Origin of the sequence: Comamonas terrae, assembly GCF_001544075.1 — a bacterium.
GTDB lineage: Bacteria > Pseudomonadota > Gammaproteobacteria > Burkholderiales > Burkholderiaceae_C > Comamonas > Comamonas terrae.
In genome coordinates this window covers 1-48175 of record NZ_BCNT01000022.1, presented here as the reverse complement: position 1 = coordinate 48175, position 48175 = coordinate 1, and the positions used below count along the sequence as shown (strand labels likewise).

The window sequence follows — 48175 nt, the reverse complement described above, 5'->3', positions numbered from 1 at the left end:
GCCTTCCCGGTACGCCGATCGCACGCATGGCTGCTTTGCCCGATAGGAACGGCTGCCATCGCGCCGGCAGCCATGGCAAGGTCCGGGACGTGGCAGAATGGTCCGCATGCTGTGCATGCACATCTAGCAACAACAGCTTCAAGCCATCGCGCCCGTGGGCCGCAACCGCAGCCAGACCCGATCGGTCTGCTGCTCGCTGACGCAGCAGCCACCCTGCTGCGCACCGCGCGCGATGGATGGTGCAGACATGCCGGTACCGCATGCTGCCTCCCCGGTAAAGACAAATACCCATTGATGGCGGAACCACCCTCCCCGATCATCGAAAAGCCCACCTTCCGTGACCCCCAGGCCTGCCATGCGCAACGCACGACAGGCTTTTTGCAGTGACGGGCCGCCGCGCCAAAAGCCGGCTTGCCGCGACTGCGCCCCCGAATCGTCCCTGGAGTTTCTTTTTCATGTTTCGCCAACTGATCACCTGCACGGCCATGGCCGCCACGCTGGGCCTGAGCTTTTCCGCGGCCGCGCAAGGCCCGGCCACCGACTACCCCAACAAGCCCGTGCGCCTGATCGTGCCCTTCCCGCCCGGCGGCGGCACCGACATCCTCTCGCGTGTGATCTCCAACAAGCTCACCGAAGTCAGCCACTGGACCGTGGTGCCCGACAACCGCGCCGGCGCGGGCGGCACCATCGGCATCACCGAGGCCGTGAAAGCGGCGCCCACGGGCTACGACATGGTCATGGGCCAGAAGGACAACGTGGTCCTCGGCCCCTATCTGTACAAGAACCTGCCCTGGAACCCCACCAAGGACCTGACGCCCGTGGCCCATGTGGCCTACACCCCCATCGTGATCGCCACGGCCGCCAACTCGCCCTACAAGACGCTGGCCGACGTGGTGGCCGCCGCCAGGAAGGCGCCCGCCAAGATCACCTACGGCTCGCCGGGCAACGGCACCAGCATCCATCTGGCCGGCGTGATGCTGGAAAAGGCTGCGGGCATCCAGCTCACGCACGTGCCCTACAAGGGCTCCAACCCGGCCATGATGGACGCGCTGGCGGGCAACGTGGACCTTCTGGTGTCCTCCGTGCCTTCGGCCATCGGCCAGATCAAGTCCGGCAAGCTGCGTGCCATCGCGGTGACCTCCGCGGCCCGCTCCACCTCGCTGCCCGATGTGCCGACCCTGGCCGAATCCGGCCTCAAGGGCTTCAACGTCAGCACCTGGTACGGCCTGTTCATGCCCAGGGGCACGCCGGCGCCCGTCGTCAACAAGGTCAATGCCGAAGTGAACAAGCTGCTGGCCATGCCTGAAGTACGGGAAGCCATCCAGACCCAGGGCGCCGAGCCCCAGGCCATGAGCGTGGAAGCCTTCGACAAATTCTTCCAGGCCGATTTCAAGGCCAACAAGGCGATCGTGGAAGCCTCTGGCGCGAAGATTGAGTAACCTCCTGAGCGGCTCTTGCTCGGTGTCTCTTTGTTGGAGCGAGCCCGTTTTAAAGGCTGTGCTCTGTGCAATAAAAAAGACCTCCGCGGAGGTCTTTTTTATTTGATGGGGGACGCTTATTCGCGGACCACGAGCACGGGAATGCGCACGGCGCCCAGCACGCGCTGGGTCACGCTGCCCAGCATCAGCTTTTCCAGGCCACGGCGGCCCTGGGAGCCCATGACGATGAGGTCGGCGCCGCTGCTTTCCATCACGCGCACAATGCCGTCGTGCACCGCATGGCCTTCGCCGACCACGGTGGAAACGGCCACGCCCGCCTCGTCCATCAGGGCCTTGACGGCATCCAGCGCGGTATTGGCTTCGGCCGTGGCCGCGCTCAGGTACTGGGATTGGCCGTAGGCGAAATCGGCGCCCACGCCGGTGAACGGATAGGGATCGATCACATAGACCGCCGTCACCGCGCTGCCAAAGACCTTGGCCAGCTCGGCCGCCTTGCGGGCCGCCAGCAGCGAGGGCTTGGAGCCATCCACCGGAACCAGAATGTGCTTGAACATGGACATGTTTTCTCCTTCGATAGCGTGGCGGCATCACCGGGAACAGAAATCTGCGCCATCCGCCGCCGGTTCAATGAAGCTCAGTCTGAACCCCATCATGCCTCAGCATCTTGATGCACATCAACCTTGCCGTCGAAGAAAGCCCGCATCCGGCACGGGGCGGCGCCTAGCTCCGCTTCAGGCCGCGTCCACCACCTCGGCGCCCTGGAAATTGCCGCGCCGGTAGGTCAGCACCAGGGTATCGCGCACGCCGCCGGCCTGCGCCGGCTGGATGGGCGTGGTCTCGTGGATCATGCGCGCATCGTCCAGCAGCATCACCGACCAGGGTTCGGTCAGCGTGAAGCGCATGCCGCTCGGGCCCGTGGCTTCGAAGACGCGGGTCTCGCCGCCCTTCACGCCCTGGCGGGCGACCAGGATCACCGCCACCAGGTCCACGCCGTCGCGGTGCGCGCCTTCGGGCGTGGGCCGGCCTATGCCATCCGTGGTGTCGATACGGAACTGGTGCGACTCCACAAACCAGCGCTCGTGGCCGCCGCCCGCGCAAAACACCTGGTCGGCCAGACCGGCCAGCTTCTCCAGCAGCCGGGCCCAGACCGGGCTTTGCGTCGTGGCGTCGGGCATGGGGTCGAACATGCGCTGCATGCCGCCGTGCAGGGCGTTGTATTCCACGGGCTGCCAATGGGCGCGATGGGGCACCTGCTGCAGCGATCCGGCCTGGGCCACGAAGCAGGAATGGCGCCGGCGCCGGTAGCGTCCGCCATCCTTGAGAAAGGCATCGGGCGGCAGGCTCTGCCAATCGGCATCCAGCGCATGCAGCTGGTCCAGGTCGGCGCCGATCCAGTGCGCGAAGTCCTGCGGCGCCAGCACGGCATAGCCGCTGTCGCGCAGGGACTGGGCTGCCCGGTCCGCAGCGATGTAGGGAGGTGGAAACATGATTTGCGCCATAAGGCCGGCAAGCTTACTCCCGGCGCGCTGCGCCGGGGCCTGACCGGACATCAATATTTGCGCAAGGCTGCAGCAACCAATTTGCATCGATGGCCGTGCAGCGAGGCGGCATGGGCCGCCCGAAGCGGCCCGTGCGAAAGCCTTGCGGCCTCAGACCAGCGGCAGGCCCACGTAGTTTTCGGCCAGCGAAGTGGCGCCGGCCCGGGAGTGGACGATATAGTCCAGTTCGGCCTCCTGCACCCTGGTGTTGAACTCGCCCTCGCCGGGGAAGTTGTGCAGCATGGAGGTCATCCACCACGAGAAGCGCTCGGCCTTCCAGACCCGGCGCAGGCATTGCTCGGAGTAGCGGTCTATGCCTTCGCTGCTCCTGTCCTGGTAGAACTCGGCAAACGCGCGCGACAGATAGCCCACGTCGGAGGCGGCCAGATTCAGGCCCTTGGCGCCCGTGGGCGGCACGATGTGGGCCGCGTCGCCGGCCAGGAACATGCGGCCGAAGCGCATGGGCTCGGTCACGAAGCTGCGCAGCGGCGCAATGCTTTTCTCCAGCGAGGGGCCGGTCACCAGGTGGGCGCGGGCCTCGGGGTCCAGGCGCTTCTTGAGCTCTTCCCAGAAGGCCTCGTCGCTCCAGTCCTCGACCTTGTCGGTCAGCGGCACCTGCAGGTAGTAGCGGCTGCGCGTGGCACTGCGCTGGCTGCACAGCGCAAAGCCGCGCTCGGTGTTGGCATAGATCAGTTCGTGCGAGACCGGCGGCGTGTCCGACAGCAGGCCCAGCCAACCGAAGGGGTAGACTTTCTCGAAGGTCTTGACCTTGTCCTGGGGCGCGCTGGCGCGGCAGATGCCGTGAAAGCCGTCGCAGCCGGCAATGAAATCGCATGCGATCTCGTGCACCTGGCCGTCTTTCTCGTAACGCACCTTGGGGTGTTCGCTCTCGAAGTCGACAGGCTGCACGTTCTGCGCCTCGTACACCGTGGTCAGGCCTTCGGCGGCGCGCACTTGCATCAGGTCGCGCGTCACCTCGGTCTGGCCGTAGACCATGACGCGCTTGCCACCCGTCAGGCCGTGCAGGTCGATGCGGTGGCGCTTGCCCTTGAACAGCAGCTCGATGCCGTCGTGCGGCAGGCCTTCCTCGTTCATGCGGGCATCCGCGCCGGCCTGCCGCAGCAGGTCCATGGTCACCTGCTCCAGCACGCCGGCGCGGATGCGGCCGAGCACGTAATCGGCACTGCGCTGCTCCACGATGATGTTGTCTATGCCGGCCTTGTAGAGCAGCTGGCCCAGCAGCAGGCCCGAGGGACCTGCACCGATAATGGCGACTTTGGTGCGCATGGTGTCTGTATCTCCTTGTTCTCCGTCAACAGGTGCCGCATCTGCGTTGGAATGCGACCCATGGCCCAAGCCTAGTTTTGTGCTGCGTCAAACAGGAGAGCCATCGCATGCAATTGCGCGATAATCGCGCAAAGCAGCCGGCAATCGCACAAAATGCGCACCCATGCCCGGCCACACTCCCGGCCTCCACCACCTTCCGCCCGCTTTTCCGCAACCTCCATGCCCTCCGCCAGCCTGCCCCCCATCGCCGCCGCCGACTACATTGCGGGCCTGGCCAAGGGCCTGGCCGTGCTGGAGAGCTTCGACACCGAGCGCCAGCGCCTGAACGCCACCATGGCCGCCGAGCGCGCCGGCATCACCCGCGCCGCGGCGCGCCGGCACCTGCTCACGCTGGCCCATCTCGGCTATCTGGAAACCGACGGCAGCCACTACTGGCTGGCGCCCAAGGTGCTGCAGCTGTCGGGCGCCTATCTGGCCTCCGCGCGGCTGCCGCGCATCGTGCAGCCGGTGCTGCACCGGCTGGCCGCGCAGACCGGGCTTTCGTATTCCTGCGTGGTGCGCGAAGGGCGCGAAGTCGTCATCGTGGCGCGCAGCGCCGTGCACGAGCAGGGCGAACGCCTCATGGCCCACGGCCTGCACCTGGGCACGCGGCTGCCGGCCCATGCCACCTCCACGGGCCGCGTGCTGCTGGCGGCGCTGGCGCCCGCGGACCTGGACGAATGGCTGCAGACCCATGATCTGCCGCGCCTCACCGCCCATACGGTGACGGATATGGCAGCGCTCAAGGCCGTGCTCGCAGAGGTGCGCAGGCTTGACTACTGCGTGGCACAGGAGGAGCACGAGCTCGCCATCCAGGCCCTGGCCGTGCCGCTGCGCGACATGCAGGGCAACACCGTGGCCGCGCTCAACGTGGTGACATCCTCGCGCCGCATGACGGCGGCCAGCCTGCACAAGGACATCCTGCCGCTGCTGCAGGAAGGCGCCAGAACCCTGCGCCCGCTGATCTGAAGTGCTATCGATCCGGAAGCTGTCTGCGCCTTGCCGCATTCAATTCCAAATACATATCGCGCTACAAAAAAGAGCTATCCGGTGCGAGATGCACCTTTTTTCATAGCATCGCAAGCCACCACCGGCATCGCCCCTCTCGCCAGGAACATCGAGCAAGGGCCTGGCCGGCCGCGCCGCCCCGCCGCGGGAGCGCCCAGCCGAAGATGTCGTCCCCCTCCGGGGGAAGCCGCGCAGCGGCTCAGGGGGATCAATTCGTGCCGCTCTCCACCGCGCACACCTGCAGGCTCAGCCGGCGCAGCAGCTCGGCCGTGCGGCGGATCAGCGGCGTGGCCTTTTTCTTGGCCGACTGCACCAGGCACAGCGTGCTCACGATATGCGGCGACTTGATCGGCACGCCGACCAGCGAGGCATCCATGTCGTGGCCGCGCATGGCGCTGTCGGTCAGCGCGGCATAGCCATAGCCGCCGCGCACCAGGTCGAGGATGGCCGGCACGCTGGACACTTCCCAGACCACATTGAGCTTGACCTGCGACAGCGTGGCCTGGGCCTCCATGAGCTTGCGGAAGATCTGGCCGCGCTGGGGCATGATCAGCGGGAACTCGTCCAGGTGCGAGAACGGCACGCTGCTGTGCCCGCCCAGCTTGCTGGCCGGGCCGATCAGGCACAGGCGCTCCTCCAGCACAGGCGCCACCTCGATGTGCGGATGCGGCTCGGGCGTGTAGACGAGGCCCAGGTCCATGCGGCCCGACGTCAGCCACTCGGTGATGTTCACGGAAAAGCCCTCGACCACGGCCAGGCGCGCCTTGGGCATGTCGCGGCTGAAGCCGTCGATCAGCGGCAGCGTCAGCCGCCGCGCCAGGCTGGGCGGCAGGCCCACGGTGATGCGGCCCACGGGCTCGTCGCGCTGGCTGCCCAGGTCTTCCTTGGCCAGGGCCACGCGCTGCATGATGGCGTGGCCGTGCTCGAGCAGGCGGCGCCCCGCATCGGTCAGCGTCACGCCGCGGCCGGTGCGGATCAGCAGCGTCTCGCGCAGCTCGGTCTCCAGCGCCCGCACCTGGCGGCTCAGCGCGGGCTGGGCCGTGTCCAGCAAGACCGCGGCCTTGCTGAAGCTGCCGGTTTCGGCCACATGGACAAAGGTTTCTATCTGCTGAAGATTCATCGCGCACCACACAAAGCAAGCTATGCCATTTTGCTATAGCTGTTAGCCTGGGGCCGCGCTAGGTGAATTGCGACCGGATGTCACAATCCGTTCGACCGGCGCCAGGGCCAACGCGTCGGCAACAGACATTCAATATGCGCGAGCGCCCTGCCGCAACGGCCGGCCAACGCGCGAACCTCAACGACAGACAGATGGACCGCTCGCGGTCCCGGGAGACAAAAACATGAGCCAACGCTCGTTCCAGATGAACCGCCGCCAGGCAGCGCTTGCCCTCGCCTCCATGGCCGCAGGCTGCGCCATGCCCGCTTTTGCGCAGGCCGATGCCGCCAAGTGGCCCACCAAGGCCTCGCGCATCATCAACCCCTTCCCCGTGGGCGGCGGCCCGGACGGCCTCTCGCGCCTCGTGGCCGACAAGCTGGGCCGCGCCTGGGGCCAGCCCGTGGTGGTGGAAAACCGCCCCGGCGGCAACGGCTTCATCGCCATCGAAGCCTTCAAGCGCGGCGCCACCGACGGCACGGACATGATCCAGCTGGACAACGTGCACATCGCGGCCTACCCCCACCTGTTCAAGAAACTGCCGTACAACCTGGACAAGGATTTCGACATCCTGATGCCGCTGTTCCGCAACTACTTCTTCGTCTGCGTGCCGGTGGACAGCCCGTACAAGACCATGGCCGACCTGATCGCCGACGCCAAGGCCCACCCCGGCAAGCTCAATTACGGCTCCTGGTCCGTGGGCAACCCGGTGCACCTTGGATCGGCCCTGCTGGAGAGCATGACCGGCACCAAGATGGAGCACGTGATCTACAAGGAAACCAGCCAGCTCTACCAGGGCGTGGCCACCGGCCAGCTCAGCTTCGCGCTGGGCTCGCTGGGCACGGCCGGCCCGCTGGTGCGCGGCGGCAAGCTGCGCTTCCTGGCCGTGGCGGCGCCCAAGCGCATCGAGGGCTACGAGAACGTGCCCACGGTCTCCGAATCGGGCGGCCCTGCCGGCTATGCCGTGACCGGCTGGAATGCCCTGGCCGTGCGCCCCGGCACGCCCGCCGCCGTGCAGGAAAAGATCCGCAACGACGTGCGCCAAGCACTGACCGGCCAGGACGTGAAGGAGAAGTTCGCGGCCTTCGGCTATGAAAGCTTCACCCCCACGCCCGCCGAATTCAAGCAGTTCATGGCCGATGAAAGCAAGCGCTTTGGCGATGTGATCAAGAAGGCCGGCCTGGCACTGGACTGAGCGTCCCGGCCATCCGCCAGCAGCCGCCCTCGGGCGGCTGTTTTTTTTTGATGCCCCATCCGGCCTCCCGGCGGGCACGGTGCGGCCTCCGGCTCAGCCGCCCTGTATCAGCAGGGCCGCCAGCCGCTGCTGAATCCACAGCGCCGTGCCGTCCAGCACGGCGCCCTGCAAGCTCAGCATGCGCACCGCCAGTGGCGGCAGGCGCAGCTCCGGGCAATCCAGCGCCACGATGCGCGGCTCGATGTCGGGCGTCTGCGCGATGTTGCGCGGCAGAATGCCCCAGCCTATGCCGTCGGCCAGCATGTCGGCCATCACGTAAAAGCTGTCCGAGCGCCAGATGCGCGGGCTGATCACCAGGTCCTCCACGCCCTCGATATGCATGACCAGTTGGCGGTGCGCCGCCAGGTCCTCGCGGGTGACCGGGCCATGGCTTGTGGCCGCCAGCGCATGGCTGCGCGCCACGAACACCATCTGCGGCACCCCGGCCACATAGCGCTGGGCAAACTGCGCATCGGCCGGGCCGCGGTCGAACTGGAAGGCCAGCTCGGCGCGGCGCGTCTGCACATCGCGCGCCACTTCGGCCGCCGTGCCGTTGAGCAGCGTCAGCTCCAGCGCCGGGAACTGCTGGGCCAGCTCGCGCAGCAGCCGCGCAAACGGCGGATACGGCAACGCCTCGTCGAGCGACACGCACAGCCTGGCAGCCTGCCCCGCGGCCAGCCCGCGCGCACGCAGGTCCAGGGCCTGCGCCTGGTTGAGCAAGGCGCGCGCCTCCAGCAGCATGACCTCGCCCGCAGGCGTGAGGTGCACCGAGCGCCCCACGCGATGGAACAGCGCCAGCCCCAGATCGGCCTCCAGCAGCCCCATGGCCATGCTGACCGCCGACTGCGCACGGCCCAGCCGGCGGGCCGCCTGGGTCATGGAGCCGCAGTCGGCCACGGCGACAAATTGGTTAAGGCGTTCAAGCGTCCATTCCATTCATCAATTTTATTGACTGATCTGAACTTCCCGCAAATCAAAAATTGATCGATTATCGGAAGACATCTCCCACGACTACTGCTGCGGAGAGGATTCCCATGGACATCACACCTGCTTTTCCCCCTCCATCCCCCGCCCCGGCCGCCAGCCGCTGGCTGGTGCTGGGCATCGTATCGGCTGCGCTGCTGCTCATCGTCATCGACATGACCGTGCTCTACACCGCCCTGCCGCGCCTGACCCACGACCTGGCGGCCACCGCCTCGGCCAAGCTCTGGATCATCAACAGCTACTCGCTCGTGGTCTCGGGCCTGCTGCTGGGCATGGGCACGCTGGGCGACCGCCTCGGCCACAAGCGCCTGTTCATGGCCGGCCTTGCAGTGTTCGGCGCGGCATCGCTGGCTGCGGCCTTTGCGCCCGGCACCGGCGTGCTGATTGCAGCCCGGGCGCTGCTGGGCGTGGGCGCGGCCATGATGATGCCGGCCACGCTGTCGCTGATACGGCTCACCTTCATCGACGACCGGGAGCGTGCGCTGGCCATCGGCATCTGGGCCTCGGTGGCCTCTGGCGGAGCGGCCTTCGGCCCCGTGGTCGGCGGCGCGCTGCTCGCGCATTTCTGGTGGGGGTCGGTGTTCCTGATCAATGTGCCCATCGTGCTCGTCGCCCTGCTGCTGGCCTGGCGCTGGATTCCCGCCAGCCGCGGCAACCGGGAACACCCCTGGGACCTGAGAGCCTGCATCCAGGCGATGCTGGGCCTGATGGCCGGCACCTATGCGCTCAAGGAGCTGGGCAAGCAGTCGCCCGACTGGCTGCTGGCCGCCATCGCACTGCTCACGGGCATTGCCTTTCTCGCCATATTCGTGCGCCGCCAGCGCCGCAGCAGCCACCCGCTGCTGGATCTGGCGCTGTTCGGCAACAAGGCTTTCAGCACCGCCGTGACAGCGGCCCTGGTGGCATCGGCCGCGCTGCTGGGCATGGAGCTGGTATTCAGCCAGCGCCTGCAGCTGGTGCTGGGCCTGAGCCCCCTGCAGGCTGGCTGGGCCGTGCTGCCGCTGCCGATTGCAGCCTTTGTCGCAGGCCCCGTCGCCGGGCGCCTGCTGCCGCGCTGGGGCAGTGCCCGGCTGCTGAGCCTGGCCTTGCTGGCCTCCGGCCTGGGCATGGGCGGCTATCTGGCGCTGCACCAGGCACCCGTCCTGTGGCAGGCCCTGAGCCTGACGGTGCTGGGCGCTGGCATCGGCGCGGCCATGACGGCCGCTTCGGCCACCTTGCTGATGAGCGCCCCAGCCGAACGCGCCGGCATGGCCGCCTCGGTGGAAGAAGTTTCCTACGAACTGGGCGGTGCCCTGGGCGTAACGGTCATGGGCAGCCTGCTGTCGGCCGTCTATGCGCGCACCCTCGTTGTGCCCGCCACCGGCACTCCTGTTCCGTCCACGGTGCGCGACAGCCTGGACGAAGCCCTGCTGGCCGCCGAAGCCCTGAGGGGCGATGCCGCAAGCGACCTGGTGCAGGCCGCCAGCACCGCCTTCGACCACGGCTTTGCCGCCGTGCTGCTGCTGGCCACAGCCCTGCTGCTGGCCGCCGCCTGGGCCGTGCGGCAGCGCATGCGCCCCTGAACCATTCTGAACAACCACCAAGAATCATTCATGAACACATCCATTCAACTCAGACCTCTGGAACGCGAGGACCTTCGCTTCGTGCACCTGCTGGACAACAACGCCAGCGTGATGCGCTACTGGTTCGAGGAGCCCTACGCCACTTTCGACGAACTGACCAGCCTCTACGACACCCACGTCCACGACCAGGGCGAACGCCGCTTCGTGGTCGAGCATGGCAGCGAACGCGCCGGCCTGGTGGAACTGGTGGAGATCGACCTGATCCACCGCCGCGCCGAGTTCCAGATCATCGTCGCGCCCGACCAGCAAGGCAAAGGCATTGCGGCCCATGCCACGCGCCAGGCCCTGGACTACGGCTTTCGCGTGCTGAACCTGCACAAGATCTATCTGTATGTGGACAAGGAAAACGCCAAGGCCATCCACATCTACACCAAGATCGGCTTTCGGCCCGAGGGCGAACTGGTGGACGAATTTTTTTCCAACGGCCAGTACCGCAGCGTGATCCGCATGTACATGCTGCAGGCGCCCTATCTGCAGCGCATGGCATGAGGTCGTGCTTCCTCGACAGGCGCGCAGACAAAGGCCTGCGGGATGCAAATCCGCGCAGGCCTTTTCACGGATGCGGACTCAGCGCTTTTCGAACGGGTATTTCTCGGTATCCACCTCGCCCTGGGCCTGCAGCGCATAGCGGTCGCCAGCAATGGCTTCGGGCTTGAAGAGCTCGTCGAGTTCGGCCAGCACGGCCGCATCGAGCCTGACGCCGCCGCCGCGCACGTCCTCCAGCAGATGGTCGACGCTGGTCGTGCCTGGCAGCGCAATCACATGCTCGCCCTGGTGCAGCACCCAGGCAATGGCCAGCTCCGCCAGCGTGCAGCCCGCCTTTTCGGCAATGGCCTGCATGGGGGCCAGCAGCCGGAGGTTGCGCGCATAGGCCTCGGGCGCGAAGCGCGGCATGGAGGCACGGATGTCGCCCTTGACCAGGCCATCCACGCCCTGCAGCTTGCCGCTGAGGAAACCCCGGCCCATGGGGCTGAAGGCCACATAGGCAATGCCCAGCTCCTTGCAGGCAGCCAGCGTGCCCAGCTCGGCATTGCGCGACCACAGCGAATATTCGCTTTGCAGCGCGGCAATCGGATGCTCGCGGTGCGCGCGCCGCAGCGCCTCTGTGCCGACTTCGGACAGGCCCAGCGCGCGAATCTTGCCCTCTTCCTTCAGGCGCGCCATCTCGCCGACCGACTCCTCGATGGGCACGCGCTGGTCCCAGCGGTGCAGGTAGTACAGGTCGATCACGTCCGTGCCCAGGCGCTGAAGGCTGTCCTCGCAGTTCCTGCGCAAGGTCCTGGGACGGCCGTCGATCACGCGGCGCATCACGCCGTCCTCGCCGCGCACGCCGGCCATGCCGCCCTTGCTGGCCAGGGTGATGCGGCTGCGATGGGGCTTGAGCACCGGCCCGACCAGCGACTCGCTGGCGCCAAAGCCATAGAGCGCGGCCGTATCGAACAGCGTCACGCCCGCATCCAGCGCCGCATGCAGCACGGCATGCGACTGCTCGGTGGAGACGGGACTGCCGTAGGCATGGCAGAAATTCATGCAGCCCAGGGCTACGTTGGCGACGGTGAAGGGTCCGATATGGCGGTTTTCCATGGCGTGCTCCGCAGACTGGCCTGGTATCACCCGGCCAATCCGAATCAAATGAAAAAGCCCGCTACCGCTTGTACGGCGGGCGCGGGCAGCTATGGTTTCGGTAGTTTACCGAAATCAGGCAGCGTTGAGCTGCTGCTCCAGCTCGTGCAGCACCTTATAGCAGTTGAACACCTTCTGCACGCTGGAGTTGGGCTCGCGGCCCTCGCGGATGGCGGCGAAGAATTCGCGGTCCTGCAGCTCGATGCCGTTCATGGACACATCGACCTGGGACACATCGATCTTCTCTTCCTTGCCGTTGTACAGGTCGTCGTAGCGGGCGATGTAGGTGCCCGTGTCGCCGATGTAGCGGAAGAATGTGCCCAGCGGGCCGTCGTTGTTGAACGACAGCGAGAGCGTGCAGATGGCGCCGTTGGCGGCCTTGAGCTGGATGCTCATGTCCATGGCGATGCCCAGGTCCTTGTGGATGGGGCCCTGGATGGCGTTGGCCTTCACGATGGGGCTGCCGGCCTGGTAGGCGAACAGGTCCACGGTGTGGGCGGCATGGTGCCACAGCAGGTGGTCGGTCCAGCTGCGCGGCTGGCCCAGCGCATTCATGTTGGTGCGGCGGAAGAAATAGGTCTGCACATCCATCTGCTGAATGTGGAATTCGCCAGCCTCGATCTTCTTGTGCACCCACTGGTGGCTGGGGTTGAAGCGGCGGGTATGGCCGACCATGGCCACCAGGCCGGTCTGCTTCTGCAGCGCCAGCACTTGCTCGGCTTCCTTGAGGCTGTCGGCCAGCGGAATCTCCACCTGCACGTGCTTGCCGGCCTTCATGCACTGGATGGCCTGGGCTGCGTGCATCTGCGTGGGCGTGCACAGGATGACGGCGTCCACTTCGGGCAGTGCCAGGCTGTCGGCCAGGTCCGTGCTCACGTGCCGGATGCCGTACTTGTCGGCCACTTCACGGGTTTTTTCCAGGTCGCGGCTGACGAGGGATACGACTTCCACGCCGTCGATGTTCTTGATGCCGTCCAGATGCTTGATGCCGAAGGCACCGGCGCCCGCCAGGGCGACTTTAATGGTCTTGCTCATGATTTCTTTCTCCATAGAGCCGCCTCAAGGAGGCGAAGGCCCCTGTTCCTCAGGGAACCGGGGCAGTGATTGCGCGAAGCGATGAACGTGGGGGCACGCTCATTGGTTCTCCAAGATCAGGTGGCCGACGGCCGTGTTGGATGCAGGCACGTGATAGAAGCGATGCGCCACTTTAGGCAGGGGCGCGGGGCTGTCCACGTCGGACATGGCGCCGCGCGCGATCAGCCACATCACGAGCTCGATGCCCTCCGAGCCGGCTTCGCGCACATAGTCGATATGCGGCATCTGCGCCAGGCCCGAGGGGTTCTCGATCAGCAGGTCCAGGAACCGGTTGTCCCATTCCTTGTTGATCAGGCCGGCGCGCGCACCCTGCAGCTGGTGGCTCATGCCGCCCGTGCCCCAGATATGGACATTCAGGTCTTCGTCGTAGCTTTCCACGGCCTTGCGGATGGCGCGGCCCAGGTTGACGCAGCGCTGGCCCGAGGGCACGGGATACTGCACCACGTTGACGGCGAACGGAATCACCGGGCAGGGCCAGGCGCCGGTCTTGGGGTCCTGCTCGCCACACATCAGCGACAGCGGCACGGTCAGGCCGTGGTCCACGTCCATCCTGTTGACCAGGGTCAGGTCGAAGTCCTGCTGGATCACGCTCTGCGCGATGTGCGAGGCCAGCTCGGGGTGGCCCACCACCCTGGGCACGGGACGCGGGCCCCAGCCTTCGTCGGCGGGCTGGTATTCGGCGGCCGTGCCGATGGCGAACGTGGGAATGCAGTCCAGGCTGAACGCGGTCGCATGGTCGTTGTAGACCAGGAAGATCACGTCGGGCTTGTTGTCCTTCATCCACTGGCGCGAGAAGTCATAGCCCTTGAACAGCGGCTGCCAGTAAGGCTCCTGGGTCTTGCCCAGGTCCATGGCTGCGCCGATGGCCGGCACATGCGAGGTGTAGACGGATGCGGTGATGCGGGCCATGGGTTCAGTCTTCCTTCTTCTGTTGTCCGGCCTTGCCGGCAGTACCTTGTGGCTGGCGGTGCGCCTGAGCGTCGCCGTCCTCGCCCACAAAGCGGTTGCCCTCGGCCGAGCGGCCGCCGCCCATCATCATGGCGCGGTACTCGTCCTCGGTCATGCCGGTCATGGAGCCCGCCATCTGCTGGAAGCTCTTGCCGTCGGTGGCGCCGATCTTGGCCAGGAAATAGATGTTGCCGCCCGTGCGCATGCACCAGTTCAGGTCGCGTGCCAGCACGGCCTGCTTCTGCTCCTCGGTCATCGGCCATTCGTCGAGATAGGCGCGCTCGTCGGCCTTGAAGCGCTCGCGGTTCTCGGCTTTCATCAGCGACATGCAGAACTGGTTGAGCCAATAGCCTTTGCGGCTTTGCTCGGCATCGAAAATGATGGTGCCGGGCACGTCCAGATAGGGTTTCTCGAGGGCCATGGTCAGACCTCCTCGGGCCAGTACAGGCGCATGGGATTGTCGACCAGCAGCTTTTGCTGCAACTCGGCCGTCGGCGCGATGTGGGGGATGAAGTCCACCAGCAGGCCGTCGTCGGGCATGTGGTCCTTGAGGTTGGGGTGCGGCCAGTCGGTGCCCCACAGCACGCGGTCGGGGAACTCCTCGACCACGCGGCGCGCGAACGGCACCACGTCGCGGTAGGCGTTCTGCTCGCCATCGAGCGCCTTGGGCCCGGTCACCGACAGGCGCTCGGGGCAGCTCACCTTGCTCCACACATTCTGGTGCTCGCGCATGAACTTCAGGAACAGCGCGAACTCCTCGCTGTCCACGCCCTTGCTGACGTCGGGGCGGCCCATGTGGTCCACCACCACGGTGGTGGGCAGCGCGGTGAAGAAGTCCCACAGCTCGGGCAGGTCCACGGCCTCGAAGTAGATGACCACGTGCCAGCCGAGCTTGGCGATGCGGCCCGCGATCTCCATCAGCTCGTCCTTGGGCGTGAAGTCCACCAGGCGCTTGACGAAGTTGAAGCGCACGCCGCGCACGCCGGCGGCGTGCAGCGCCTGCAGCTCCTCGTCGGTCACGCTGCGCCTGACGGTGGCCACGCCGCGCGCCTTGCCGTCCGACGACAGGCAGGCATCGACCATGGCGCGGTTGTCGGCGCCGTGGCAGGTGGCCTGCACGATCACATTGCGCGCAAAGCCCAGGTGGTCGCGCAGCGCGAACAGCTGCGCCTTGCTGGCATCGCAGGGCGTGTACTTGCGCTCGGGCGCGAACGGGAACTCGTCGCCGGGGCCGAACACGTGGCAGTGCGCGTCGACGGCGCCTGCGGGCAGCTGGAACCTGGGCTTGCTGGGGCCGGCGTACCAGTCCAGCCAGCCGGTGGTTTTTTCAAATTGGCTCATTTGTCTTTTCCTCAACGGTTCTTGAGATGCCCGCTATGCGTCAAAGCAGCGCGGCACAACTCAGGGATGCCAAGCAAGAGCCGCCTCGCAGCGAGGGCATCGTCCCCTCCCGCGAAGCGAGAGAGGGCGTCGTGCAACAGGCGGAAGACGCGAAAGCGGCTCAGGGGGTGTTAATCGATATACCGCAGACCGGCCTTTTCCAGCCCTTCGCGCATCTTGTAGTAGTCCAGGCCCAGAGTGCCGGCGGCAAAGATCTCGCGCTTGCCGCCTTCGTTGGCCTCGCGCTTGAGCGCGGTTTCCAGCGTCTTGGCGGCGATGGCGCGCGGCACGCAGACCACGCCGTCATCGTCGGCCACGATCACGTCGCCGGGCGTGACATAGGCGCCCGCACAGACGATGGGAATGTTCACCGAGCCCGGCGTGGCCTTGATGGTGCCCTTGGAGGACACGTAGCGGCTCCAGACCGGGAAATGCATTTCGCGCAGCACCTTGGTGTCGCGCACGCCGGCCTCGATGATCAGCGCGCGCGCGCCGCGCGCCTTGAAGCTGGTGGCCAGCAGGTCGCCGAAATAGCCGTCGCTGCATTCGGCCGTGACGGTGGCGACCACGATGTCGCCGGGCTGGATCTGCTCTGCGGCCACATGCATCATCCAGTTGTCGCCGGGCTGCAGCAGCACGGTGACGGCCGTGCCGGACACCTGCACGTCCTGCTGGATCGGGCGCATATAGGGCTTCATCAGTCCCACGCGGCCCATGGCCTCGTGCACCGTGGCCGAGCCGAGGGCGGCCAGTGCATCGGCAACGGCGCTGTCGGTGCGCTGGATGTTGCGGTAAACGACTCCGAGTTCGTACATATCAAACCTCCTGGACAGGCCTGCGCTGCAGGCCCGAAGAATGCAAAAACATGAGCAGCTTGCGCTTGATGACAGTCAGATTTCTATGAATCCACACTGAAATCGATGCGGGCAAAGCGCAGCCAGCTCCTGTTTCGATAGTGATGGATTACAGGCCCTTGGCCTTCAGCGCCGCGTCCAGGCGCGTGAACACGCGGCGGGCGTTGCCTTCGTAGACCATGTGCTTCTCTTCGGCCGTCAGGTTCTGCGTGGCCTCGATGTAGCGCTTGGTGTCGTCGTAGTAGTGGCCGGTCTGAGGGTCGATGCCGCGCACGGCGCCGATCATCTCGCTGGCGAACAGGATGTTCTTGGTCGGGATGACCTCGGTCAGCAGGTTGATGCCCGGCTGGTGGTAGACGCAGGTGTCGAAGAAGATGTTGTTGAGCAGGTGCTCCTCGAGCAGCGGCTTCTTCAGCTCCTGCGCCAGGCCGCGGAAACGGCCCCAGTGGTAGGGCACGGCGCCGCCGCCGTGGGGGATCAGGAACTTCAGCGTCGGGAAGTCCTTGAACAGGTCGCTGGTCAGGCACTGCATGAAGGCCGTGGTGTCGGCGTTCAGGTAATGGCTGCCCGTGGTGTGGAAGCACGCGTTGCAGCTGGTGGAGACGTGGATCATCGCGGGGATGTCGTACTCCACCATCTTTTCGTAGATGGGATACCAGCTCTTGTCGGACAGCGGCGGCGAAGTCCAGTGGCCGCCCGAGGGATCGGGGTTGAGGTTGATGCCCACGTTGCCGTACTGCTCCACGCACTTCACGAGTTCGGGAATGCAGGTCCTGGGATCCACGCCCGGCGACTGCGGCAGCATGGCGGCGGGGATGAAGTTGTCAGGGAACAGCTGGCTGACGCGGTAGCACAGCTCGTTGCAGATCGCGGCCCAGGTGCTGGAGGTCTGGAAGTCGCCGATATGGTGGGCCATGAACGAGGCGCGCGGGCTGAAGATGGTCAGGTCCGAGCCGCGCTGCTTCATCAGCTTGAGCTGGTTGTTCTCGATGGTCTCGCGGATTTCGTCGTCGCTGATCTTCAGGTCCGAAGCCTGGGGGGCCTTGCTCGAATCCTTGAGGCCGGCGATCTGCAGGTCGCGCCAGACGCCCAGCGCCGCAGGCGCCGTGGTGTAGTGGCCGTGTACGTCAATAATCATGAATGAACCCCTCTCGAAGGTTGGAAATCAACGGTTGACAGAGATGGCCGGCCATCCGGGCCGGCCCCATTTTGCAAAATCAGTCGGCCGCCCTGGGACTGGCCAGCTGTTTGATGACCAGGGCCGCCGTGGCGATCAGGCCGGGAATGGCCACCACGGAGAAGATCTGGCTGAAGCCCAGCTGGCGTGCCGTCAGCTCGGCCACCAGGAAGGAGCCCGCGATGCCGCCGAAGCGGCCGATGCCCAGCATCCAGGCCACGCCGGTGGCCCGGCCGCTGGTGGGGTAAAAGGCCGCGGCCAGCGCCGGCATGGACGACTGGGCGGTGTTCATGATGGTGCCGGCCACGAACACCGAGACCACCAGCCAGCCCAGGCTGCCCGCTTCCTGGCCGATCCACCAGATCGACACGGCCGTCAGCGCGTAGCCGATGGCGATGATTCGGTTGGCGTTGAAGCGGTCCATCAGCCAGCCGAAGAACACCGCGCCCACGCCGCCCAGCGGGAACAGCGCGGCCACCAGCGTCGCGGTCTTGGGGTCCAGCCCACCCTCCTTGAACAGCACAGGCATCCAGTTCATCAGCGCGTAGAAAATGACCAGGCCCATGAAGTAGGCAATCCACAGCATGACCGAACCCACGCGGTATTGGCTGGACAGCACCACGCCCATGCCGCTCTTGCCCTCCACGGCCGCCTTGTTCTCCGTCATCACGAAGCGCTGCACGTTCTGCACGGCATGGCCGGCAATGCGCGCCAGCGGCTTGCGGATGCGGTCCGCCGCATAGCCCTTGGCCACCATGTAGCGCACGGACTCGGGCAGCAGCAATAGCAGCAGCACGGCCAGCACCAGCGGTGCCAGGCCGCCCAGGTGCAGCACGCTGCGCCAGCCGAAATGCGGAATCATCCACGCCGCCAGAAAACCGCCGAAGGCCGCGCCCAGCGGAAAGCCGCAGAACATGGCATTGGTAAGCATGGCGCGGCGCGAATCGGGACAGTACTCGCTCATCAGCGTCACGGCATTGGGCATGGCAGCGCCCAGGCCCAGGCCGGTCACGAAGCGCAGCGCGGTCAGCGTCTGGATGTCATGCGAATAGCCCGAAGCCAGGCAGGCGATGGCAAACACCAGCACCGACCCCACGAGCACGGCCTTGCGGCCGAAGCGGTCGGCCAGCGGGCCCGATCCCATGGCGCCGCCGGCCAGGCCGAACAGCGCGGCGCTCAGCACCGGCGCCAGGTCGGGCTTGGCCACGCCCCATTCGGTGATCAGCGAAGGCGCGATATAGCCGATGGCCGAGGTATCGAAGCCGTCCAGCAGCACGATGAAAAAGCACAGGGCGAAGATCACCCATTGGAATCCGGAAAACGGATGGTCGTTCAGCACGGTCTGCACATTGGCGACCGTGGCGTCCGTTGCCGGGGAAATGGTTTGCGAAGTCATATTGGTATCTCGGTTGCCTCTCTTTGTCGCCTCGCGCTCCTGTTTCGTGGCCGGTACGGCGCCTTTTCAAGAGATGCTCGATACGCGTGCCATGCCGGGGCTTGTATCCGCCCCTTGTATGGATTCAATGGTGAAGTTCTGTTGCCGAATGCAGCCTGTGCCGCCCGGCCCGCCGTCAGGCAGGCTCCATGCCCTGGCGGCGCTTGGCCCCGTCCGCGCCGGGCGAAGCCATGAAGGCCAGCAGGCGGCGCACGGCATCGGCATGGGCCGAGCCTGCCACCACGCCGCCGGAGAAAACCGTGTCGATGGCCACTGCCTGCGGCAGCGGTCCGACGATCGCAATGCCTTCGACATGGATCAGTTCGCTCAGCTGCTGAAAGCCCAGGGCCACCTCGCCCGTGGCAATCAGCGAGCCCACGGGCACGCCGGGGCGGGCCTGCACGATGCGCGGCCTGATCTGCTCGGCAATGCCCCAGCGTTCGAAAAGCTTTTGCAGCGCCACGCCGCTGGGCCCGGTGGAATAGCCGATGCGGGGCGCGGCAAGCACCGCGGCGCGCAAGGCCTGTTCCGTGGAGATATCGGGCAAGGCTGCGCCGCCGGGCACCGCGACGGCGGTGCTGGACAGCACCAGAGCCACCCTGCTGCCGGCCACCACGCGGCCGCAGTCTTCCAGTTGGGCCAGGGCATCGGCGGCCAGGAACACCACATCGAATGCCTCCTCGCCCGCCTGCACGCGCCTGGCTGCATCCACCCCGCCCACCGATTCGATGGCCACCGGCTCGCCGCCCTGCGCCTGCCAGGCCGCCGCCAGCTCCGCCAGCACCTGGCGCGTGGCCATGGAAGAAATGCCCTTGAGGGCAAAGGCAGTGCTGGAAGTCTCGGTCTGGGGCATGGCTGTCACATCATCAAAACGAATGACAGCTATTTTGAATAGGCATGCAGCCCTGGAACACCCAGGCACGCCGCTAGCTGCTATGCCTCATGTGAATATCTGAGAAACTACGTATAGCAACAAATACTAGCTAAAGAAATGGCTTCAAACACTTTCATTACAAAGGATAGAAGCTATCTTTTTTGAACATCGAAGCATCTTTGATTGCAAAAACACAACAAAAAAATACTGGTAAACCCTAGATCAATGGCTTGGGATATCTTTCAGCCGCGCAAACGAAAACGCCCTGCCGCATGCCGGCAGGGCGTTGTTCGACGGGACGGCAGATGCCAGGCATCTGCGCACCGAAGCATCAATCGCGATGGTGGCCGTGGCCTCCGCCATGGCCGCCTCCATGTCCATGGCCGCGTCCATGAACCCGCTCATGGCGGTCCCAGTCGCCCCGGCCATGGCCTCGGCCCTCGTGGAAATGCGGCCTCGGGCGATCCCAGCCCGGACGGGGTCCCGGTCCTCCTCTGTGCCAGTGCGGCGGCGGATTGCGCAGGAAATAAACGGGCTGGCCGCAAGCGTGATAGCGCCCGCAATAGCGGCGCCAGTGGCGCGAATGCTCTGGCGGCACCCACATGTAGACCGGCTGCTGCGGCACCACGACGGCCGGCGGCGCGATCAGCATGGGCTGCTGGTACAGCAGCGCGGGCGGCGCATTGCCGATATCCACGCGCCCATACACACCCGGTGCCAATTGTCCAGAGACCGAGCCGCTGATATAGGCCTGAGCCTGGGCCAGGCCGGCAGCGCATGCGAGCGTGACGGCTGCCGCTGTGCGAAGCGAAGAACGTAGAAAAGCCATGCAAGTCCCAATTTCTTTTGATGAAGATGCTCACGCCTGCGCGGGCACCACAAACGGGTACCGGTGTGCAGAGGCACCGGCCGTTCCGCCTCCCGGTTCATGGGAACAGGGCCCATGCATCCATATGATGTTTTTTTTCAACGGTTTTGCGTTCTCGCGGGATGACAGGCACAAGGTAACAAAACACAATCCGGCCGGAGTTTTACAGTTCCAACAGGCACTTCTTCGTACCGGGCCGTGACCGGCAGCCCAAGCAGGGCTCCCTAGATAGTTTTCAATCCTGCCGACATGCTATGTAGCCTCGTCGTAGCCTTTCGGGTTGTTGCTCTGCCAGCGCCATGCATCCGTGCACATGCGCTGCATGCCGAACTGGGCTTCCCAGCCCAGCAGTTCGCGCGCCTTGTCTGTCTGCGCAAAGCAGGTGGCCACGTCGCCGGGGCGCCTGGGCACCAGCGCACAGGGCACGGGCCTGTGGCTGGCCTGCTCGAACTCGCGCACCACTTCCAGCACGCTGTAGCCCCGGCCCGTGCCGAGGTTGACCACCAGGTGCTCGGGCGTGGACTGCCGCTGCTGGCGCTCCAGCGCCTTCACATGGCCGCGCGCCAGATCCACGACATGGATGTAGTCGCGCACGCCCGTGCCGTCCGGCGTCGGGTAGTCGCTGCCGAAGACCTGCAGGCGCTCGCGCCGGCCCACCGCCACCTGGGCCACGAACGGCAGCAGGTTGTTGGGAATGTCCGCAGGATCCTCGCCAATCAGCCCGCTTTCGTGGGCACCGATCGGATTGAAATAGCGCAGCACCGTCAGCGCCCAGGAGGAATCCGAATGGAACAGGTCCGACAGGATTTCCTCGACCATCAGCTTGCTGCGACCATAGGGATTGGTGACGGACAGCGGATGCTGCTCGTCCAGCGGCAGGTACTGCGGCGTACCGTAGACCGTGGCCGAAGAGCTGAACACCAGACGCTTGACGCCCGTGGCCTGCATCGCACGCAGCAGCACCAGCGTGCCGTTGACGTTGTTGTCGAAGTAGTCGATGGGCTGGGCCACCGACTCCCCCACCGCCTTCTTGCCCGCAAAGTGCACCACGCCGTCCACCGCATGCTCGCGCAGCACGCGCTCCAGCAGCGGCTGGTCCCGCACATCTCCTTGCACCACCGGGATCTGGCGGCCCGTGATCCTCTCGACCCGCTGCATGGCCACAGGGCTGCTGTTGCTGAAGTTGTCCAGCACCACGACCTCATGCCCGGCCGCAAGCAGTTCCACTGCGGTATGGCTGCCGATATATCCGGCACCGCCGGTCAACAGAACTTTCATGTTCATTCCTTCAAGAAGGCTTCAGCGCTCGCGCAGTTTCAGAAATACACCATTTTCCGCGCGAATGACCAAGCATCCGCGAATAGCAGGCACAGATCCTGCTGTCAGAAACAGCTCGATTCAAACACTCTGCCAGCCCACAAAACTCGAATAGGGTGAAGTGCGTCGAAGGCGTCCAGAAACGGATCTATAAGCATTTGCCGTGCAATCAATTGGCAGATTGCTATCCGACTGGACACAGGAATGCACATTCTGCCCGGCAAAAAAACCAGGAGATGGAAACAAACGCAAAGTTTTTCTCAAGATATTGAAATGGTTTGTTGATGGATAGGTGCCGCGGCGCTCCTGCCGCAGGTTTCAGAATTTTGGGCTGAGCATTCACAGGCAGCTGTCCACCAGACAGCTTGGCTTCAAAAAAAAACCAATGGCCAGTCAGGCATCTCCCCCGAATAGATCCCGGGTGTAGACCTTGCCTTTGACATCGGCCAGCTCGTCCACCATGCGGTTGGCCACGATCACATCGCTTGTCCGCTTGAATTCGTCCAGGTCCCTGGTCACGCGGGAATCGAGGAAGTGCGGCGCATCCAAAGCCGGCTCGTACACCAACACGGTAATGCCACTGGCCCTGAGCCGCTTCATCACCCCCTGGACGGACGAGGCGCGGAAATTGTCCGAGCCGGCTTTCATCACCAGGCGGTAGATGCCCACCACGGCCGGATTGCGGTTCAGGATGTCGCCCGCCACAAAGTCCTTGCGCGTGCCGTTGGACTTCACGATCGCATGGATGAGGTGCTGCGGAACGTCCGCATAGTCGGCCAGCAGCTGCCGGGTGTCCTTGGGAAGGCAGTAGCCGCCATAGCCGAAGGAAGGATTGTTGTAGTGGCTGCCGATGCGTGGGTCCAGGCAGACGCCCTCGATGATCTGGCGCGTGTCCAGCCCGTGCACCGCCGCATAGGTATCCAGCTCGTTGAAGTAGGCCACGCGCATGGCCAGATAGGTATTGGCGAAGAGCTTGATGGCCTCGGCCTCGGAGCTGTCCGTCAGCAATACCGGCGCTCTTTTGTCCACCGCGCTTTCGAGCACCAGGTCCGCCAGAAAGCGGGCACGTTCGGAACGCTCTCCCACCACGATGCGGCTGGGGTGGAGGTTGTCATGCAGTGCCTTGCCCTCCCGCAGGAATTCCGGCGCGTAGAGAATGTTCTCATGCGCCATTTCCTTCTTGAGCTGCCGGGTGAATCCCACGGGAACGGTGGACTTGATGACGATGACGGCCCTTGGATTGATTTGCCTGATATCGCTGACCACGGACTTGAGGGAGCGGGTATCGAAGCATCGGCACCGGGGGTCGTAATCCGTGGGCGTTGCGACGATGACATATTGCGCGTCTTTATAGGCCTCCTGTTTATCCAGGGTGGCGCGGAATTTCAGTTTCTTGTGCGCCAGAAAATGTTGGATATCGGCATCCGCCAGCGGAGATTGTCTGCTGTTTAGCAGTTCCACCTTGCGCGCATCGATATCCAGGGCCGTCACTTCGTTGAATTGCGACAGCAGCATGGCGTTGGACAGCCCCACATACCCTATTCCGACAACAGCGATCTTTGTCATTCAGCACCTTTATGCAAAGACTCAGGCCTTCGGGCGGACAAGCCTCTCGGTGCTTCTCCGCCAGGCCATGAGGTCTCCGGCAAGGGCTGTTCCAGCTCGGACAACCGAGCTGCATCGGTGCGCCGTTTTCAAAATTGCGGCAAGGAATGGTCAAGACCGGCATTGAAATGCCTGCGCATGTGTTCCCGCGCTCCGGCAACGGGTCTGCTTGGCCATGATGCTCGGCATGCCTTTGCCGGCTTCCTGAAGAAGATGCATGGGGCAAAGCTGCTTTGCGACGAGCTGTTCCGGACGCCGGAAATACAAAACCCGCCGTAGCGGGTTGGGATATCAGCAGTTGCCTTTCTTGGCCTGGCCCGGAGGACAGCCGTGCGGATGCGGCTTTTTGTATCCGTCATCGTAGTAACCGTCCTGGTAGACGGCACAACCGCTGAGAAGCAAGGCCACTGCGGCCAGGGAGAGCATTTTTTTCATGGCGGGCATCCTTTGCTGAACGAAGGGTAAGTCTATGAGCCCGCCTGGAAAATCTTTGTGAATCATTGTTCCGGTGTTCCGCGCGCAACGGCGCTGAAGATTGTCGATGCATGCCGTGGCCGTGGTGCCTGTGTCTGCCATGGCCATGAGGTTGATGCCCATGCGGGGGCAGCGATGGTGCCTGGTGCGGGGCCCGCAGCCATATGCAAGGAAGCGAGCGTATGGATCGCGGTAGCGGTATTCGTATCCATGCTCATGGGCATGACAACCGGCCATGGTCAGCACGGCAGCACAGGCTCCGGGTATCTTTTCAGAGCAACAAGCCTATGAAGAGCCGTCACCTGTGCCGTTCCCCATTTGCAAGCCTGGCCAGGGCTGCGGGAGAGGCCGCGAAATCACAACCTCATGCTTCACCAGGGCCCGGCAGCTAGTTCACGCCGCTCCTCAGCACCTTGGCAAGATCGGCCAGGCGGTAGGGCTTGTGTACGAACACGAACTGGCTGATGGTTTCGTGCTCGTGGCGCAGTGCAGAAAGCGGATAGCCCGAAGTCAGGATGACTTTGATGCCCGGGTATTCCGCCCGGATCAAGCGCGCCAGTGCGAGTCCGCTGATGCCCTGGGGCATGGCGATATCGGTGAAGACGATGTCGATATCGGTGCGCCTGCGCAGAATCTCGATCGCTTCGGTGGCATTGCCTGCGGCAGCGGTCTCGTATCCGATGCTTCTGAACATCTCCGATGCGAGCGCCAGTACATCCGGTTCGTCATCGACCAGCAGGACTGTCTCGGACTTCGAAACGTCCGGCAGGCGCAGCGCCTGCATCGGTTCCGCCGTGGGAAAGTAGAGGTCGACCGCTGTCCCTTTGCCTTCTTTGCTGGTGATGACCACATCGCCGCCCGATTGGGTGACGAATCCATACACCTGGCTGAGCCCGAGCCCCGTGCCCTTGCCTGGCGGCTTGGTGGTAAAGAAAGGCTCGAACGCCTGCGCCATGACTTGCGCGGACATGCCGATGCCAATATCCGAGACGGACACCCGCACATAGTGCCCGGCAGGAAGGATCGAGGTCACTTCGCTGCCCGATGCAATGTTGTCGGTGGCGATGGTCACGGCCCCGCCTGAGGGCATTGCGTCCATGGCGTTCACGACCAGATTGAGAAGATTGGTCTCGAACCCGGCCACATCCACAAGAGCGAAAGCATTGCGGGCCCGAAGTCTCAAATCGATGAGCGTCAGGTGGCCGCTGGCGCGCGCGAGCATCGGCTCGAAATCGCGCACCAGAGCATTGAGGTCGTGCACCTGCGCCTGCAGCGGCTGCTGCCGCGCAAACGAAAGCAGCTGCTGGGTGAGCGAGGCTCCGCGGTCGACCGCCCGGCGCATGCCCTCCATGACCCGGGTGTCCATATGCGTGCGCGACTGCATGGCCAGCACTTCCAGTCCATTGGACAGCACGGCCAGCAAGTTATTGAAGTCGTGCGCCAGGCCGCCCGTCAGCCTTCCGATGGCTTCCATCTTCTGAGCATGGAACAGCGCGGCCTTGGCTTTTTCAAGCGCCGCCGCAGCTTCCTTGCGCTGGGTGATGTCCTGGGTGATCTTCGCAAAACCGAGCAGAGTTCCTGCCTCGTCGCGAATGGCATCCACCACGATGTGGGCCCAGAAGCGGCTGCCATTCTTGCGCACGCGCCAGCCTTCCCGTTCGACACGGCACTCCTTGGCAGCCGTTGCCAGAACGAGCGCCGGCTCCCCGGCCGCACAATCTTCCGGCGTATAGAAACAGGAGAAATGCCGGCCGATGATTTCCGCGCGGCTATAGCCTTTGATGCGCTGCGCACCGGCATTCCAGGACGTCACGATGCCGGCCGGCGAAAGCATGTAGATCGCGTAATCCGTCACCCCCTGGACCAGGAGGCGGAACTGCTCCTCTGTTTCAATCGGGGTATCTTGGGTCTTCTGAATAGATCTCATATCGCTCGCAAGGTTGTAGCGCCGAGTGCCTGGCTTGCGCACATGGGCACTCGAACTTGGGACGCCATGAGATTGATATGTGCATCATAAAGTGTGCCCTTCCCCGGCACCACCGGGGAAAGCTACGGCAATTGCCCCCTTGCAAGGCATGGAATGCAGCAGCGGGCCGCGCTCCAGGCAAGGAGCGCGGCCCGCTGCGGAGATGGTGCAGGAATGTGCGGCCTTCAGAGGCCGCCCGATCCTTCGTGCCGGGAATGCCGGCTTCAGGCGGCCCTTGCTTTCCCCTGCATGCAGCCGCTTATTTGGGGGCGTTTTCCTGTTCCTGCAGCATGCGCCACATGACCTTGCCGCTGCCGCTCTTGGGCAGCGCGGGCACGAACAGCACCGAGCGCGGCGCCTTGTAGACGGCCATGTTGTCGCGGCACCATTGGACGATTTCCTCTTCCGTGGTGTTTTCGTGGCCGGCGCGCAGCACGACCACGGCCTTGACGGATTCGCCGCGATAGGCGTCCCTGGTCGAGATCACGCAGGCTTCCTGGATGGCCGGATGGCGGAACATCAGCGCCTCGACTTCGGCAGGCCAGACCTTGAAGCCGCTGGCGTTGATCATGCGCTTCAGGCGGTCCGTGATGAAGAAGTAGCCGTCCTCGTCCACGCGGCCCAGGTCGCCGGTGCGGAAGAACCGCTTGCCGTCGATCTCCATGAAGGCCTGGGCCGTGGCATCGGGGCGCTGCCAGTAGCCTTCGAAAATCTCGGGGCCGTGCACCACGATCTCGCCCTGCTCGCCCTGGGGCACTTCCTCGCCCGTGTCGGGGTTGACCACGCGCGCATCGGTGCTCATGAAGGGAATGCCCAGGCATTGCTGCTTGGGGCGGTCCGGCGGGTTGCTGTGCGTGGGCGCCGCCGTTTCGGTCAGGCCGTAGCCTTCGCAAAAGCGCAAGCCGTACTGCTCCAGCAGGCGCTGGGCCACGGCCTGGGGCATGGCCGCGCCGCCGCCGCCGATGTACTTGAGGCTGGACAGGTCGAAGGAGGCGAAATTGGGACTGCCCAGCAGGTCGATGACCATGGTGGGGATATTGGTCCAGCTGGTGACTTGGTAGTGGGAGATCAGGCGGCCGGCCAGCTCGCGGTCCCAGCGCGGCATGACGACGATGGTGGCGCCCATGTAGATGGCCGCGTGCAGCACCGAGACCATGCCGGTGATGTGGAACATCGGCACCACGGCCAGCACCACGCTTTCGCTGGTGCCCGTGCCCCAGTAGCTGCCGGCCACGGCATTGTGGTTGATGCTGCGGTGCAGGTGGATGCAGCCCTTGGGCTGGCCCGTGGTGCCGCTGGTATAAGGCAGCACGGCCATGTCGTCGCGGCCCGCCGTGTGCGCGGGCGGCGCGTCGGTGCAGGCCAGCGCCTCGGTCCACGCATGGACGGTGCCGCCCTGCAGCTGCGCGGGCTCGCGCTCGGACAGCAGCCAGTTGCGCCAGCTCTCGGGCGGCGCATCGGGGCCTTGCACGCCGGCATCGAAGGCATCGGTGAACTGCGTGACCACCATGTGCTCAAGCCCCTGGCCGGCAGGAAGGCCGTTGCTGGCCTTGGCCAGCTCGGGTGCCAGGTCCGCCGTGGTGATGGCCACCTTGGCGCCGGCATCCGTGATGTAGTGCTTGAGTTCCTCGGCCATGTTCATGGGGTTGACGGGAACCACCACGGCATTGGCGCGGAAGATGGCGTAATGCGCGAGCACCAGCTGCTGCGTGTTCTGCATGAGCAAAATGACGCGGTCGCCCTTTTGCACGCCCAGGCTGTGCAGGTAGGCCGCCATGCGCTCGGTGCCGTCGCACAGCTCCTTGTAGCTTGTGGAGCGGCCCATGAACACCAGCGCGGTCTTGTCGGGGTAGCGGCGCGCATTGATGGCCAGGTTTTCCCAGACGCTGGTGGCGGGAACGGTGATCGAGTGGGGCAGACGGGTGGGCCAGTAAGCGTAGTGGGCAGGTGTTGTGGCGGACATGGCGGGTGCAGGATAAGTAAAAAACACGACAAATCGCGGATCAGCCATCAAGGCTAGGCCCTGCGCCTGCAGGAGGCATCCGGGATGCCCCCAACACCTGGTCGCCAAGGTGACGTTCGGCCTGCAGTCTCTGTGGGGCCGCAGGCCTTTTCCAGCATGCGCAGCACGCTATGCTTTTCACAGCATCCCCACGCTGCGGCCGCTGCGCTTACCATGGCGGCATGCTCCACGAATCACGCCTGCAGATCTCCCTGCGCACGCTGCTTGCCAGCCGGCGCACGGCCACCCTGGCCGTACAGCCGCTGGCCGCGCCGGAGCAAGCCACCGCCCTGACCGCCCCCTGGCTGTCCATGGTGCCCTGGGCGTGGTGCGCGCAGTTTTCCTGCTTTGTCATCCATGTGAGCGGCCTGGCCGCCCACACCCGGGCCATGGAGCAGCACCCCGCGGTCAGCCTGCTGGTGACGGCGGCCGAAGAGCCCGGCCAGGGCGTGCATGCGCTGGAGCGCGCCAGCATCCAGGGCGTGGCATCCACCCCGCCGCAAGACAGCGTGCTCTGGCAAGGCATGCGCACCGCCTACCTGCAGCGCTTTCCCGAGGCCGAGCCCATGACCCTGCTCGGAGACTTCCGCTTCATCTGCATCACTCCCACGCTGGCACGCCATGTGGCCGGCTTCGGCGCGGCGCGCGATGTTTCGGCGCACGAGCTGATCGAGGCGCTGGCTACGCCGCCAGCCATGCTCCCGCCAGCATGAGGCCCAGGCCCGTGCTGACGCATGCGCCGTAGCGCACCCCGCCCGAGGCAAATGCCAGCACCGACTTGGCCGCGACCGTGGCCGCCAATGTCGCCAGCACACCCCAGCGGGCCATCGCCAGCGGCAGGCTGCCCGAAGCATGGAGCTGCGCCAGTCCGGCAGCGGCGGCATGTGCCTCCGCCAGGGCCACCACGGCGCTGCCGACCAGCACACCGGCATTGCCGAACAGGTGCTGCAGCCACGCAGCGAGCAGCAGCACCAGCGCCATGATGGCGGCGATGGTCAGGGCCTGGGAAAGCCGGAAGGCACGGGCCGAATCCGTCTGCGCTTGTGCGGCCTCCTTTGCTGCCGCCTCCTTCGGGCCCGGCTGCAGCCGGCCTTGGCGCAGGCCCGCCACCGCCGCCAGCAGCAGGCCTGCCGCGGCGGCAGCCAGCGGCCAGGCCATGGACCGCAGCAAGGGCATGGAAGCAGCGGCCAATAGGGCTGCCAGGAGGCCCAGGGATGCCAGTTGGGCCAGCATGGCCGCAGCCATGGTGGCCGAAAGCTGTGCGGGCTGCCCCCGGGCCCGCTGGCCCAGGCTGGCGACGGCGGCCGTCGACGACACCAGGCCCGAGAAAAACCCCGTGACCAGCAAACCCCAGCGAGGCCCCAGCGCCCGCGTCAGCACCTGCCCCAGCATACCCACGGCCATGACCAGGACCACCACCCGCCACAAGGTGGCCGGTTGCAGCACGTTCCAGGGATCGATGGGACGAGCCGGCAACAATGGCATCACCACCAGCGCGGCTGCGGCCAGCAGCAGGCCGTCGTGCAGCTCCTGTTCGCGCAGCAGCACGCGGCTCCAGCGGGTCAGGCGCTCCTTGGCATGGACCAGGATGGCGCACAGCACGCCCAGGCCGGCCGCAAGCACGGGACTCTGGTGCGAGAGCGCGCCCAGGGTGAGCGAGAGCAACAGCGTCACTTCGCCCGTCAGCCCCGGATCCTGCCGCGAGGAACGCCAATAGGCGACGACGGCCAGGCCGCCCAGGACCAGGAGCGTCGCGGCAAAGGGCCCCATGCCCAGGCTCCAGGCCGCGCATCCCAGCAGCGCCGTCAGCGCATGGGTGCGGATGCCGGCCATGGAGCGGCGTGCCGATTCGCGGCGTTCGCTCACCACGCCGATGAGCAGGCCCAGCCCCAGAGAGGCGATCCAGTGGTCCAGCGCTTCCCACGGCAGTTCCATGGCCCGCTCCTAGATGGGGTGCATCGCGCCCTCTTGCGGCACCGTCACCTCGCAGGCATTCCAGCCAGGCTCCAGCCGCAGGGCTGCCGCCAAGGCCTGGGAGGCCGCCGCTTCGCCATGCACCACGAAGGCCTGGCGCGGCGGCTGGCGCATGGCCCGCGCCCAGTCCAGCAGCGCCTTCTGGTCGGCATGGGCCGAGAAACCGCCCAAGGTATGCACGGAGGCGCGCACTTCGATATCGTCGCCCAGCAGGCGTACAAGCCGGTCTCCGTCCACCAGGCGGCGGCCCAGCGTGCCCTCGGCCTGGAAGCCCGCGATGATGACCGCGCATTCGCGCCGGCCCAGATTGTTGTGCAGGTGATGCAGGACGCGGCCCGCATCGCACATCCCGCTGGCCGAAATGATGACTGCGCCGGACTGCACGCGGTTGAGGCGGATGGAGTCCTGCACATCGCTGATGAAATGCACGCGCAGCAGCTGTGACGAGTGCCGGGCCCGCGCCAGCAGTTCGCGCGCCTCCTGGTCGAACAGCTCGAAATGCCGGGCGGTGATTTCCGTGGCGGCCACGGCCATGGGAGAGTCGACGAAGATGTCCAGCGGAGCCAGCCGGCCGCAGGCAGCCTGCTGGAGGAAGTGGTACAGGATCTCCTGGGTGCGCCCCACGGAAAAGGCGGGAATCACCACATTGCCCCGGGCAACGGTCCGGTTGACCACATCGACCAGCTCATCCAGCGTGGCCGGCATGTCCTTGTGCAGCCGGTCGCCGTAGGTGGACTCGATCAACAGCACGTCTGCCGCGTCTATGGGTGTCGGATCCCGCAGGATGGGACGCCCGGGCTGTCCCAGGTCACCGCTGGCCACCAGCTTGCGTGTACCGCCCTGTCCGTCGGCCAGCCAGATTTCCGCAATGGCCGAGCCCAGGATATGCCCGGCATCGCGAAAGCGCACCCGTACACCTTCGGCCGGAGAAAACTCCTCGTCATAGGCCACGCCGCGCATCTGCTGCAGGCAGCGCTCCACGTCGCGCTGCGTATAAAGCGGCGGCAGCACCGGAGCATGGCTTCGGCGGCCTTTCCCGCGCTCCCTGGATTTGGCATCGCGCTTTTGCGCGCGGTCGAACTCCACTTCCTGGATGTGCGCGCTGTCCTTGAGCAGCACATCCGCCAGATCCACCGTGGCGGGCGTGGCATACACCGGTCCGGCGAAGCCATGCTCTGCCAGGCGCGGAAGCAGGCCGCAATGGTCGATGTGGGCATGCGTCAGCAGTACGAAGTCGATGCGCCGCGGGTCGAACGGGAACGGCCGGTAGTTGCGCTCGCGCGCCTCGCGGCTGCCCTGCACCATGCCGCAGTCGATCAGAAAGCGGCAGCCCTGTGCCTGTACCAGGAAACAGGAGCCGGTGACCTGCCGGGCCGCGCCATGGAATGTGATGTGCATGCAGCCATGCTATAGCCGGTCACCGCAGGAAGCTGCAGAAAAACGTGCGGGACTTGACGCGCGTCAATGCTGCAGCTGCTGCCAGACCTTGTCCAGCCGCTTGGCGCTGACCGGGTACGGCGTGCGCAGCTCCTGAGCGAAGAAGCTCACGCGCAGTTCCTCCAGCATCCAGCGGTATTCCTGCATGCGCGCATCCACCTGGCCCTTGCGCTCGGCCACCAGGCGCCAGTAGCGCTGCTCCAGCGGCTGCAGTTCCTTGAGCTTGGCCGCGTCGCGCGCCGGGTCGGCGCGGTACTTGTCCAGCCGCGTGGTGATGGCCTTCAGATAACGTGCGTAATGGCCCAGTTGCGCCCACGGCGCCACGGCGATGAAGTTCCGGGGCATGAGCTTTTGCAGCTGCTCGCCCGCGTCCCGGGTCGCTTCGGGCGCGTTCTTGGTGTCCTTGATCTTGCGTGCGGCGGCCGCGTACTCGGTCAGGATGGTCGCGGCCATGCGCGCCACCTCGTTGGCGATCAGCGTCAGGCGCCCGCGCCCGTCCTGCACGCGCTGCTTGAAGTCGGCCTCGTTGGCCGGCAGCGGCTCCTGCAGGAAGGCCCGGTCGATGGCCACGTCGATGATCTGGCTGCGCAGCTCCTCCTGCGTGCCCAGCGGCATATAGGCCACGGCCATTTTCTGCAGGTCGGGAATGTTCTTTTCCAGGTACTTGAGCGCATCGCGGATCTGCAGCGCGAACAGCCGGCGCAGGCCCACGCGGTGCTTGGCGGCGGCCACCTCGGGCTCGTCGAAGACCTCGATGCCCACCGCATCGCCGTGGTCGATCAGCGCCGGAAAGCCGATCAGCGTCTGGCTGCCCTTTCTGATCTCCATGAGCTCGGGCAACTCGCCAAAGCTCCATTCCTTGTAGCGTGCATCGGCAGGCTGGGCCTTTGGCGCGGAAGCGGCCGCTTCCTTTTCAGGAGCTGGCTTCGCTTTCCTGTTGGCAATCTCCGGTACTTCTTTTCCTGAATCTTTTGCAGGATCAGCGCCGTCAGCTATCTTTAATGAAGCAAGCGCCTGGAAAGCGCCGCGCGCCCTGGCGCCCAGCTCGGCCTTGAGCGCACCGAGGTTGCGGCCCTGGCCCAGCTGGCGGCCATGCTCGTCGGTGATGCGGAAGTTCATGAACAGGTGCGGGCTGAGCATGTCCAGCTTGAAGTCGGCGCGCTTGACGTCCAGCGAAGTCTCGTCGCGCACCTGCTTGAGCAGCGCGTCGATCAGGCTGCCCTGGGCCCAGCGCTCCGGGGCAGTGAACAGCTCGGCCAGGCGCGCAGCGCTCTCGGGCAGCGGCACGAAGCGGCTGCGCGGGCGCTGCGGCAGGCTCTTGAGCAGGGCCTGGATTTTGTCCTTGAGCATGCCGGGCACCAGCCATTCGGCGCGCTCCTCCGCAACCTGGTTGAGCACGAACAGCGGCACCGTGACGGTGATGCCGTCGCGCGCATCGCCGGGGCTGTGCAGGTAGGCGGCCGAGCAGTCCACGCCGCCGAGCCGGACGGTCTTGGGGAAGTTGTCCGTGGTGATGCCCGCGGCCTCGTGCCGCATCAGCTCGTCGCGCGACAGGCGCAGCAGGTCGGGATGGTCCTTGCAGGCGGTACGGAACCATTGGTCGAAGGTGGCGCCGCTGAACACGTCGCGCGGAATCTGCTGGTCGTAGAAGGCGAAGATCAGCTCGTCGTCCACCAGCACGTCCTGGCGGCGGCTCTTGTGCTCCAGCTCCTCCACCTTGCGCACCATCTTGAGGTTGGCGGGCAGGAAATGCCATTTGGTTTCCCACTCGCCTTCGACCAGCGCCTGGCGGATGAAGAGATTGCGCGCCTCGTGCGGGTCCACGCGGCCGTAGCTCACGCGGCGGCCGTTGTAGACCACCAGCCCGTAGAGCGTGGCGCGCTCGTAGGCGATCACGTCGGCCTGCTTCTTGCTCCAGTGCGGGTCCAGCAGCTGCTTTCTGAGCAGGTGGCCGCCCACCTCCTCCAGCCACTGCGGCTCGATGGCGGCGATGCCGCGGCCGTACAGGCGCGAAGTCTCGACCTGCTCGGCCGCGACGATCCAGCGGCCCGGCTTCTTGGACAGGTGCGCGCCCGGGTGCGGATGGAACTTGATGCCGTGCGCGCCCAGGTAGGCTTCGCTTTCCTCGCCCTTGTACCCCACGTTGCCCAGCAGGCCTGCCAGCATGGACAGGTGTACGGCGTCATAGCCCGCGGCCTCGTTGTTGAGCAGCCATTTCTGCTCCTTGACCACGGTCAGCAGCTGCGAATGGATGTCGCGCCACTCGCGCACGCGACGGATGTTGATGAAGTTCTGGCGCAGCAGCTGCTCCCACTGGCGGTTGCTGATCTTGTGCGTGGCTTCCTCGGCTTCGGCGGGATTGAACAGCGCCAGGCGCTCCTCGGCCGAGCCGTCCACCTGCGCGCCCGTAGCTCCGCTCATGCGCTGGCTCACGGGCAGAAAGGCCGCATTGCGGATCTGCCTGGGCGCGGGCGCGCTCTGCGCCGCCATTTCCTTGCGGCTCCTGGCCACGACCTTGCCGCCGCGCGCGTCCGACAGCCACTTCCACAGCCGCAGATAGCCGCTGAACTCGCTCTTTTCGTCGTCGAACTTGGCATGCGCCTGGTCGGCCTGCTGCTGGGCCTCCAGCGGGCGGTCGCGCACGTCCTGCACGGACAGGGCCGAGGCAATGATGAGCACCTCGGCCAGCGCGCCGCGCGAGCGCGCCTCGACGATCATGCGCGCCACGCGCGGGTCCAGCGGCAGGCGCGCCAGCTCCTTGCCCATGGACAGCAGGTTGCCGCGCTCGTCCACGGCGCCCAGCTCGGCCAGCAGCTGGTAGCCGTCGGCAATCGCACGGCCCGAAGGCGCTTCGAGGAAGGGAAAGTTCACCACGTCGCCCAGGCCCAGCGACTTCATGCGCAGGATCACGCCGGCCAGCGAGCTGCGCAGGATTTCGGGGTCGGTGAACTTGGGCCGGCTGTTGAAGTCGGCCTCGTCATACAGGCGTATGCAAATGCCGTTGGCCACGCGGCCGCAGCGGCCCGCGCGCTGGTTGGCCGCGGCCTGGCTGATGGGCTCGACCAGCAGCTGCTCCACCTTGCTTCTAAAAGAATAGCGCTTGACGCGTGCCGTGCCTGCGTCGATGACGTATCTGATGCCGGGAACGGTGAGCGAGGTCTCGGCCACGTTGGTGGCCAGCACGATGCGCCGGCCCGTATGGCCGTCGAAGATGCGGTCCTGCTCGGCCTGGGACAGGCGCGAGAACAGCGGCAGCACCTCGGCGCTCCTGAGCACGGGCGAATGCTGCAAATGCTTGCGCAAATGGTCGGCCGCCTCGCGGATCTCGCGCTCGCCCGGCAGGAAGACCAGGATGTCGCCGCCCCTGCCGCCGGCCCACAGCTCGTCCACGCCGTCGGCAATCGCGTCGTTGAGGTCGAAGTCCTTTTTTTCCTCGAAGGGCTTGTAGCGCATCTCCACTGGGTAGGTGCGGCCCGAGACCATGATGACCGGCGCCGGCACCAGATCGTCGCCCCCACGCTCCCCCATTCCATGGGGGTCGCTGCCCCCCGAGGGGGCTTCGCCGGCCTTGGGGCGGCCCGGCGCCCGGCGAGGCCCTGCAAAGTGCCTGGCAAAGCGCTCGGCATCGATGGTGGCCGAGGTCACGATCACCTTGAGGTCCGGACGCCGGGGAAGGATCTGCTTGATGTAGCCCAGCAGGAAGTCGATGTTGAGGCTGCGCTCGTGCGCCTCGTCGATGATCAGGGTGTCGTAGGCCTTGAGCAGCGGATCGGTCTGGGTCTCGGCCAGCAATATGCCGTCCGTCATCAGCTTGACCGAAGCGCCCTTTTGCAGCGTGTCCTGGAAGCGCACCTTGTAGCCCACGACTTCGCCCAGCGGCGTGTTGAGCTCCTCGGCAATGCGCTTGGCCACGCTGGAGGCCGCAATGCGGCGCGGCTGGGTGTGGCCGATCAGGTGGCCGCGCACCTGGCCGTTCTCGTCGGGCACCGCATTGACCTTGCCGCGGCCCAGCGCCAGGGCGATCTTGGGCAGCTGCGTGGTCTTGCCCGAGCCCGTCTCCCCGCAGACGATGATGACCTGATGGCGGTCCATGGCCTCCATGATCTCGTCGCGGCGGCTGGATACGGGGAGTTGCTCGGGGAAGGTGATCTGCAAAGACATAAGGGCTGGGATTATCCCAGCCCTTGCATGGCTCTGCGCTTAGCGCGTGTTTGGGTCTTAAAGCGACTCAGCGGCGGCCATGCTCCCAGCCGCCGCGGTGCAGCATCCAGCGGCCGTCGGAACCATGGGTCCAGCCCGGCTGGCGGTAGCTGAAGCCCGGGCGCGGACGCTCATAGTGGCCGGGCCGCCAGACATGGCGCCCGCCCGACCAGTCCCAGAAGCCGCCGATCCAGACCGCGCCCGCGAATGGAGCAACCGGAATGGTTTCCACATAGGGCGCCGGCGGCGCCACCTCGGCCGTCACCACGCCCTCGTCGTAGTAGCCGCCGGCACCGTAGGCGGGCCCGACGGGCGCCACCACGCATCCCGACAGCGCTGCGGCGGCAATCAGCGCAGCCAGCGCCGGCGCTGCTTGCCGGAAAGCCGGTTGAAGCAATGACTCTGTGGACATGGCAGGACTCCTTGATGTGGTGCGTCATGCAGACGCGACAGAACCATTGAAGCACCGCGATGCTTTGCGCAGAGTCGGACTCCGGCCAGACTTTTGCAGCTTTACAAGCGGTTGCTCGCGCGCGATGCCGCCCTCGCCTGCCTTGCGCCCGCCCCCATGCCGGGAGCCCTGGCAGGCACGGCCCCGATCCGGGGCCTCGCCGCTGGAGACTGTTGACGATAGTAAGATGCCGCAAGCCCGAAACGGCAAGCTTGGCTATTGCCTGCAACTTTCTTCAGTCCATCACAAATGAATTGTTCACAGTGCGGCAATCCCCTGGCCGCAACCGCCAAATTCTGCAACCGCTGCGGTGCCGCCCGGTCTTCTTCAGCCATGCCGCAGGAGCCGGCCCCGCCCGGCGGTGCCGCGGCCCATGCCGGCGAAAAGACTTGCAGCCATTGCCATGCGCCGTGCAAGCCCCACGCCAGGTTCTGCCCCCGGTGCGGGACGGCGTTCGCCCCCGCGGCCCCTGGCGGGCCGGTAGCCGACATTCCGCCCTCCGCGGCCACAGGTGCAACGGCACCGTCCGTGGCGGCGCCACGCCCTGCCCGCGTGGAGCCCGGCATGGGCATGGACCTGGGCGCCCGGGCACCTTACAGCCCGCCGGCTTTCCCGGCCGAACCCGCCGCCGGCGGCCGCCCCTGGATCAAATGGGCCGTGATCGCCGTGCTGCTGATTGCCGTGGGCGCCGGCGTGCTGCTCGCGCAGAAAATGGGCAGCTTCTCGCACCCGGCCAACATGGCCAGCCCGGCCCCCGGCGGCCCGGCCGGCGCAGCCACCACCGACAAGGACGGGATTTCGCAGGAGGACAAGGCCCGCGCCGATGCCCTGGTGGGCCCGCAAAACCGCGACACCGCAGCGCCTGCAGTGCCGGATGCCGCGGCACCGGCTTCCGGCGATACGGTGGTGAGCGCCCCTCCCACGACGCAGCTGCCGCCGCCCCAGGCGGAGCCCTCGCCCCGGCCCGACGCGGCGGCAACGGCGGCTGTCGCTGCCCAGCAGCCGACCGCCGCGCCCCCCAGCCGGCCCGCGGTGCAAAACAAGCCCGGTGCGCGCCCGCAAAACCGTTCCCAGCCCACGCTGGACGACCTGCTCGATTGAGCGCAATTCCTCTCACGTGCGCCAGGCGGCGGGCCCGCCGCCCTCCTGGCATATCCGACACCAGCGCCGACCAGCGACCTATGCGATACCTCAAACTGACACTGATCTCCTGTGCCGCCGTACTGGCCAGCGGCTGTGCAACCCTGGAAGACGCTTCCAGCTCCTTCAGCTGCATGCTGTCGCGGGCCACCAATTCGGCCAGTGCGCAAAGCTGCGGCGGCCCGGCCGCGGGCGACAGCCATGCGCCATCGGATCGCTTCGGCAGGCTGCAGTCCGTCCTGGACCAGGAGGCCCAGCGCGCCCGCGCGGCGCAGGTACAGGCCGTGAGCGCCATGCAGGGCCTGCCGCCGGGCCAGCGTGCCATCGCCGGCGGCGTGCGCATGGCCGACGTGAGCATCACCGACAGCCAGAGCGGCCAGACCCGCAGAATGCGCGCGCTGGAATCCGTCAGCGTCGACATGCCGCTGGCCGCCAAGGGCCGGCCCGAGTACACGCGCGCCATGGACACGCTCAAGAATCTGGCCAATGAGCTGGCCAACAACCGCGGCGCCTCCAGCATCGTGGTCGACCAGGCCGAGGCCGACGTGCGCGCCAACCGCGTCAACACCTCCACCGGCACCACCCAGACCAGCAGCGGCAAGCCCGTGTCCGTGCTCAAGAACATCGACCGCACGCTGCCCGCAGGCACGGAGCGCTACACCATCCAGGCAGGCGAGATCCGCGGCCAGCTCTAGCCGCAGCCAAGGCGCCTCGGCGGCGCCTCCATTGCATCACCACTTCATTCACTCACGACAGGACGGTACATGAGACCCGATCAATCTCTGGGCGATATCCGCATCACCACCCTGGCGCGCGCAGGCGAAGGCCTGACCCAGTGGCGCCCCATGCTGGTGGGCTTTCTCACCTTGCTGCTGACTTTTCTGGTCTTCCTGGCCGCCCAGGGGCTGGGCAGTGCGATAGGCGGCGTCACCGGCGGCATCGCGCGCCTGGTGCTGAGCCTGGCCGCTGCCGTGGTCATGATGGGCGGCATCTCCGCCGTGGGCGTGATGCTCATGGACAAGGCCAGGGAAATGCCGGTGCGCACCATCGGCGAAGCCTTTGCCTTCGGCCTGGCCTGCATCCCCAAGTTCCTGCTCTTCGCGGTGCTGCTGCTGGCGGCCGTCCTGGCCTTCCTGCTCGTGGCGGCCGTGGTGTACTTCGTCTGCAAGTTGCCCGTGATCGGCGCCATCCTGGCCTTTGTCGCGCACCCGGTCCTGGTGCTGGTGGCCGCCGCGGCGCTGGTGGCCCTGATCTGGGTGATCTATCCGCTGTTCGCTCCTGCCATCTGGAGCGGGCTGGGCTTCAAGGCCGCCCTGGCCAGTATGCTGGGCATTGCCCGGCGCCGGCTGGTCGAAGTGGTCCTGCTCGAGCTGGTGCTGTATTTCATCATCGGCGTGATCTGTGTGCTGCTGTTCGCGGGCCTGCTGCCGGCCAGCTTCTCGCTGACCACCATGGGTGCGGCCATCATCGGCGGCGGCCAGGCCGCGTCCCTGGCCGCAGCGGGATACGGCGCCAGCGCCTTCATGGGCAACACCGCCGTGATGGGCCTGGTTTCGGGCCTGGGCGTGCTGTACTGCGTGGTGGGTGCGCTCATGGCACAGGTCATGATCATGGGCATGAACCTGGTCTACCTGCAGGCCCAGGAGGGCCTGGATGCCTCCGATGCAGAAGGTGCGCTGGACGATCTCATCGGCAATGTGCGCAAGCATGCCGAGGAAGCCAAGGACCGTGCCATGGCGGCCGCCGAACAGGTCAAGGCCCGCGCCGCCAAGGCACAGGAGTCCCCGGCCCAGCCGGCGCAGGATGCCGAGGCACCGCAGGCGGTCAGCCCGGATCGCCAGGCATCGGCCGGAACCTACGATACAGCGGCCCAGCTGCAGGCCCAGGCTCTGGCGCAGGAGCAGGCGGCGCAGGAACGGCAGCGTGAAGCCCAGGCCCATGCGCAAGCCGAACGCCAGCGCGCCGAAGCCGCAGCCCAGGAAGCCGCACGCCTGAAAGCGCAGGAAGAACTGGCCCGCGAAGCAGCCCGGCAGGAAGCGCAACGCCAGGCCGAGCGGCTCGCGGCCGAACAGGAAGCAGCCCGCCGGCAGGCCGAGAACGAAGCAAAGGCCCGCGCCGAAGCCGAAGCACGGGCCCAGGCAGCCAAGCCGCAGCCGCAGCTGCTGGCCTGCCCGAGCTGCCATGAGGCCGTGGCGCCCGACGACAGGTTCTGCGCCCACTGCGGCCACAAGCTCGTGTAAGCAGCACACCGTACAAGGCTGCGCCAGCCTGGACGCCGCTCCCCGTTCCGGGCGAGCGGCGTCCTTTTTTGAGGGACCGGATTTTCTGCGCGCCGCCGATGCCCATCACGCCCTTTTTTGCGATTCCCCCCGCTATCATGATTGGTGCACTCATTCCTTCCAGGCGATGCCCGCCGGCTCTCCAGAACCTTGGCCTCCCATGACCATGAACACCTCGCCCCTCCAGCTGCCGACCTATGACGATGTGGCTGCGGCCGCCGAACGCTTGAAGGGCGTGGCCCACCGCACGCCGGTGCTCACCAGCCGCACCGTCGATGAAAAACTGGGCGCCCAGCTGTTCTTCAAGTGCGAGAACCTGCAGCGCGTCGGCGCCTTCAAGCTGCGCGGCGCCTACAACGCCCTGGCCCGGTTCAGCCCCGAGCAGCGCAGGCACGGCGCACTGGCCTTTTCATCGGGCAACCACGCGCAGGCCATCGCACTGGCCGCGCAGATCCTGGACATGCCCGCCCTCATCGTCATGCCCGAGGACGCGCCCGCATCCAAGATGGCGGCCACGCGCGGCTATGGCGCCCAGGTCGTGACCTACAACCGCTTCACCGAAGACCGCGAAGCCATTGCAGCCAAGCTCGCCGGCGAGCGCGGCATGACGCTGGTACCGCCCTACAACCACCGCGACGTGATCGCCGGCCAGGGTACGACGGCCAAGGAGCTGCTGGAGGACGTTCCGGGCCTGGACTATCTGTTCGTCTGCACGGGCGGTGGCGGCCTGCTGTCGGGCTGCCTGCTGTCGGCCCGCGCGCTGGCGCCGCAGTGCAAGGTCTACGGCGTGGAGCCCGAGACCGGCAACGACGTGCAGCAGTCGCTGCGCGCCGGCCACATCGTCAGGATCGATACCCCTCATACCATCGCCGACGGTGCCCAGACCCAGGCCCCCGGCGACATCACGTTCGCGCTGATACGGCAATATGTGCAGGACATAGTCACAGTTTCCGATGAACAACTGGTGCAGGCCCTGCGCTTTTACGCGGAACGTATGAAAATCGTGGTCGAGCCCACGGGAGCGCTTTCGCTGGCCGGCGCCCTGCACGGCGGCATCAAGCTCTCGGGCGCCCGTGTGGGCATCGTGATCAGCGGCGGCAACGTGGACCTGGAACGGTACGCGCGCTTTCTGGCCGACTGATCCCCTGCCCCGGTCCCGGCGACATGGCCGCCGCGTAGTGACCTGAACAACGCAAATACATAGAACATGAGCACTTTGCACCTGATCGACCATCCGCTGGTCCAACACAAACTCACGCTGATGCGCCGCAAGGAAGCCAGCACCAACAGCTTCCGCCGCATGCTCGGCGAGCTGTCCACGCTGATGGCCTACGAGATCACGCGCGACATGCCGCTCTCGGACATCGAGATCGAGACCCCGCTGGAAACCATGACCGGCAAGGTCATCGACGGCAAGAAGCTGGTGCTGGTCTCCATCCTGCGCGCAGGCAACGGCTTCCTGGACGGCATGCTCAACGTGGTGCCGGGCGCGCGCATCGGCCATATCGGCCTGTACCGCGACCCCGAGACGCTCAAGCCCGTCGAGTACTATTTCAAGATGCCCGAGAACATGAGCGAGCGCGACGCCATCGTCGTCGATCCCATGCTGGCCACGGGCAACTCGGCCGTCGCCGCCGTGCAGCAGCTCAAGGACAAGTGCAATCCCAAGTCCATCAAGTTCATGTGCCTGCTGGCCGCTCCCGAAGGCGTGAAGACGCTGCAGGCCGCCCACCCCGACGTGGACATCTACACGGCTGCCGTGGACCGCGAGCTCAACGAGCATGGCTACATCCTGCCCGGCCTGGGCGATGCGGGCGACCGCATCTTCGGCACCAAGTAAGCCGCCCGCTCCTCGACGCAAAAAAGGCCTGTCGCCGCAAGGTGCCAGGCCTTTTTCATTGACGAGGATTCACTCCCTCGCGCTCACTGCTTCAGTGCGATGTTGTTGAGCTTGTCCAGCCGCTGCGGCCAGGAACCCTCCCTGGCCGACTGCAGCAGAATGCGCGTCCAGGCGATCCAGGCATCCCACTGCACGCGCTTGTCCCAGGCATTGCCCCAGGCGCTGAAGCACTGCAGCGCGCTTTCGGCCGCCAGCGCCGCCTCGGCGTCGCGGCCTGCACCCAGGTAAAGCTGGGCCAGCACCATCTGCGGCTCGCCCACCCAGGGGTTCAGGCGCACGGCCTGCTCCAGCGTGGCGATTGCGGCATCGGCATCCACCAGGGGCTGGTCGAGCTGGACCACGGACCAGTACAGTGCCACGGCAGCCGCTTCCGCCCCCGCATCCAGCGCCTGGCTGCAGTGGCCGAATACCGGTGGCAGCGGCAGTTGCTCCCGCAGGCCCGGGTGCTGCAGCGCCAGGCCCAGCCCCGCGATCTGGCCGAGCATGCGGCTGCTGGGGCGCATGGGCCCGGGCCATAGCGACGCCGCCCAGTGCACGCTCTGCTGGCGCGTGCCGTCCACATGGGGGAACCGCGAATAAATGTCCTCCTGCCAGCTGAACCACTGCTCCATGCTGTCGGCCATGCTGACGATGGCGAAGGCTGCCACTTCATAAGGCGTGAGCGTGATCGTCTGGCGCGGCTCGGGGCCGTTCCTGTGCAGCGTCATGCTGCCGTCGGCCGCAAGCTCGCCGGCCAGCAGCTTCTGCACGAACTGCGTGCGGCTCATGGTGCAGAACAGGTAGACCAGATGCTCGGCCGCTTCCCCGATCAGGGCCTGCATGCGGCCGCGCTCGCTGCCCGCATCGAACTTGACCAGGTCGACAAAGGCATTGCCGTACACGCTGTGCAGCAGGCCCAGCAGGCGTATGTCCCTGGGCTGGCGCCACAGGGCCAGCGAGCGGGCCACGCCTGCCAGATGGTGGCGGAAAGTGCCCGCCTTGTGCCAGTCCTGGCCCACGCCGCGCTCCAGCACCACGGGCAGCAGGGGCGCCAGGTCGGCGTCGCGCGCCAGCCATTCCTCGTCGAGCAAGGCCTGCGCGCGCTCGAACAGGTCGGCGTCCAGGCGGTTCCAGGGCATGTTCATGGTCTTACCAGGCAACGGTGTAGGCGCCCTTGAAGGTCTTGTCCACGAAGGCCTTGACTTCCGGCGACTGGTAGGCCTTCACGAAGGCCTGCAGGCCCTTGTCCTTTTCATGGCCGGCACGCGTGACGATGAGCACCGTCACATAGGGCGTGTTCACATCCTCCAGCGCCAGTGAGTCGCCCTGCGGCGACAGGCCCGCGGCCACTGCATAGCTGCTGTTGACCGCGGCGGCATCCAGATCGTCGAGCGCGCGGGCGAGCTGGGCGGCTTCCAGTTCCACGAAGCGCAGCTTCCTGGGGTTGGCGGTGATGTCCAGCACGGAGGCGCGTGCGCCGGCATCGCCCTTGAGCGTGATCAGCCCCTGCTTGGCCAGCACCATGAGCGCGCGCGAGCCGTTGGTGGGATCGTTGGGAATGCCCACGCGCGCGCCGCTCTTGAGCTCGTTCAGGTTCCCGACCTTCTTCGAGTACACGCCCATCTGCTGGTTCACGGCCTTGGCCACGGGCACGAGCTTGTAGCCGCGATCCTTGTTCTGGGCATCGAGGAACGGCTGGTGCTGGTAGATGTTGGCATCGATGTCGCCGGCCACCAGCGCGGCATTGGGCTGGATGAAGTCGCCGAACTCCACGAGCCTGACCTTGAGTCCCTGCCGGGCCGCGACCTGCCGCGCCACCTCGGCAATCTGGGCGTGAGGCCCCGAGGTCACGCCGATGGTCACCTTCAGCTCCTGGGCCTGGGCCAGCAGCGCGGCCGGCAGAAAAGCCGCGGCCGCCAGGGCTTTGACAAGAAAACGCTTGTGCACGATATGCATCCTTCCGGGGAAATTTCAGTCGAATCCGAGCCTCCGTACCGAGGCATTGCACCGGAAGTTAACGCAGAAACCATCTGCCCTTGCCCGAATGCCGCCTGTTTGCGGGCAAATGCCCATCGCGAAAAGGCATGGCGGGCCACGCGGCGCAAAAAAAATAGCAGTCAGACAGCGTTCAAACGCTCAACCATCAAGCGCTGGCAGCTATCAAAACAATATCTCCCAAGCGGACATACCTGCAGGCCCGGCCTGCGGCATCCTCCCGTTGCGGTCCGCCCCGCGATCCGGCCCTACTCCCAGTCAGGGCACTCCGTTGCCGGACAATGACCGCATGTTCAAGTTCAACGCCCTCCAAGTCTCGTTCGCTGCATAGCTGCGTCCTTTCGATGGCAGTCGGAAGGCGATGACCTTCCGGCACCCCACCCCGGCAGGCATGGTCTTCCGGGGTTTTGTTTTTTGGTTTTCCTCATGTTCACACGCACGTACGACAAGCTGATCGCCACGATTTCCGCCCGCCGGAACGTGGGATGCGTGCGCGTGCGCCCGCGTTCCGGCCGCCTCACTCCCTGCTGAGCCCGCTCCGGTGAATCCATGCCGGGGCGGCTCCCTCCTCCCCGATATGTGGACCCGCGAAGGGTCCGGAAAGAGTCACCATGAACCGCCCCAGCAACAACAGCCTCGGCCGCCCCGGCACGGGCCGCCCCGGCATCCGCAACATCGGCATCATTGCCCATGTGGACGCGGGCAAGACCACGACCAGCGAACGCATCCTCTTCTACACGGGCGAGAGCCACCGCATGGGCGAAGTGCACGACGGTGCCGCCCATATGGACTTCGATCCCGAGGAACGCCGGCGCGGCATCACCATCAACAGCGCCGCCACCACCGTGCACTGGCGCGGCGTGCAGATCAACCTGATCGACACGCCCGGCCACATCGACTTCAACATCGAGGTGGGGCGCGCGCTGCGCGTGCTCGACGGCGCCGTGGTGGTGCTCGACGGCGTGGCCGGCGTGGAGCCGCAGACCGAGACCAACTGGCGCCTGGCGGACCGCCACGAGGTGCCGCGCATTGCCTTCGTCAACAAGCTCGACCGCGTGGGCGCACGCTTCGACCAGGTGGTCGACAGCATGCGCGAGCGCCTGGGCGTGCAGGCCATTCCCGTGCATCTGCCCATAGGCGCCGAGGCAGGGTTCCGCGGCGTCGTGGACCTGGTGCGCATGCGCGCGCTGCTGTGGGAGCGCGACGATGCATCGCAGCCGGTGCAGGAGGCCGCCATCCCCGCCGAACTCCTGGAGCCCGCCCAGGCGGCCCGCGCGCGCCTGCTCGAAGCCGTGGTCGAGCAGGACGACGAGGCCCTGGAGACCTGGTTGCGCGGCGAGGAGCCTTCGGTGGAATTGCTGCTGAGCTGCATCCGCGCGGGCGTGCGCAAGCGCGCCTTCGTACCGGTGCTCGCGGGCTCGGCCTTCCGCAACCGCGGTGTCGAGCCGCTGCTGGACGCGGTGGTCGACTGGCTACCCGCCCCCGGCGAGCGCGAAGGCACGACCACGGATCTCGCCGGCGAGCCCCTCGCGGCCCTGGCCTTCAAGGTGGTGGCCGACGAGCACGGCAGCATGGTCTTCGTGCGCCTGTATGCGGGCCGGCTGCGGCGCGGGGACAGCCTGCTCAACACCAGCACCGGGCGCATGGAACGTGCAGCCCGCCTCTATGAAGTGCATGCCGACAAGCATGTGGAACGCGACGAACTGGTGGCGGGCGAGATCGCGGGCGTGGTCGGTTTCCAGGACACGCTCACGGGCCACACCCTGAGCGACCCGAAGCACCCGGTGCAGCTGGAATCCATTGCCGTGCCGGAGCCGGTGATCCACCTGGCGCTGGAGCCGCGCACCAAGGCCGACCAGCAGGGCCTGTCCAGGGCACTGCAGGCCATGCTGCGCGAAGACCCGAGCCTGCGCCTGCGCCAGGACGAAGAGTCCGGCCAGACCATTCTGTCCGGCATGGGCGAGCTGCAGCTGGAGGTTGCCGTGCACAAGCTGCACGAGCGCTTCGGCGTGGATGTGGTGGTGGGCCGCCCGCAGGTGGCCTACCGCGAAACCATTGCAAGGGAGGCGGAGCTGACGCATGTGCACAGGAAGCAGACCGGCGGCCCCGGCCAGTTCGCGCAGCTGACGCTGCGCCTGGAGCCTCTGGAGCGCGGCGCGGGCGTGCAATTTGAAAGCCGCATCGTCGGCGGCGCGATCCCGCGCGAGTTCATTCCCGCGGTGGAGGCCGGCATCCGGCGCATGGCCGAGGCCGGCCCGGCTTCGGGATACCCGGCCGTGGACTTCCGCGCCGTGCTGGTCGACGGGGCGTTCCACGAGCGCGACTCCTCGGCCATGGTCTTCGAGCTGGCCGCAGGCCATGCGCTGCGCGATGCCTTCGCCAAGGCCGGGCCGCAGCTGCTGGAGCCGGTGATGGCCGTGGAGGTGATCACGCCCACCGAGTACCTGGGCGACGTGATCGGCGACCTGCACCGCCGCCGCGGCCAGGTGCGCGGGCATGAGCTGCGCGGCACGGCCACGGTGGTCGATGCACTGGTGCCACTCAAGGAAATGTTCGGCTACATCGGTACGCTGCGCGCGCTTTCATCGGGCCGCGCGCAGTACACCATGCAGTTCGACGGCTACCAGGTGGCGCCGCAGGCCGTGGCCGAGCTGGTGGCGGCTTGAGCGAAAAAGGGTGCGCTTCCGAAGGGCTGCACCCTTTTTTCTTGCCGGGGCGTTCCGGCGCAGCCTAGAACCAGCGTGCCGCCAGCGGCATCAGCAGCGCCGCCAGCAGTACCTGCAGGCTCAGCGCCAGGCCGGCATAGGCTCCGGCATCGGCATTCACCTGCAGCGCCCGCGCGGCGCCAATGCCGTGCGACACCGTACCCAGGCCGAAGCCACGCGCCACCCATTCCACGTCGCTGGTACCGATACGCAGGATCCGGAACAGACTGCGCGCGGACAGTGCGCCTATCAGGCCCGTCAGCACTGCAAACACGGCGGCCAGCGCCGGAACGCCGCCGATCTTCTCCGCCACGCCCATGGCCACGGGCGCCGTGACGGACTTGGGTGCCAGCGAGCGCAGCACTTCCGGCGGCAGGCCCACGGCCCAGCCCAGGCCCACGGCGACGATGGCGGCCGTGGCGCCTCCGGCCAGCGCCGCCACCAGAAAACGCCCCCAGTTGCGCTGCAGCTCCACGCGCCGCTCCCACAGCGGAAACCCCAGCGCGACAACGGCGGGCCCCAGCAGGAAGTGAATGAACTGGGCGCCGGCAAAATACGTGGGATACGGTACCTGCGTGACCAGCAGCGCCGTGCCCAGCACCACCACGGACCACAGCACCGGGTTGGCCCAGGGTGCCTGGCCGGAGCGCACATACAGCGCATGCGCAACCACATAGACGGCCAGGGTGGCGGTGAGCCCGAACAGCGGCGCGGACGAAAGATAGACCCAGAGCTGGACAAAATCAGGCATCGCGGGCCCCCTCCTTCCTGGCTTCGGGCTGGCCGCGCATCAAGCCGCGCACCAGCAGCACCGTGACGGCCATGCCGGCCCAGGTGGACAGCGCGATGACCAGCATCAGCTTGAGCCCGTAGTCGCGCAGCAGATCCAGATGGGTGATCACGCCCACGCCTACCGGCACGAACAGCAGCGACAGATGCGACAGCAGATAGCTGGCCGCCGCATGCACCGGCTCGCGCACGCGATGGAACTGCAGCGATATCACGAGCAGCAGCATGCCCACGACCGGCCCCGGGAACGGCAGATTGAACAGATGGGCCAGGGCTTCGCCGGTGAGCTGCAGCACCAGGAGCCAAGTCATTCCTTGCAATGCCTGCATGGGATCGGGACCTTTCAGGTTCGGGAAAATGGTTGCGGACGCCATGCGCTGCAAGCCATGCCCTTCGGCTGCGTGCGCTCCAGCTAAGCCACCCTACCCCGAGTTCACCGGCTTCGGAAGCGCTATTTGCTGGAAGCCGGGTCTTCGGGCGCCAGGATGGAGCGCAGGCGGTTGCGCGCGCCGCCGCGGCCGACCAGGCTTTCATCCAGCCGCGATGCCAGGGCGTCGATATGCGCGATCATCAGTTGCTCCGCCCGCGCGTTGTCGCCCTCGGCCAGCGCCTCGACGATGGCTGCGTGATCGTCATTGAAGACCTTGGCCTCGGTCTTCGACTGGTACAGCTCCGAAACCAGGGTCGTGCGCGCCGAGAGGTCGACCATCATGGAGGTCAGGAAGCGGTTGCCCAGGCACTCGGCCAGGCAGATATGGAAATCGGCCAGCAGCCAGCTGCGGGCTGCCGCATCGCCGCTGGCAATGGCCTCGCGCTCGTCCGCAATATGCTTGCGCAGGCGCTTCAGCGTCGCCTGCAGCGGCTTGCCCGCATCGCGCAGCATGCCGGGCTCCACAACGCGCCGCGCCGCATAGGTTTCACGCGCTTCATCGAACGAGGGCTCGGCGACATACCAGCCCACCCGCGGGCGGACCTCCACGAAACCGCGGGTCTGCAAATGCATCAAGGCCTCGCGCACCAGGGTACGGCTGACCTGGAACAAGTCCGCGATGTCCTGCTCGCCCAGCCGCTCTCCCGGACGGAGCTTGGCGGTCAGAATCGACTCTATGAGGCGCTCGGCGATCTTGGCCTTGGTGATGACTGGAGTACCCATATTCGGTCGATTCTATGCGAGCGGGGTGCGGCCCCATCAACTGGACCGGGGCGCCGATGGATTTCTCCGCGCCGGCAACAGTGATAGCACGCAATGCCGGCAGTTGCTGAAGATCGGGAGCAGGCGCCCTTTTCGCCTGCACACCACCAAGCCCCGGGTGCCCGAACCTGCGGGCCTTGCACATGCGCTAGGGAGAACACCTAGATTTTGTCCACATGACTTGTATACAAATTTTGAGAACAAGAATT

41 protein-coding genes and 1 pseudogene are annotated in these 48175 nt (G+C 66.2%); 13 read left to right on the top strand and 29 right to left on the bottom strand.

Features of this window, described 5'->3' with window-relative positions; genetic code table 11:
• Nucleotides 1–455 precede the first annotated feature (455 nt).
• On the top strand, nucleotides 456–1439 hold the full coding sequence (locus Cte04_RS20275) for a Bug family tripartite tricarboxylate transporter substrate binding protein (protein ID WP_066483421.1): 984 nt from the start codon (nucleotides 456–458) through the stop codon (nucleotides 1437–1439).
• A gap of 116 nt (nucleotides 1440–1555) precedes the next feature.
• Here Cte04_RS20275 and Cte04_RS20270 read toward each other — a convergent pair whose 3' ends face one another.
• The 3 genes from Cte04_RS20270 to pobA form a co-directional block, all read right to left on the bottom strand.
• Nucleotides 1556–1993, bottom strand: coding sequence for a universal stress protein (locus Cte04_RS20270; protein WP_066483437.1), 438 nt, complete (start codon nucleotides 1991–1993; stop codon nucleotides 1556–1558).
• Between the two features lie 177 nt (nucleotides 1994–2170).
• Nucleotides 2171–2938, bottom strand: a complete 768-nt coding sequence (locus Cte04_RS20265; RefSeq protein ID WP_066483415.1) for a 2OG-Fe dioxygenase family protein — start codon at nucleotides 2936–2938, stop codon at nucleotides 2171–2173.
• A gap of 150 nt (nucleotides 2939–3088) precedes the next feature.
• Nucleotides 3089–4264: a 4-hydroxybenzoate 3-monooxygenase gene (gene pobA, locus Cte04_RS20260; RefSeq protein WP_066483407.1), complete on the bottom strand. Its 1176-nt coding sequence runs from the start codon at nucleotides 4262–4264 to the stop codon at nucleotides 3089–3091.
• A 219-nt stretch (nucleotides 4265–4483) separates the two neighbouring features.
• Between pobA and Cte04_RS20255 the strand changes: the two genes are divergently transcribed.
• Nucleotides 4484–5272 carry an IclR family transcriptional regulator domain-containing protein gene (locus tag Cte04_RS20255; protein WP_066483402.1) on the top strand — a complete coding sequence of 263 codons (789 nt, stop codon included), beginning with the start codon at nucleotides 4484–4486 and terminating at the stop codon, nucleotides 5270–5272.
• Between the two features lie 247 nt (nucleotides 5273–5519).
• Here Cte04_RS20255 and Cte04_RS20250 read toward each other — a convergent pair whose 3' ends face one another.
• Nucleotides 5520–6431 carry a LysR family transcriptional regulator gene (locus Cte04_RS20250; RefSeq protein ID WP_066483391.1) on the bottom strand — a complete coding sequence of 304 codons (912 nt, stop codon included), beginning with the start codon at nucleotides 6429–6431 and terminating at the stop codon, nucleotides 5520–5522.
• 223 nt (nucleotides 6432–6654) lie between these two features.
• Here Cte04_RS20250 and Cte04_RS20245 point away from each other — a divergent pair, with 223 nt between their 5' ends.
• Nucleotides 6655–7662 carry a Bug family tripartite tricarboxylate transporter substrate binding protein gene (locus Cte04_RS20245; protein ID WP_066483388.1) on the top strand — a complete coding sequence of 336 codons (1008 nt, stop codon included), beginning with the start codon at nucleotides 6655–6657 and terminating at the stop codon, nucleotides 7660–7662.
• Between the two features lie 93 nt (nucleotides 7663–7755).
• Here the strand turns inward: Cte04_RS20245 and Cte04_RS20240 are convergent, their stop codons facing one another.
• Nucleotides 7756–8637 (bottom strand): LysR family transcriptional regulator, encoded by an 882-nt coding sequence (locus tag Cte04_RS20240; protein WP_066483385.1) that lies wholly within the window; start codon nucleotides 8635–8637, stop codon nucleotides 7756–7758.
• 98 nt (nucleotides 8638–8735) lie between these two features.
• Here Cte04_RS20240 and Cte04_RS20235 point away from each other — a divergent pair, with 98 nt between their 5' ends.
• Together Cte04_RS20235 and speG are read left to right on the top strand one after the other, a co-directional pair.
• Nucleotides 8736–10247, top strand: coding sequence for an MFS transporter (locus Cte04_RS20235; protein WP_066483383.1), 1512 nt, complete (start codon nucleotides 8736–8738; stop codon nucleotides 10245–10247).
• 30 nt (nucleotides 10248–10277) lie between these two features.
• Nucleotides 10278–10796: a spermidine N1-acetyltransferase gene (speG, locus tag Cte04_RS20230; protein WP_066483381.1), complete on the top strand. Its 519-nt coding sequence runs from the start codon at nucleotides 10278–10280 to the stop codon at nucleotides 10794–10796.
• 78 nt (nucleotides 10797–10874) lie between these two features.
• Here speG and Cte04_RS20225 read toward each other — a convergent pair whose 3' ends face one another.
• The 15 genes from Cte04_RS20225 to Cte04_RS20155 all read right to left on the bottom strand — a co-directional run bounded on the left by Cte04_RS20225 (nucleotide 10875) and on the right by Cte04_RS20155 (nucleotide 27886).
• Nucleotides 10875–11891, bottom strand: a complete 1017-nt coding sequence (locus Cte04_RS20225; RefSeq protein WP_066483373.1) for an aldo/keto reductase — start codon at nucleotides 11889–11891, stop codon at nucleotides 10875–10877.
• Nucleotides 11892–12005: 114 nt separating this feature from the next.
• Nucleotides 12006–12965: a Gfo/Idh/MocA family oxidoreductase gene (locus Cte04_RS20220; RefSeq protein ID WP_066483434.1), complete on the bottom strand. Its 960-nt coding sequence runs from the start codon at nucleotides 12963–12965 to the stop codon at nucleotides 12006–12008.
• Between the two features lie 99 nt (nucleotides 12966–13064).
• A complete protein-coding gene (locus Cte04_RS20215) occupies nucleotides 13065–13934 on the bottom strand; it encodes a class III extradiol dioxygenase subunit beta (protein ID WP_066483372.1) in 870 nt (289 codons plus the stop codon).
• A gap of 4 nt (nucleotides 13935–13938) precedes the next feature.
• Nucleotides 13939–14394 carry a protocatechuate 4,5-dioxygenase subunit alpha gene (gene ligA, locus Cte04_RS20210; protein ID WP_066483371.1) on the bottom strand — a complete coding sequence of 152 codons (456 nt, stop codon included), beginning with the start codon at nucleotides 14392–14394 and terminating at the stop codon, nucleotides 13939–13941.
• 2 nt (nucleotides 14395–14396) lie between these two features.
• Complete coding sequence (locus Cte04_RS20205; protein ID WP_066483365.1) at nucleotides 14397–15314, bottom strand: amidohydrolase family protein; 918 nt, start codon at nucleotides 15312–15314, stop codon at nucleotides 14397–14399.
• A gap of 170 nt (nucleotides 15315–15484) precedes the next feature.
• On the bottom strand, nucleotides 15485–16168 hold the full coding sequence (gene ligK, locus Cte04_RS20200; RefSeq protein WP_066483364.1) for a 4-carboxy-4-hydroxy-2-oxoadipate aldolase/oxaloacetate decarboxylase: 684 nt from the start codon (nucleotides 16166–16168) through the stop codon (nucleotides 15485–15487).
• A gap of 148 nt (nucleotides 16169–16316) precedes the next feature.
• Nucleotides 16317–17345 (bottom strand): amidohydrolase family protein, encoded by a 1029-nt coding sequence (locus tag Cte04_RS20195; protein WP_066483361.1) that lies wholly within the window; start codon nucleotides 17343–17345, stop codon nucleotides 16317–16319.
• A gap of 79 nt (nucleotides 17346–17424) precedes the next feature.
• On the bottom strand, nucleotides 17425–18780 hold the full coding sequence (locus Cte04_RS20190; RefSeq protein WP_066483354.1) for an MFS transporter: 1356 nt from the start codon (nucleotides 18778–18780) through the stop codon (nucleotides 17425–17427).
• Between the two features lie 175 nt (nucleotides 18781–18955).
• Nucleotides 18956–19672: a substrate-binding domain-containing protein gene (locus Cte04_RS20185; protein WP_066483346.1), complete on the bottom strand. Its 717-nt coding sequence runs from the start codon at nucleotides 19670–19672 to the stop codon at nucleotides 18956–18958.
• Nucleotides 19673–20024: 352 nt separating this feature from the next.
• Nucleotides 20025–20522, bottom strand: a complete 498-nt coding sequence (locus Cte04_RS20180; RefSeq protein ID WP_083526775.1) for a hypothetical protein — start codon at nucleotides 20520–20522, stop codon at nucleotides 20025–20027.
• Nucleotides 20523–20813: 291 nt separating this feature from the next.
• Complete coding sequence (galE, locus tag Cte04_RS20175; RefSeq protein WP_066483431.1) at nucleotides 20814–21839, bottom strand: UDP-glucose 4-epimerase GalE; 1026 nt, start codon at nucleotides 21837–21839, stop codon at nucleotides 20814–20816.
• A 432-nt stretch (nucleotides 21840–22271) separates the two neighbouring features.
• The gene (locus tag Cte04_RS20170; protein ID WP_066483339.1) at nucleotides 22272–23444 is read right to left on the bottom strand and encodes a nucleotide sugar dehydrogenase; all 1173 of its coding nucleotides are present in this window, start codon (nucleotides 23442–23444) and stop codon (nucleotides 22272–22274) included.
• Between the two features lie 330 nt (nucleotides 23445–23774).
• Nucleotides 23775–24080: a hypothetical protein gene (locus Cte04_RS20165; protein WP_066483338.1), complete on the bottom strand. Its 306-nt coding sequence runs from the start codon at nucleotides 24078–24080 to the stop codon at nucleotides 23775–23777.
• 265 nt (nucleotides 24081–24345) lie between these two features.
• Nucleotides 24346–25884 carry a PAS domain-containing hybrid sensor histidine kinase/response regulator family protein gene (locus tag Cte04_RS20160; RefSeq protein ID WP_066483336.1) on the bottom strand — a complete coding sequence of 513 codons (1539 nt, stop codon included), beginning with the start codon at nucleotides 25882–25884 and terminating at the stop codon, nucleotides 24346–24348.
• 298 nt (nucleotides 25885–26182) lie between these two features.
• Nucleotides 26183–27886 (bottom strand): long-chain fatty acid--CoA ligase, encoded by a 1704-nt coding sequence (locus Cte04_RS20155; RefSeq protein WP_066483335.1) that lies wholly within the window; start codon nucleotides 27884–27886, stop codon nucleotides 26183–26185.
• Between the two features lie 221 nt (nucleotides 27887–28107).
• On the opposite strand from Cte04_RS20155, the gene Cte04_RS20150 reads away from it, so the two are divergent.
• Complete coding sequence (locus tag Cte04_RS20150; RefSeq protein ID WP_066483332.1) at nucleotides 28108–28638, top strand: pyridoxamine 5'-phosphate oxidase family protein; 531 nt, start codon at nucleotides 28108–28110, stop codon at nucleotides 28636–28638.
• Here Cte04_RS20150 and Cte04_RS20145 read toward each other — a convergent pair.
• From Cte04_RS20145 to Cte04_RS20130, 4 genes are all read right to left on the bottom strand, one after another.
• Nucleotides 28607–29860, bottom strand: a complete 1254-nt coding sequence (locus tag Cte04_RS20145) for an MgtC/SapB family protein (protein ID WP_066483324.1) — start codon at nucleotides 29858–29860, stop codon at nucleotides 28607–28609. The genes Cte04_RS20150 and Cte04_RS20145 overlap by 32 nt on opposite strands.
• Nucleotides 29861–29869: 9 nt before the next feature.
• Nucleotides 29870–31297 carry an MBL fold metallo-hydrolase RNA specificity domain-containing protein gene (locus tag Cte04_RS20140; protein WP_066483321.1) on the bottom strand — a complete coding sequence of 476 codons (1428 nt, stop codon included), beginning with the start codon at nucleotides 31295–31297 and terminating at the stop codon, nucleotides 29870–29872.
• Nucleotides 31298–31360: 63 nt separating this feature from the next.
• Entirely contained in the window at nucleotides 31361–35497 is a 4137-nt protein-coding gene (hrpA, locus tag Cte04_RS20135) for an ATP-dependent RNA helicase HrpA (protein WP_066483316.1), read from the bottom strand.
• 67 nt (nucleotides 35498–35564) lie between these two features.
• Entirely contained in the window at nucleotides 35565–35948 is a 384-nt protein-coding gene (locus Cte04_RS20130) for a YXWGXW repeat-containing protein (protein ID WP_066483313.1), read from the bottom strand.
• Nucleotides 35949–36236: 288 nt separating this feature from the next.
• Here Cte04_RS20130 and Cte04_RS22230 point away from each other — a divergent pair.
• The 6 genes and pseudogenes from Cte04_RS22230 to upp all read left to right on the top strand — a co-directional run.
• Nucleotides 36237–36422: pseudogene (locus Cte04_RS22230) on the top strand (double zinc ribbon domain-containing protein); the annotation flags it as partial.
• A 93-nt stretch (nucleotides 36423–36515) separates the two neighbouring features.
• A complete protein-coding gene (locus Cte04_RS20125; RefSeq protein WP_066483310.1) occupies nucleotides 36516–37088 on the top strand; it encodes a hypothetical protein in 573 nt (190 codons plus the stop codon).
• An 80-nt stretch (nucleotides 37089–37168) separates the two neighbouring features.
• Nucleotides 37169–37822 carry a hypothetical protein gene (locus Cte04_RS20120; protein ID WP_066483301.1) on the top strand — a complete coding sequence of 218 codons (654 nt, stop codon included), beginning with the start codon at nucleotides 37169–37171 and terminating at the stop codon, nucleotides 37820–37822.
• A 69-nt stretch (nucleotides 37823–37891) separates the two neighbouring features.
• A complete protein-coding gene (locus Cte04_RS20115) occupies nucleotides 37892–39367 on the top strand; it encodes a zinc ribbon domain-containing protein (RefSeq protein ID WP_066483298.1) in 1476 nt (491 codons plus the stop codon).
• Between the two features lie 199 nt (nucleotides 39368–39566).
• A complete protein-coding gene (locus Cte04_RS20110) occupies nucleotides 39567–40547 on the top strand; it encodes a threo-3-hydroxy-L-aspartate ammonia-lyase (RefSeq protein WP_157082203.1) in 981 nt (326 codons plus the stop codon).
• A 66-nt stretch (nucleotides 40548–40613) separates the two neighbouring features.
• Nucleotides 40614–41246 (top strand): uracil phosphoribosyltransferase, encoded by a 633-nt coding sequence (gene upp / locus Cte04_RS20105; RefSeq protein ID WP_066483292.1) that lies wholly within the window; start codon nucleotides 40614–40616, stop codon nucleotides 41244–41246.
• Between the two features lie 83 nt (nucleotides 41247–41329).
• Here upp and Cte04_RS20100 read toward each other — a convergent pair whose 3' ends face one another.
• Both Cte04_RS20100 and Cte04_RS20095 read right to left on the bottom strand, forming a co-directional pair.
• Nucleotides 41330–42430, bottom strand: a complete 1101-nt coding sequence (locus Cte04_RS20100) for a DUF6817 domain-containing protein (protein ID WP_066483288.1) — start codon at nucleotides 42428–42430, stop codon at nucleotides 41330–41332.
• A 4-nt stretch (nucleotides 42431–42434) separates the two neighbouring features.
• A complete protein-coding gene (locus tag Cte04_RS20095; RefSeq protein ID WP_066483283.1) occupies nucleotides 42435–43241 on the bottom strand; it encodes a MetQ/NlpA family ABC transporter substrate-binding protein in 807 nt (268 codons plus the stop codon).
• 650 nt (nucleotides 43242–43891) lie between these two features.
• Here Cte04_RS20095 and fusA point away from each other — a divergent pair.
• Nucleotides 43892–45946 carry an elongation factor G gene (gene fusA / locus Cte04_RS20090; protein WP_066483282.1) on the top strand — a complete coding sequence of 685 codons (2055 nt, stop codon included), beginning with the start codon at nucleotides 43892–43894 and terminating at the stop codon, nucleotides 45944–45946.
• A 64-nt stretch (nucleotides 45947–46010) separates the two neighbouring features.
• Here fusA and Cte04_RS20085 read toward each other — a convergent pair whose 3' ends face one another.
• From Cte04_RS20085 to Cte04_RS20075, 3 genes are all read right to left on the bottom strand, one after another.
• Nucleotides 46011–46736, bottom strand: coding sequence for an LrgB family protein (locus Cte04_RS20085; protein WP_066483278.1), 726 nt, complete (start codon nucleotides 46734–46736; stop codon nucleotides 46011–46013).
• Nucleotides 46729–47103 (bottom strand): CidA/LrgA family protein, encoded by a 375-nt coding sequence (locus Cte04_RS20080; protein WP_066483276.1) that lies wholly within the window; start codon nucleotides 47101–47103, stop codon nucleotides 46729–46731. The genes Cte04_RS20085 and Cte04_RS20080 overlap by 8 nt, the downstream gene beginning before the upstream one ends.
• A 122-nt stretch (nucleotides 47104–47225) precedes the next feature.
• Nucleotides 47226–47927, bottom strand: coding sequence for a GntR family transcriptional regulator (locus Cte04_RS20075; RefSeq protein WP_066483274.1), 702 nt, complete (start codon nucleotides 47925–47927; stop codon nucleotides 47226–47228).
• Nucleotides 47928–48175 lie beyond the last annotated feature (248 nt).

What these genes read in the sequence shown, in the direction of transcription:
- Cte04_RS20115 (WP_066483298.1), top strand. Translation starts at nt 37,892, where the DNA reads ATGAGACCCGATCAATCTCTGGGCGATATCCGCATCACCACCCTGGCG.
- Cte04_RS20240 (WP_066483385.1), bottom strand. Translation starts at nt 8,637, where the DNA reads ATGGAATGGACGCTTGAACGCCTTAACCAATTTGTCGCCGTGGCCGAC.
- Cte04_RS20190 (WP_066483354.1), bottom strand. Translation starts at nt 18,780, where the DNA reads ATGACTTCGCAAACCATTTCCCCGGCAACGGACGCCACGGTCGCCAAT.
- hrpA (WP_066483316.1), bottom strand. Translation starts at nt 35,497, where the DNA reads ATGTCTTTGCAGATCACCTTCCCCGAGCAACTCCCCGTATCCAGCCGC.
- Cte04_RS20165 (WP_066483338.1), bottom strand. Translation starts at nt 24,080, where the DNA reads ATGGGCATCAACCTCATGGCCATGGCAGACACAGGCACCACGGCCACG.
- pobA (WP_066483407.1), bottom strand. Translation starts at nt 4,264, where the DNA reads ATGCGCACCAAAGTCGCCATTATCGGTGCAGGTCCCTCGGGCCTGCTG.
- Cte04_RS20185 (WP_066483346.1), bottom strand. Translation starts at nt 19,672, where the DNA reads ATGCCCCAGACCGAGACTTCCAGCACTGCCTTTGCCCTCAAGGGCATT.
- Cte04_RS20110 (WP_157082203.1), top strand. Translation starts at nt 39,567, where the DNA reads ATGACCATGAACACCTCGCCCCTCCAGCTGCCGACCTATGACGATGTG.
- ligA (WP_066483371.1), bottom strand. Translation starts at nt 14,394, where the DNA reads ATGGCCCTCGAGAAACCCTATCTGGACGTGCCCGGCACCATCATTTTC.
- galE (WP_066483431.1), bottom strand. Translation starts at nt 21,839, where the DNA reads ATGAAAGTTCTGTTGACCGGCGGTGCCGGATATATCGGCAGCCATACC.
- speG (WP_066483381.1), top strand. Translation starts at nt 10,278, where the DNA reads ATGAACACATCCATTCAACTCAGACCTCTGGAACGCGAGGACCTTCGC.
- Cte04_RS20080 (WP_066483276.1), bottom strand. Translation starts at nt 47,103, where the DNA reads ATGCAGGCATTGCAAGGAATGACTTGGCTCCTGGTGCTGCAGCTCACC.
- Cte04_RS20155 (WP_066483335.1), bottom strand. Translation starts at nt 27,886, where the DNA reads ATGTCCGCCACAACACCTGCCCACTACGCTTACTGGCCCACCCGTCTG.
- Cte04_RS20150 (WP_066483332.1), top strand. Translation starts at nt 28,108, where the DNA reads ATGCTCCACGAATCACGCCTGCAGATCTCCCTGCGCACGCTGCTTGCC.
- Cte04_RS20120 (WP_066483301.1), top strand. Translation starts at nt 37,169, where the DNA reads ATGCGATACCTCAAACTGACACTGATCTCCTGTGCCGCCGTACTGGCC.
- Cte04_RS20170 (WP_066483339.1), bottom strand. Translation starts at nt 23,444, where the DNA reads ATGACAAAGATCGCTGTTGTCGGAATAGGGTATGTGGGGCTGTCCAAC.
- Cte04_RS20220 (WP_066483434.1), bottom strand. Translation starts at nt 12,965, where the DNA reads ATGAGCAAGACCATTAAAGTCGCCCTGGCGGGCGCCGGTGCCTTCGGC.
- upp (WP_066483292.1), top strand. Translation starts at nt 40,614, where the DNA reads ATGAGCACTTTGCACCTGATCGACCATCCGCTGGTCCAACACAAACTC.
- fusA (WP_066483282.1), top strand. Translation starts at nt 43,892, where the DNA reads ATGAACCGCCCCAGCAACAACAGCCTCGGCCGCCCCGGCACGGGCCGC.
- Cte04_RS20130 (WP_066483313.1), bottom strand. Translation starts at nt 35,948, where the DNA reads ATGTCCACAGAGTCATTGCTTCAACCGGCTTTCCGGCAAGCAGCGCCG.
- Cte04_RS20245 (WP_066483388.1), top strand. Translation starts at nt 6,655, where the DNA reads ATGAGCCAACGCTCGTTCCAGATGAACCGCCGCCAGGCAGCGCTTGCC.
- Cte04_RS20250 (WP_066483391.1), bottom strand. Translation starts at nt 6,431, where the DNA reads ATGAATCTTCAGCAGATAGAAACCTTTGTCCATGTGGCCGAAACCGGC.
- Cte04_RS20195 (WP_066483361.1), bottom strand. Translation starts at nt 17,345, where the DNA reads ATGATTATTGACGTACACGGCCACTACACCACGGCGCCTGCGGCGCTG.
- Cte04_RS20265 (WP_066483415.1), bottom strand. Translation starts at nt 2,938, where the DNA reads ATGGCGCAAATCATGTTTCCACCTCCCTACATCGCTGCGGACCGGGCA.
- Cte04_RS20205 (WP_066483365.1), bottom strand. Translation starts at nt 15,314, where the DNA reads ATGAGCCAATTTGAAAAAACCACCGGCTGGCTGGACTGGTACGCCGGC.
- Cte04_RS20180 (WP_083526775.1), bottom strand. Translation starts at nt 20,522, where the DNA reads ATGGCTTTTCTACGTTCTTCGCTTCGCACAGCGGCAGCCGTCACGCTC.
- Cte04_RS20275 (WP_066483421.1), top strand. Translation starts at nt 456, where the DNA reads ATGTTTCGCCAACTGATCACCTGCACGGCCATGGCCGCCACGCTGGGC.
- Cte04_RS20255 (WP_066483402.1), top strand. Translation starts at nt 4,484, where the DNA reads ATGCCCTCCGCCAGCCTGCCCCCCATCGCCGCCGCCGACTACATTGCG.
- Cte04_RS20100 (WP_066483288.1), bottom strand. Translation starts at nt 42,430, where the DNA reads ATGAACATGCCCTGGAACCGCCTGGACGCCGACCTGTTCGAGCGCGCG.
- Cte04_RS20145 (WP_066483324.1), bottom strand. Translation starts at nt 29,860, where the DNA reads ATGGAACTGCCGTGGGAAGCGCTGGACCACTGGATCGCCTCTCTGGGG.
- ligK (WP_066483364.1), bottom strand. Translation starts at nt 16,168, where the DNA reads ATGTACGAACTCGGAGTCGTTTACCGCAACATCCAGCGCACCGACAGC.
- Cte04_RS20225 (WP_066483373.1), bottom strand. Translation starts at nt 11,891, where the DNA reads ATGGAAAACCGCCATATCGGACCCTTCACCGTCGCCAACGTAGCCCTG.
- Cte04_RS20235 (WP_066483383.1), top strand. Translation starts at nt 8,736, where the DNA reads ATGGACATCACACCTGCTTTTCCCCCTCCATCCCCCGCCCCGGCCGCC.
- Cte04_RS20095 (WP_066483283.1), bottom strand. Translation starts at nt 43,241, where the DNA reads ATGCATATCGTGCACAAGCGTTTTCTTGTCAAAGCCCTGGCGGCCGCG.
- Cte04_RS20140 (WP_066483321.1), bottom strand. Translation starts at nt 31,297, where the DNA reads ATGCACATCACATTCCATGGCGCGGCCCGGCAGGTCACCGGCTCCTGT.
- Cte04_RS20160 (WP_066483336.1), bottom strand. Translation starts at nt 25,884, where the DNA reads ATGAGATCTATTCAGAAGACCCAAGATACCCCGATTGAAACAGAGGAG.
- Cte04_RS20085 (WP_066483278.1), bottom strand. Translation starts at nt 46,736, where the DNA reads ATGCCTGATTTTGTCCAGCTCTGGGTCTATCTTTCGTCCGCGCCGCTG.
- Cte04_RS20075 (WP_066483274.1), bottom strand. Translation starts at nt 47,927, where the DNA reads ATGGGTACTCCAGTCATCACCAAGGCCAAGATCGCCGAGCGCCTCATA.
- Cte04_RS20215 (WP_066483372.1), bottom strand. Translation starts at nt 13,934, where the DNA reads ATGGCCCGCATCACCGCATCCGTCTACACCTCGCATGTGCCGGCCATC.
- Cte04_RS20270 (WP_066483437.1), bottom strand. Translation starts at nt 1,993, where the DNA reads ATGTTCAAGCACATTCTGGTTCCGGTGGATGGCTCCAAGCCCTCGCTG.